51 protein-coding genes and 2 pseudogenes (2 of these 53 cut by a window edge) are annotated in these 55,988 nt (G+C 72.2%); 26 read left to right on the top strand and 27 right to left on the bottom strand.

Annotated elements, in window-relative coordinates; genetic code table 11:
• The 3 genes from AB0B35_RS07790 to AB0B35_RS07780 form a co-directional block, all read right to left on the bottom strand.
• Positions 1-843, bottom strand: the 5' portion of a protein-coding gene (locus AB0B35_RS07790; RefSeq protein ID WP_361042096.1) for an RICIN domain-containing protein. Its footprint begins 675 nt before the window's first position; only the first 843 of its 1,518 coding nucleotides appear in the window; its start codon is at positions 841-843; the stop codon falls past the left edge of the window.
• 199 nt (positions 844-1,042) lie between these two features.
• Positions 1,043-1,750 carry a sulfite exporter TauE/SafE family protein gene (locus AB0B35_RS07785; protein ID WP_361042093.1) on the bottom strand — a complete coding sequence of 236 codons (708 nt, stop codon included), beginning with the start codon at positions 1,748-1,750 and terminating at the stop codon, positions 1,043-1,045.
• A 22-nt stretch (positions 1,751-1,772) separates the two neighbouring features.
• Positions 1,773-2,852 (bottom strand): glycosyl hydrolase family 18 protein, encoded by a 1,080-nt coding sequence (locus AB0B35_RS07780; protein WP_361042090.1) that lies wholly within the window; start codon positions 2,850-2,852, stop codon positions 1,773-1,775.
• Positions 2,853-3,104: 252 nt separating this feature from the next.
• On the opposite strand from AB0B35_RS07780, the gene AB0B35_RS07775 reads away from it, so the two are divergent.
• The 11 genes from AB0B35_RS07775 to AB0B35_RS07725 all read left to right on the top strand — a co-directional run bounded on the left by AB0B35_RS07775 (position 3,105) and on the right by AB0B35_RS07725 (position 16,450).
• Positions 3,105-3,290, top strand: a complete 186-nt coding sequence (locus AB0B35_RS07775; RefSeq protein WP_203699306.1) for a thiazolylpeptide-type bacteriocin — start codon at positions 3,105-3,107, stop codon at positions 3,288-3,290.
• Between the two features lie 78 nt (positions 3,291-3,368).
• Complete coding sequence (locus AB0B35_RS07770) at positions 3,369-3,557, top strand: thiazolylpeptide-type bacteriocin (protein WP_203699307.1); 189 nt, start codon at positions 3,369-3,371, stop codon at positions 3,555-3,557.
• Positions 3,558-3,690: 133 nt separating this feature from the next.
• Positions 3,691-4,629 carry an ABC transporter ATP-binding protein gene (locus tag AB0B35_RS07765; protein ID WP_360526899.1) on the top strand — a complete coding sequence of 313 codons (939 nt, stop codon included), beginning with the start codon at positions 3,691-3,693 and terminating at the stop codon, positions 4,627-4,629.
• Between the two features lies 1 nt (position 4,630).
• Entirely contained in the window at positions 4,631-5,386 is a 756-nt protein-coding gene (locus AB0B35_RS07760) for an ABC transporter permease (protein WP_361042087.1), read from the top strand.
• Positions 5,383-8,022, top strand: coding sequence for a lantibiotic dehydratase (locus AB0B35_RS07755; RefSeq protein WP_361042084.1), 2,640 nt, complete (start codon positions 5,383-5,385; stop codon positions 8,020-8,022). Before AB0B35_RS07760 ends, AB0B35_RS07755 begins: the two co-directional genes overlap by 4 nt.
• A complete protein-coding gene (locus AB0B35_RS07750) occupies positions 8,019-9,236 on the top strand; it encodes a hypothetical protein (protein ID WP_361042081.1) in 1,218 nt (405 codons plus the stop codon). The genes AB0B35_RS07755 and AB0B35_RS07750 overlap by 4 nt, the downstream gene beginning before the upstream one ends.
• Positions 9,233-11,002 (top strand): hypothetical protein, encoded by a 1,770-nt coding sequence (locus AB0B35_RS07745; protein WP_361042078.1) that lies wholly within the window; start codon positions 9,233-9,235, stop codon positions 11,000-11,002. The genes AB0B35_RS07750 and AB0B35_RS07745 overlap by 4 nt, the downstream gene beginning before the upstream one ends.
• On the top strand, positions 10,999-13,029 hold the full coding sequence (locus AB0B35_RS07740) for a TOMM precursor leader peptide-binding protein (RefSeq protein ID WP_361042076.1): 2,031 nt from the start codon (positions 10,999-11,001) through the stop codon (positions 13,027-13,029). The genes AB0B35_RS07745 and AB0B35_RS07740 overlap by 4 nt, the downstream gene beginning before the upstream one ends.
• 8 nt (positions 13,030-13,037) lie before the next feature.
• Positions 13,038-14,222, top strand: coding sequence for a hypothetical protein (locus tag AB0B35_RS07735; protein ID WP_361042074.1), 1,185 nt, complete (start codon positions 13,038-13,040; stop codon positions 14,220-14,222).
• Entirely contained in the window at positions 14,219-15,988 is a 1,770-nt protein-coding gene (locus AB0B35_RS07730) for a thiopeptide-type bacteriocin biosynthesis protein (RefSeq protein WP_361042072.1), read from the top strand. The genes AB0B35_RS07735 and AB0B35_RS07730 overlap by 4 nt, the downstream gene beginning before the upstream one ends.
• A 147-nt stretch (positions 15,989-16,135) precedes the next feature.
• A complete protein-coding gene (locus AB0B35_RS07725; RefSeq protein ID WP_361042070.1) occupies positions 16,136-16,450 on the top strand; it encodes a winged helix-turn-helix domain-containing protein in 315 nt (104 codons plus the stop codon).
• A 70-nt stretch (positions 16,451-16,520) separates the two neighbouring features.
• Here the strand turns inward: AB0B35_RS07725 and AB0B35_RS07720 are convergent, their stop codons facing one another.
• Positions 16,521-17,096, bottom strand: coding sequence for a winged helix-turn-helix domain-containing protein (locus tag AB0B35_RS07720; RefSeq protein ID WP_361042068.1), 576 nt, complete (start codon positions 17,094-17,096; stop codon positions 16,521-16,523).
• Positions 17,097-17,243: 147 nt separating this feature from the next.
• Between AB0B35_RS07720 and AB0B35_RS07715 the strand changes: the two genes are divergently transcribed.
• Entirely contained in the window at positions 17,244-17,438 is a 195-nt protein-coding gene (locus AB0B35_RS07715; protein WP_361042065.1) for a hypothetical protein, read from the top strand.
• Positions 17,439-17,568: 130 nt separating this feature from the next.
• The gene (locus AB0B35_RS07710; protein ID WP_361042063.1) at positions 17,569-18,924 is read left to right on the top strand and encodes a radical SAM protein; all 1,356 of its coding nucleotides are present in this window, start codon (positions 17,569-17,571) and stop codon (positions 18,922-18,924) included.
• A 4-nt stretch (positions 18,925-18,928) separates the two neighbouring features.
• On the opposite strand, the gene AB0B35_RS07705 is transcribed toward AB0B35_RS07710, so the two are convergent.
• The 4 genes and pseudogenes from AB0B35_RS07705 to AB0B35_RS07690 all read right to left on the bottom strand — a co-directional run bounded on the left by AB0B35_RS07705 (position 18,929) and on the right by AB0B35_RS07690 (position 21,947).
• A complete protein-coding gene (locus AB0B35_RS07705) occupies positions 18,929-19,201 on the bottom strand; it encodes a glycoside hydrolase family 15 protein (RefSeq protein WP_361042060.1) in 273 nt (90 codons plus the stop codon).
• A 10-nt stretch (positions 19,202-19,211) separates the two neighbouring features.
• Entirely contained in the window at positions 19,212-20,675 is a 1,464-nt protein-coding gene (gene tnpB, locus AB0B35_RS07700; RefSeq protein WP_361042057.1) for an IS607 family element RNA-guided endonuclease TnpB, read from the bottom strand.
• Between the two features lie 125 nt (positions 20,676-20,800).
• A pseudogene (locus AB0B35_RS07695) lies at positions 20,801-21,343 on the bottom strand (IS607 family transposase); the annotation flags it as partial.
• A 124-nt stretch (positions 21,344-21,467) separates the two neighbouring features.
• On the bottom strand, positions 21,468-21,947 hold the full coding sequence (locus AB0B35_RS07690) for a trehalase-like domain-containing protein (RefSeq protein WP_361042055.1): 480 nt from the start codon (positions 21,945-21,947) through the stop codon (positions 21,468-21,470).
• Between AB0B35_RS07690 and AB0B35_RS07685 the strand changes: the two genes are divergently transcribed.
• Positions 21,946-22,350, top strand: coding sequence for a hypothetical protein (locus AB0B35_RS07685; protein ID WP_361042052.1), 405 nt, complete (start codon positions 21,946-21,948; stop codon positions 22,348-22,350). The two genes, AB0B35_RS07690 and AB0B35_RS07685, sit on opposite strands and share 2 nt — an antisense overlap.
• Positions 22,351-22,375: 25 nt before the next feature.
• On the opposite strand, the gene AB0B35_RS07680 is transcribed toward AB0B35_RS07685, so the two are convergent.
• Positions 22,376-23,266: a hypothetical protein gene (locus tag AB0B35_RS07680; RefSeq protein WP_361042050.1), complete on the bottom strand. Its 891-nt coding sequence runs from the start codon at positions 23,264-23,266 to the stop codon at positions 22,376-22,378.
• Between the two features lie 103 nt (positions 23,267-23,369).
• On the opposite strand from AB0B35_RS07680, the gene AB0B35_RS07675 reads away from it, so the two are divergent.
• Positions 23,370-24,377, top strand: coding sequence for a LacI family DNA-binding transcriptional regulator (locus AB0B35_RS07675; RefSeq protein WP_361042048.1), 1,008 nt, complete (start codon positions 23,370-23,372; stop codon positions 24,375-24,377).
• Between the two features lie 105 nt (positions 24,378-24,482).
• Positions 24,483-26,354 carry a molecular chaperone HtpG gene (htpG, locus tag AB0B35_RS07670; RefSeq protein ID WP_361042045.1) on the top strand — a complete coding sequence of 624 codons (1,872 nt, stop codon included), beginning with the start codon at positions 24,483-24,485 and terminating at the stop codon, positions 26,352-26,354.
• Between the two features lie 61 nt (positions 26,355-26,415).
• On the opposite strand, the gene eno is transcribed toward htpG, so the two are convergent.
• Positions 26,416-27,705: a phosphopyruvate hydratase gene (gene eno / locus AB0B35_RS07665; protein ID WP_361042179.1), complete on the bottom strand. Its 1,290-nt coding sequence runs from the start codon at positions 27,703-27,705 to the stop codon at positions 26,416-26,418.
• Between the two features lie 72 nt (positions 27,706-27,777).
• Positions 27,778-28,608: pseudogene (locus tag AB0B35_RS07660) on the bottom strand (MerR family transcriptional regulator); the annotation flags it as partial.
• A 176-nt stretch (positions 28,609-28,784) separates the two neighbouring features.
• On the opposite strand from AB0B35_RS07660, the gene AB0B35_RS07655 reads away from it, so the two are divergent.
• Together AB0B35_RS07655 and AB0B35_RS07650 are read left to right on the top strand one after the other, a co-directional pair.
• Complete coding sequence (locus AB0B35_RS07655) at positions 28,785-29,321, top strand: hypothetical protein (RefSeq protein WP_361042042.1); 537 nt, start codon at positions 28,785-28,787, stop codon at positions 29,319-29,321.
• A 288-nt stretch (positions 29,322-29,609) separates the two neighbouring features.
• The gene (locus AB0B35_RS07650) at positions 29,610-30,011 is read left to right on the top strand and encodes a DUF302 domain-containing protein (RefSeq protein ID WP_361042040.1); all 402 of its coding nucleotides are present in this window, start codon (positions 29,610-29,612) and stop codon (positions 30,009-30,011) included.
• A 269-nt stretch (positions 30,012-30,280) separates the two neighbouring features.
• Here the strand turns inward: AB0B35_RS07650 and AB0B35_RS07645 are convergent, their stop codons facing one another.
• A complete protein-coding gene (locus AB0B35_RS07645; RefSeq protein WP_361042038.1) occupies positions 30,281-31,738 on the bottom strand; it encodes a M81 family metallopeptidase in 1,458 nt (485 codons plus the stop codon).
• A gap of 86 nt (positions 31,739-31,824) precedes the next feature.
• On the opposite strand from AB0B35_RS07645, the gene AB0B35_RS07640 reads away from it, so the two are divergent.
• Positions 31,825-32,523, top strand: coding sequence for a copper homeostasis protein CutC (locus AB0B35_RS07640; RefSeq protein ID WP_361042035.1), 699 nt, complete (start codon positions 31,825-31,827; stop codon positions 32,521-32,523).
• Between the two features lie 5 nt (positions 32,524-32,528).
• Here AB0B35_RS07640 and AB0B35_RS07635 read toward each other — a convergent pair whose 3' ends face one another.
• Together AB0B35_RS07635 and AB0B35_RS07630 are read right to left on the bottom strand one after the other, a co-directional pair.
• A complete protein-coding gene (locus AB0B35_RS07635; protein WP_361042032.1) occupies positions 32,529-33,191 on the bottom strand; it encodes a response regulator transcription factor in 663 nt (220 codons plus the stop codon).
• The gene (locus AB0B35_RS07630; protein WP_361042029.1) at positions 33,188-34,339 is read right to left on the bottom strand and encodes a histidine kinase; all 1,152 of its coding nucleotides are present in this window, start codon (positions 34,337-34,339) and stop codon (positions 33,188-33,190) included. The genes AB0B35_RS07635 and AB0B35_RS07630 overlap by 4 nt, the downstream gene beginning before the upstream one ends.
• A gap of 270 nt (positions 34,340-34,609) precedes the next feature.
• Between AB0B35_RS07630 and AB0B35_RS07625 the strand changes: the two genes are divergently transcribed.
• Both AB0B35_RS07625 and AB0B35_RS07620 read left to right on the top strand, forming a co-directional pair.
• Positions 34,610-35,128, top strand: a complete 519-nt coding sequence (locus tag AB0B35_RS07625) for a DUF1772 domain-containing protein (protein WP_361042027.1) — start codon at positions 34,610-34,612, stop codon at positions 35,126-35,128.
• Positions 35,125-35,586, top strand: a complete 462-nt coding sequence (locus AB0B35_RS07620; protein ID WP_361042025.1) for a hypothetical protein — start codon at positions 35,125-35,127, stop codon at positions 35,584-35,586. Before AB0B35_RS07625 ends, AB0B35_RS07620 begins: the two co-directional genes overlap by 4 nt.
• Positions 35,587-35,666: 80 nt before the next feature.
• Here the strand turns inward: AB0B35_RS07620 and AB0B35_RS07615 are convergent, their stop codons facing one another.
• Together AB0B35_RS07615 and AB0B35_RS07610 are read right to left on the bottom strand one after the other, a co-directional pair.
• Positions 35,667-36,221 (bottom strand): snapalysin family zinc-dependent metalloprotease, encoded by a 555-nt coding sequence (locus tag AB0B35_RS07615; protein WP_361042023.1) that lies wholly within the window; start codon positions 36,219-36,221, stop codon positions 35,667-35,669.
• A 124-nt stretch (positions 36,222-36,345) separates the two neighbouring features.
• Positions 36,346-37,188 (bottom strand): S1 family peptidase, encoded by an 843-nt coding sequence (locus tag AB0B35_RS07610; RefSeq protein ID WP_361042020.1) that lies wholly within the window; start codon positions 37,186-37,188, stop codon positions 36,346-36,348.
• Positions 37,189-37,422: 234 nt separating this feature from the next.
• Here AB0B35_RS07610 and AB0B35_RS07605 point away from each other — a divergent pair, with 234 nt between their 5' ends.
• Complete coding sequence (locus tag AB0B35_RS07605; RefSeq protein WP_361042017.1) at positions 37,423-40,170, top strand: cation-transporting P-type ATPase; 2,748 nt, start codon at positions 37,423-37,425, stop codon at positions 40,168-40,170.
• A 66-nt stretch (positions 40,171-40,236) separates the two neighbouring features.
• Positions 40,237-40,626, top strand: coding sequence for a hypothetical protein (locus AB0B35_RS07600; protein ID WP_360526805.1), 390 nt, complete (start codon positions 40,237-40,239; stop codon positions 40,624-40,626).
• A 64-nt stretch (positions 40,627-40,690) separates the two neighbouring features.
• Here AB0B35_RS07600 and AB0B35_RS07595 read toward each other — a convergent pair whose 3' ends face one another.
• The 3 genes from AB0B35_RS07595 to secA2 form a co-directional block, all read right to left on the bottom strand.
• Positions 40,691-41,062 (bottom strand): hypothetical protein, encoded by a 372-nt coding sequence (locus AB0B35_RS07595; RefSeq protein ID WP_361042014.1) that lies wholly within the window; start codon positions 41,060-41,062, stop codon positions 40,691-40,693.
• A gap of 241 nt (positions 41,063-41,303) precedes the next feature.
• Positions 41,304-43,208, bottom strand: a complete 1,905-nt coding sequence (locus AB0B35_RS07590; protein WP_361042011.1) for a multicopper oxidase domain-containing protein — start codon at positions 43,206-43,208, stop codon at positions 41,304-41,306.
• 178 nt (positions 43,209-43,386) lie between these two features.
• A complete protein-coding gene (gene secA2 / locus AB0B35_RS07585; RefSeq protein WP_361042009.1) occupies positions 43,387-45,855 on the bottom strand; it encodes an accessory Sec system translocase SecA2 in 2,469 nt (822 codons plus the stop codon).
• A gap of 144 nt (positions 45,856-45,999) precedes the next feature.
• On the opposite strand from secA2, the gene AB0B35_RS07580 reads away from it, so the two are divergent.
• Complete coding sequence (locus AB0B35_RS07580; RefSeq protein WP_361042007.1) at positions 46,000-46,683, top strand: hypothetical protein; 684 nt, start codon at positions 46,000-46,002, stop codon at positions 46,681-46,683.
• 138 nt (positions 46,684-46,821) lie between these two features.
• Positions 46,822-47,373, top strand: a complete 552-nt coding sequence (locus AB0B35_RS07575; protein ID WP_361042005.1) for a M15 family metallopeptidase — start codon at positions 46,822-46,824, stop codon at positions 47,371-47,373.
• Positions 47,374-47,377: 4 nt separating this feature from the next.
• On the opposite strand, the gene AB0B35_RS07570 is transcribed toward AB0B35_RS07575, so the two are convergent.
• The 6 genes from AB0B35_RS07570 to AB0B35_RS07545 all read right to left on the bottom strand — a co-directional run bounded on the left by AB0B35_RS07570 (position 47,378) and on the right by AB0B35_RS07545 (position 53,290).
• Positions 47,378-48,103, bottom strand: coding sequence for a hypothetical protein (locus tag AB0B35_RS07570; RefSeq protein WP_361042002.1), 726 nt, complete (start codon positions 48,101-48,103; stop codon positions 47,378-47,380).
• Between the two features lie 40 nt (positions 48,104-48,143).
• Positions 48,144-49,088: an acyltransferase domain-containing protein gene (locus tag AB0B35_RS07565; RefSeq protein WP_361041999.1), complete on the bottom strand. Its 945-nt coding sequence runs from the start codon at positions 49,086-49,088 to the stop codon at positions 48,144-48,146.
• Between the two features lie 60 nt (positions 49,089-49,148).
• Positions 49,149-50,048: a prolyl oligopeptidase family serine peptidase gene (locus tag AB0B35_RS07560; protein ID WP_361041996.1), complete on the bottom strand. Its 900-nt coding sequence runs from the start codon at positions 50,046-50,048 to the stop codon at positions 49,149-49,151.
• A 195-nt stretch (positions 50,049-50,243) separates the two neighbouring features.
• On the bottom strand, positions 50,244-51,107 hold the full coding sequence (locus AB0B35_RS07555) for an oxidoreductase (protein WP_361041993.1): 864 nt from the start codon (positions 51,105-51,107) through the stop codon (positions 50,244-50,246).
• Between the two features lie 29 nt (positions 51,108-51,136).
• Positions 51,137-51,535, bottom strand: coding sequence for a hypothetical protein (locus AB0B35_RS07550; protein ID WP_361041990.1), 399 nt, complete (start codon positions 51,533-51,535; stop codon positions 51,137-51,139).
• A gap of 36 nt (positions 51,536-51,571) precedes the next feature.
• Entirely contained in the window at positions 51,572-53,290 is a 1,719-nt protein-coding gene (locus AB0B35_RS07545) for a ricin-type beta-trefoil lectin domain protein (protein WP_361041987.1), read from the bottom strand.
• Between the two features lie 305 nt (positions 53,291-53,595).
• Here AB0B35_RS07545 and AB0B35_RS07540 point away from each other — a divergent pair, with 305 nt between their 5' ends.
• Positions 53,596-54,345 (top strand): hypothetical protein, encoded by a 750-nt coding sequence (locus AB0B35_RS07540; RefSeq protein ID WP_361041985.1) that lies wholly within the window; start codon positions 53,596-53,598, stop codon positions 54,343-54,345.
• A gap of 67 nt (positions 54,346-54,412) precedes the next feature.
• On the opposite strand, the gene AB0B35_RS07535 is transcribed toward AB0B35_RS07540, so the two are convergent.
• On the bottom strand, positions 54,413-55,498 hold the full coding sequence (locus AB0B35_RS07535) for a DUF1996 domain-containing protein (RefSeq protein WP_361041983.1): 1,086 nt from the start codon (positions 55,496-55,498) through the stop codon (positions 54,413-54,415).
• Between the two features lie 33 nt (positions 55,499-55,531).
• On the bottom strand, positions 55,532-55,988 hold the 3' portion of the coding sequence (locus AB0B35_RS07530) for a hypothetical protein (RefSeq protein ID WP_361041980.1). It continues 155 nt past the right edge of the window; 457 of the gene's 612 nt are visible here — the last part of the coding sequence; its start codon lies off the right edge, out of view; its stop codon occupies positions 55,532-55,534.

Raw genomic sequence — 55,988 nt, 5'->3', positions numbered from 1 at the left:
GTAGTTGAGGCCGGTGGACATCGGTCCGCCGAATTCTGTGGCCACCGCGCGAGAGGCGCAGTTACCCAGCCGCGTCTGGATGTGGCTGCGGAACGCGTCGTAGGTCATCGCGCTGTAGAAGAAGGCGTAGTGGTGGAAGGACAGCAGCGTGGCGTTGAAGCGGCTGTCGTTGCAGACGTCGCGCAGGTCCTGGCTGTAGCCGGTGCCGCCGATGAGCACCCGGCCGGGCGCCGCCGAGTAGTGGTAGCTGAGCCAGTTCGCCGCGACGTCGCGCCACTCCGCCGAGGTGTAGCCGTGCGGCTCGTTCATCGGCTCGAAGTAGACGCTGCTGTTCGAGCCGTACGTGCTGGTCACGCTGGACCACATCGTGTTCCACGCGGCGAGGTTGGTGATCCTGCCGCCGGAGGCCGCGCCGTCCTCCCAGTAGGCGAGGATGACTTTGAAGCCGCGGGCGGTGGCGGCGTCGATCGCGCCGCGGTAGGCGTTCCACCAGGTCGTGTTGGCCACGGTGTGGGTGTTGATGGGCAGCCGGACGGTGTTGACGCCCATGGTGGCGGCCATGTCGTCGTAGAGGGCGTTGGCCTTGGCCCGCACCGTCGCGTTGCTGTCGGACTGGCTCAGGCCCTGCACGACGAGTGTGCCGGTGCTGAAGTTGTCACCCAGCACGGCCCAGTTCATGCCGCGGAACTGGCTGGTGGCGGCACTGGCCGGTGCCGCGGTTCCGACGAGGCCGGCCACCGCGGCAAGAGCGGTCACCACGAGGGCGACCAGCCACCGGCGCAACGGTCTGCGGCGCTGCGGCGCCTGCGCCGGGCAGCCGTCGGACGACACGGTTCGGGTCATGGAATGCCCCATCGTGGGATGCGAAGTTCGGGGTCCGACGTGACGCAATGTGGTCGCTCCGTCCTCAGGTCGATGTCGTGTGTGTTACATCGGAAAGGCAATCGAGCACCCGGCGCCACAACCCGATCCGAAACGTTCAAGAGCGCTCAGGGTCGAACTCCGCAGCCGACGCCGGTGGGCGGCCACCTCGGTCGACGGGTCAGAACCCGAGCAGGAACAGCAGGCCCGAGATGAGCAGCCCGGCCTCGACGAGGTGGACGAACAGCCGGTCGCTGATGCGGTTCAGCAGCCGCTTGCCGGTCCAGGCTCCGGCCAGCGTGGCGGGCGTCAGCACCAGGCCGTAGACCAGGACCGTGGTGGTCAGCAGGTCGCCGGTGCCGTATGCGGCGATCTTGGCCAGATGCATGCTCAGCGCGGAGGCGGCACGGGTGAGCCCGTAGGCCAGGAAGAACGGCGCGGTCAGCGGCCCGACCGACCCGACCAGCGCCGACCCGAGCCCGGACGCCGCGCCGACGGCCGCGAAGGCCGGGTCGGCCGGCTTGCGGGGGTTCGGACGGAACCTCCTCCAGCTGACGACCCCGATCAGGAACGCGCCGAGCACCCGCTTCAGCGGATCCAGTGGTGCGTGGGCGAGCAGCAGACCACCGGCGAGGGCCAGCGGCACCGCGCCGAGCGCGAACCAGCCGACCAGCCCCCACCGCAGCTCGCGCCGGTTGAGCCAGACTCGCGCGGTGTTGCTGGACAGCTGGGTCAGCGTCAGCATGGGCACCGCCGCCCGCAACCCGAACAGGGCGGTGAACACCGGCAGCAGCAGCACGCCGCCGCCGAATCCCGCCACGGCCGACAGCAACGCCAGCAGATACGCCGCCGCCGACGCGATGGCAAGTGTCGGCAGGTCGAGTGGCATGCGATCACCTCCGCGGGCGGCGTCAGGCCCCCGGCCGGAAAGGGCGGGTCATCGCCGTGAGCAGGGTGTGCTCGTCGTCGTCCGCGCCCAGATGCCAGGTGAACGCTCCTCGCAGGCCGCGCCGTTCGGCGAACGCGGCCCGCTCCTCGACGGACCGCGCATCCTCGTAGCTGACGAACGTCGAGGTGCCGGGGTGGTACAGCCACGGCGAGCGGGCCACCGGATGGCGGTGGCGCTGCCAGGCCGGATCGGGCAGCAGGTCGCGGCTGATGTCGCGCCAGTCGCCGACCCGGACGGTGCCGGTCTGGGGCTGGTACAGCCCGGCGCTCTCGCCGGCGGAGGCGACGCGGAAGCCGCGGCCGTAGAACGGCACGCCAAGCACGATCTTGTCGCGCGGTACGCCGTGGCGCTCGTGGTAGTCGACGGCCCCGGTGACGTTGTTCCACCGGCGCAGGCCGGCGTCGAGCGGTTCCTGCGGCACCTCGGCCAGCGGCGCGTTGAACGTGGCGACGGGGGAGAAGCCCGTGCCGAAGTCGTAGGTCATCAGGTTGACGAAGTCGAGCTGCTCGGCGAAGGCCGCCAGCTCGTAGCTCGCCGCAGGGTCGTACGGGCCGGCCGACTGAAGCCGGCCGGCGGGCAGCGCGGCGACCAGCAGCCGGGCCGGGCCGAGGCCGTCGCGGAGCTGCCGGGCCAGCAGGGTGGCGTGGTGCCGGTCCTCGGGCCGGTGCGTCACCTCGGCCGGGCCGCCCGAGACGGGGAACTCCCAGTCCAGGTCCAGGCCGTCGAACCCGTCGGCCAGTTCCAGGCACTGTTCGACGAAGTGGGCCCGGGACCGCGGCGTGAGCGCCGCGTCGGAGAACCCGTCAGCGCCCCAGCCGCCGATCGACAGCACGATCCGCAGGCCGGGGTCGTCCCGTCGGCGCGCGGCGAGGGCCGCGCGATGCGCGGGCGCCCATGGTGGCAGTTGCCAGCGCCCGTTCTCGCAGGTGGCGAATGCGTAGAAGACGTGGGTCAGCACTCCGGCGGGCAGCGTGTCGATCGGTCGCGTGTTCTCGTCGGCCGCGTGGAAGTAGGCGCCCAGCACCGTACGCCCCGTGATCATCCATGCACGGTATCAGCACCCGGTTTATCCGGTCCGTCTACACCGGACGGTTATTCGCAGGTCAGGGGCCAAATGACGGGCCGGGCCTGGGGGTGCGCGCGATCTTCTCCAAAAACGACGGCAGGACCGCTTGACTTCCCGGGGACGTTTGAATAATCTCAAGCGTAGTTAAGAACATGAACGTGAAACACAGCTACAGCGACTAGCCGGACCGCCACGGTCCGGGTGAAGTGCCGAAGGAGGTGCAACACCATGGCCGAGACATCGACCACCTGGGACCTGATTCCCGAGTACGACATCGCGTTCGACCTGGATGACCTGGACCTGGGGCCGCTGACGGTCACGGCGATGCGGGACTCCATGGCGCTCCCGGAGACCGGGGCCTCGTGGATCAACACGAGCGGCAACGCGTCCTGCTCCTGCTGCTACGTCACGTGATCTGAGCTTCCCGCCGCCTCCTCCTCTTCAGCGGCGGGGTGTCCACGACCGTACGACCATCGAAATGAGGTGAATCAAATGTCGAACGAAGACTTCAACGTCGACGAGCTCGAGCTGGACGACCTGTCCGTGACCTCGATCCGCGACTCGGCCGCTCTGCCGGAGACCGGTGCCTCCTCGGGCAGCTCCAGCAGCAGCGCGTCGTCGTGCTGCGGCAGCTCCTCGTGCTGCTCCTCCTGTGGGGACAGCCCGGAAGAGGCCGCCTGAGCCGGCACCTGAACCGGAACGGCAGCGTCAGGGACTGCCGGCACTCCGGACCAACCGGGGCCTGAAAACCCCGCAGCACCGATCCGAGGGGGCACGAGTCATCGTGCCCCCTCTTTCATCTCCGGGAGAACCCGTGGAAGTCATAGCTCGCCTTGAACACGTCACCAAGACGTTCGGCAAGGTGGTCGCCCTCAACGCCGTGTCGCTCACGGTCTCGCGCGGAGTGACCGCCGTCCTCGGCCCCAACGGGGCCGGCAAGTCCACCATGATCGAACTACTGTCCGGCCTGCGCCACCCCACCAGTGGCCGCGTCGAGGTGCTCGGGGGCGACCCGGGCGACATCGCCGTGAAGGCCCGTATCGGCATCACCCCCCAGCGCACCGCCCTGCCCTGGCGGCTCACCGTCACCGAGACCCTCGACCTGATCGCCGCGCACTACCCCAACCCGCTCACCCGCGACGAGGTCGTGCAGCGACTGGGTCTGGAGAAGTTCCTCAAGAAGCGCAACGGCACGCTGTCCGGTGGCCAGCGCCGCCGGGTCGCCCTGGGCGCCGCCCTCATCGGCAACCCGGAGCTGCTCTTCCTCGACGAGCCCACCACCGGCCTCGACGCCGACAGCCGCGACCAGCTGTGGGCCGCCATCGCCGAGGTGTCGGCCGGCGGCCGCGCCGTCCTGCTCACCACCCACGACATGGCCGAGGCCGAGCACCTGGCCAGCCGCATCGTCGTCATCGCCGACGGGCAGGTCGCCCGCGACGGCTCCCTCGACGATGTGATCGTCGAGGTCGGACTGCACCTGGTCGAGCTGGAGGTCCCCGCGGGGACGTCACCGCTGACCTTCACCACCATCCCGAACGAGCGCATCGAGCAGCTCGGCAACCGCACCAAGATCTACACCGCCGATCCCGACGCGACCGTACGCGCTCTCGTGCTGGACCGGGTGCCGTTCCGCGGCATCCGCGTCGAGCGCGTCGGCCTGGAAGAGGCGATCCGGGCGATCACCGCCGGTGACGGCGACTCCGTCGTGCCGGTCAGCCCCGCAGTTCCGCACATCGCCGAGAGGGTGTCCTGACATGCGCCACGTCCTCCTGCACGCCCGCGCGCACCTGCGAGACACCAGCCGGATGCCCGTCTACTGGGTCCCCGCGCTGCTGTTCCCGCTGGTCTTCTTCGGGCTTTTCGGTTACACCAACGCCACCAGCCTGGCCAAGATCGGCCTGGGCAGCGAGTACGTCATCACGCCGTTCCTGCTGTTCACCACGCTGAACGTGACCATCGTCAGCCTCTCGGCCGGCGTCGCCGCTGACCGCGAGAACCCGTGGGAGCAGCGCCTGCGCGTGCTGCCACTGCCGGCGCTGTCCCGCTTCGCCGGGCGGCTGCTCTACGTGCTCGGGTTCAACCTGGTCAGCTGGATCCCGCTGCTGCTGCTGGCGGTGTTCACCACCGACCTCAGGCTGCCGCCGGAGCAGTGGCCGATCTGGCTCGGCGCGGTGCTGCTCGGCGCGATCCCGTTCGGGCTGCTCGGCATGGCCATCGGCTACCGCTTCCCGCCCCAGGGCGCGATGACGGTCGCCAACATCCTGTTCATGCTGCTGGCGTTCCTCGGCGGGCTGTTCGTGCCCGTCAAGCAGCTGCCGGCGGCGATCCGCGACGTCGTGGTCTTCCTGCCCACCCATGAGTACCAGCACCTGGTGCTGTCCATCATCGGCCGGGCCGACCGGATCGCCGCCCCCACCTGGACCATCGGCGTGCTCGCCGCATGGACCCTGCTGTTCGCGTGGCTCGCCCGCATGGCGTTCCGGCGCGACGAGGGGGTGCGGTACGGATGACCGAGCTCGCCATCGCCGACGCCGCCGCCCGGACCGGGCGGCCCGACGACCGGAAGGCCGTCGAGCTGGCGCCGTACGCCCTCGTGCGGCTGGCCGCGCTGCCGTACCCCGCCGTGCCCGAGGGCGGTGCGGAGTTCCGCGACTGCCTGGCCCGGCTCGTGCGGCTGCGTGTCCGGCTGACCGAGACGGCCGGTGACCTGGCCGACGCGCTCTACGCCAGCGCCGAAGGGCACGACGCGGAGTTCCACCGCAAGGTCGTGCTGCCGCTGCGGCGCGACGTGCACAACGGACGCCTGCCCCGGCCGGCGATCCTCGACGTGCTCGGCGACCTGCCGGACCGGGTCCCGCTGCTGCGGGAATGGCTGGACGCGATGGCGGAGGTGACCGCGATCCGCGCGGCGCTCACCGCCGCGGCCCCCTCGGCGCTGGCCGCCGAGCGGGCCGCGCTGGCGGCCACCTGCGCGGCGGACCCGCTGCGCAGGGCGGTCACCCTCACCGGCGCCGACCTGCTGCGGGGCATCGACCGCGCGGCCGCCGGCGGCGCCAACCCCGACTCGCGGGCCCGCAAGGGCGAGCACAACGCGCTGCGGTACGCGCTGCGCGTCAACTCCAAGACCAGCCCGCTGTCCTGGTTCACCTACGTCGCCTGGGGCGAGTGGGCCGGCCCCGGCGAGCCCGAGCAGCTGGCCGGCGAACCGGTCGCCGTCGCGCGGGCCAACCGCACCCTGCTGGTCAGGGTCGCCGCGGCGGCACTGAACCAGCTCCGGGACCGGGTGCCCTACCGGCTCGCGCCCAGCATCCGGGTGGTCGACGGGAAGGTCAACTACCGGCGGGACACCCCGCTCGGCTACGGCGACCGCATCGTCGCCGCCCGGGAGGAGGACGTCAGCCTCGCCTACGGCGCTCCGGTCGCACTGGTGCTCAGCCTGGTCCGCGCGGCGGGCCCGGCCGGGGCGGCTCCGGCCGAACTGGTCGAGGCGCTGGCCGAGCGGCTGCCGGGCGAGCACGCCCGCGCCGTCGAGGTCGCCCGGCGCTACCTGGGCCAGATCATCGACGGCGGGCTGCTGGTGCCGATCCACCCGGCCGACCCGCAGGACGTCGACGCGGTCGCCACCACGGCGGCCTGGCTCGACGGGTACGGCCAGACCGAGCTCGCCGCGCTGCTGCGCGACATCGACGAGCGGACCGCCGCGTTCCCGGCGCTGCCGGTGGAGGAGCGGATCCCCGCGCTGGCGTCGCTGCGCGAGACCTGGCTGGCGGCGTTCGCCGCGTCCGGGGCGGAGTGGCTGGAGTCGCCGGTCCTCAGCGAGGACGTGAACCTGCGCAGCACGCTGCGCCTGGGCGCCGCGCACGGCCGCGACGCCGCCGAGGGCCTGGCCGGGATCGGCCCGGTCGTGGAACTGTTCGACCAGTACCTGGTCTTCCGGCGACTGAGCCGGGACCGGTTCGTGCAGCTGTACGGGCCGGGCGGGCGCTGCACCGACCTGGCCGGGTTCGCCCACGAGATGGGCCTGATCTGGCAGGCGGGTGGGCTGGTGTCGCTGGGCGGCACGGTCAGCGACCACCCGCGCTTCGCCCAGCTCGTCTCCCCGGAGCTGATCGAACTGGGGCAGGCGAGGGCCGCGGTGACCCGGGTCATCGACGCCGACAACGCCGGTGATCCGGCCGAGCGGATCCTCAGTGACGAGGCCGTACGGCTGGCTGCCGAGGCGCTGCCCGGCTGGGTGCGGGCGCGGCCGGCGTCGTACAGCTTCTTCGTGCAGCCGGTCGCCGCGAACGGGCGCACCGAGTTGGTGCTCAACCACATCTACGGCGGCTGGGGCAGGTTCACCAGCCGGTTCCTCGACCTGATCGCGCCGCAGGCGCGGGCCAAGGTCGCCGCCCAGGTGCAGCGCGGTTTCGGGCCCGGCGCGCGGGTGGCCCAGTGGCGGCCCGTCAGCGGCTTCAACGCCAACCTGCACCCGCTGGTCGTCGACGACGAGATCGCCGAGGACCCGGCCTGGAGCTCGATCGCGGTGGACCAGCTGGAGATCTGCCACGACCCGGCCACCGACCAGGTGCGCCTGCGCCACACGCCCAGCGGCGACACGCTCGACGTGCTCTACCTGGGGTTCCTGGTGCCGTTCATCCTGCCGGACCGGTTCGTGCCGCTGTATCTCGACCTGTCCAGCGGCCTGGCGTCGCTGAACCACCTCGCGCCCAGCCGCAAGGTCGGCGACGTGCGGGTCCGGCCCCGGCTGCGCCACCGCGACATCGTCCTGGCGCGCCGGTCGTGGCGGGTGCCCGCCGACGACGTCGAGGCGTTCAAGGCGGCGATGGCCGCCGAGGGCGACGTGCCCGCCGAGGCCGCCGCCGCCTGGCTGGCCCGGCACGGGCTGCCGGCCGAAGTGTTCCTCGGCCCGGAGGGCGGCGAGATGAAGAGCGCCGACGACTTCCAGCGCTACATGGGCCAGCACAAGCCGCAGTACGTCGACTTCGGCAATGCGCTGCACCTGCGCAATCTGCCGAAACTGCTGGTGCGGCATGACCGCGGCGTCCGCGTCGAGGAGGCGTTGCCCGTGCCCGGCTCGGGCAATCCCGACGGGCGGGTCGTCGAGCTCGTCACCGAGGTCTACCGGAAGGGAAGCACACGATGACCACGCACGATGGCCTGGACGTCATCTGCCACTACTACGACGCGGTCAAGGCGCCGCTGCTGCGCGACGCCGTGCTGCCCGCGCTGGCGGAGACCACCGGCGTCGCGACGCACCTGGAACGGCACTGGCTGCACGGCCCGCACGTGCGGGTCTGCCTGCGCGGCGAGCCCGCCGCCGTGGCCGACGCGGCCGCGCTGGTCGCCGACCGGCTGCGCACGCACCTGGTCACACGCGGCTCCCGGGCCGTGACCAGCGACGCCGAGCTGCTGCACCGCGCGGCGATAGCCGGCCGGGTCGAGCTGGTCCCGCCGCCGTACACGCCGATCTGGCCGGACAACACCGTCAGCATCGTGCTGCCGCAGACCACGGCGCTGGAGTCGCTGCTGGGCGGGCCCGCCGCGGTCGCATGCCGCAACGAGCTGCTGCGCCTGGGCATGCCCGCGGTGTCGGCGTCGCTTTCGCACCTCGGCCAGCGCGGCGACGTCGCCGGGGCCCGGGTGTGGCTGCTGCTGGTGTCGATGGCCGCGCACGCCGGGCGCTACCCGCTCGGCCTGGGCGCCGGGCACCAGTCGTTCCTGTCGCATCTGGAGGACTTCCTGCTCTTCCACGACCCGGACGGCACGCTGCGCCAGACCTACGCCCGGCACTGGGACCGGCATGCCCCCGCGGTCACCGACCTGGTCACCAGGGTCGCCGACGGCCGCGCGCAGTCGCCGGTCGAGTCGGCGTGGCTGGACTGGACCGTGGCCGCCCGCGCCGCCGCCGAACCCGCCTTCGACCGCGGCGAGCTGCCGCTGGTGCCGGGCGCCGCCTACACCGACCGGGCCCGCCAGGTCGGCGACGAGCGCACCCTGCGCCAGTGGGACCCGACGCAGCGCACCGAGTTCAGCGCGTACCACGAGCAGCTGCGCAAGGTCGACTTCGAGAAGGTGCCGTTCGCCCGCGAGTTCGTGGTGTACCGCTTCGCCACCAACATCCTCTACCAGCTGCTCAGCGTCTGCGACGTGGAGCCGGCCGAGCGCTACCTGGCCGCGTACCTGGTCAGCCAGGCCGCCGAGCGGATCACGGGCATCACCTGGCGGGAGCGGCTGGACCGCTACCTGGCCGCGCAGCGGACAGGTCAGGAGCCCGGTCTGGCCGCGCAGCGGACAGGTCAGGGAACCGACCTGCAGCAGCCGTCGGCGCAGCGGGTGCTGAGCGAGGTGGCGTCATGACCACGCTCGCCACGCGCAGCGTGCCCACCCAGCGCACCGCCCGGGTGTCGGACCTGCCGCCGCAGGCCCCGCGCACCCTGGTCCGGCTGCGCCCGATCGTGCACGCCACCCCGACCGCGCAGGGCGTGCACGTCCGCGGCTGGTCGTCGAGCTTCACCGTCAAGGGCGGCAGCGGCCTGTGGAAGCTGTGGCAGATCCTGTCGGCCCGGCTGATCGAAGGCCTGCCCGCCGAGCAGGTCGTCGCACCCACCGGCCGGCCCGAGGTGGTCCGCGCGGTGACCGTGCTGCTGGAGCAGTTGCGTGAACACGACATGCTCGTCGACCTGCCCGCGGGCTGGGTCGACGGCACCGACCCGGCGGCCCCGCCCGCCGACGTGTGCGCCTGGCTCAGCTCCGTGGCGGCCGACCCGGCCGACGCGTGGCGGCGGCTGCGTACCACCCCGGTGCGGCTGACCGGTGACGGACCCGTCGCCGAGGCCGCGGCCCGCGCACTGGCGGGCATCGGCGTCGACGTCCTTCCCGGCGCGCTGCCGGCCGCGGCCGACGGCGTCACCGACCTGGTGCTGTCCACCGACGCAGGGATCGCGGTGGCCGCACGCTGCCGCGGCGAGGTCGGCATGGTCGTGCCGGTGTCCGAAGTCGACTCCGTGCTGTGGTCGGCCCGCGAGGTCACCCGCCGCCTGGCCGGGGCGGCCGACCCGAGCGGCGCGCCGCACGCGCTGACGGCGCTGGTCGGCTCCGCCGCCGCACACCGGTTGGTGTGCGCGGTCGCCGGGCTGGCCGACCCCGCGATCGAGGCCGCCGAGCTGCACGACGACGACCAGCAGCCCGCCCCGGCCCGGCTGGAGCACCCGTCGGTGCTGGTCGCACGGCTGGACCCGCTGTCGCTGACGTACCACCCGTTCCTGCCCGCCGCGTCCGCCGTGCCGCCCGCCGACACCGTCGACGAGGCACTGCGCCGCATCGAGGCCCTCGTCGACACCGAGCTCGGCCCGCTGACCGAACCGGTCGCCGGCAACCTGCCGCAGGTCCCGGCCGCCCTGGCCGACGCCGGTGGCGTGGTCGGTATGGGCGCGAGCACCGACGCCGCCCGCCTCGACGCCGTGCTGCGCCAGGCCGAGACGGTGCTGGCCGGCGGCGACGCCGGGCACTTCGCGGTCGGTGTGCACGACCGGCACGCCCAGGGCACGGCGCTGCGCCGACTGGCCGACGCCGCCGTCGAGCAGCTCGACACGACCCCGGTCGCCGACGACGAGTGGATCGGCTCCCCGGTGGCCCGCCGCTGGTGGAAGGCGCTGACGCTGCGCTTCGGCCAACCCGCGTGGGTCCACGTACGACGGCTCGCGGCCGACGCCGTGCACGCGCAGATCGCCTGCGGCGGCGAGGTCGTCGCCTGGGCCGTCGAGGAGCGGACCGCCGACGCGGTCGCGTTCGCGGCGCTGGCCGCGGTCGGCGCCGCCCAGGCGCGCGAGGCGGGCCTGGACGTGCCCGCCGGCCCCGTGACGCTGTCCGGTGCCGCGCCCGCCGCACGACCCGCCGGTGAGGACGTCACCCCGTGGTCGGCCGGCTGGCACTGGCCCGCCGGGGTCGACCAGGGCGAGGACCGGTTGCAGGCGGCGCTGCGCGGGCTCCCGCCGATCGCGCGGGCCACCGTGTGGCGGCTCGGCGAGCTGAGCAGCGCCGAGGACGGCATGACCGAGCAGGCCGCGCAGCTGCGCCGGGAACTGTCGGCGGTCGGCTTCACGGTCGTGCGGTGGGCGTCATGAGCACCCTCGCCACCGCCCTGCGCGGCCTCGACCTACCGGTCCTCGACGCCGACCAGCTCGGCGCGGCTGCGGGCCGCGGCCCGGACGGCACCGTCGTCATCGACCTGCCGGTCCTCGGCAACCTCCACCTCCGCGCGACCGGCGGCGCGCCATCGCACAGCAGCCCGGTCATGGCTGCCGGGCCCGGCACGGACGCGGCACAGCGGCCGGCGGTCGTCGTGCTGCAGGACTGGACCCGGGCGCAGGCCGAGCAGCTCAGCCAGGCCGCGTACGCGGGGGAGCGGCCGGTGCTGCCGGTGCGGTTGGACGGCGGGCTGGTGCTGATCGGACCGCTGCTGCACCGCGCCGCCCCGGTCTGCCTGGGTTGCGCCGAAGGGGCCCGGCTCAGCGTCTTCGGGCCGACGGTGCCGCAGCGCACGCCCGGCCTTGCCTTCGGTGGGCTGCTGCCGCCGACCCTGCTCGCCCCGCTGGCGGCGCTGCTCGCCGGGGCGCTGGCCGACCCGGCCGCCTACGAGGGGACCGTGCTGGCGCTGCGCGCCGACCGGCTCACCGTGTCGACGCACCGGGTGCGCGCGGCGCGGCAGGGCTGCGCCGTGTGCTCGCCGCTGCCCGACGACACGGCTCAGGCCGCGCGGATCACCCTGACGCCCAGCCCGACCGCGGACCCGTACGCGTTCCGCGCCGCCAACGAGCGGACCACCCGCGAAGGGCTGCGCGCCGAGCTGTTCGACTGGCGGCACGGACCCGTGGCGCACCTGCGGCGCACCGAGAACATGCCGCTGCCGCTGGTCACCGCCGAGCTGGCGGGTGACAGCGCGATCCGCGAATCCGGCTACGGCCGCGCTCGCACGTTCGCCGACGCCGAACGCGTCGGGCTGTTCGAGGCCGCGGAGCGCTACACCGGCATGCGCCCGCACGGGCGGCGTACCGCGATCATGGCGTCCTATGCCGAGCTCGACCCGGCGACCACGATCGACCCGGCGCGGCTCGGGCTGCAGGACCCCGCGTACCACGACCACCCCGAGTTCAAGCTCAAGCCGTACACGCCGGACCTGCGTACCGGCTGGGTGCACGGCTGGTCGCTGACCCGCGACCGGCTCGCCACCGTGCCCGAGCACGTCGCCTACTGGGGCCTGCACGCCGGCGCCGGGCCTCGCTTCCTCTACGAGAGCTCCAACGGCTGCGGGCTGGGCAACAGCCTCACCGAAGCGGTCCTGTACGGGCTGTACGAGGTCGCCGAACGCGACGCGTTCCTGATGGCCTGGTACGCCCGCACCCCGCTGCGCCGGGTCGCGGTGCCCGCCGACGACCCGGTGCTGCCGCACCTGACCGACCGCCTGGAGCAGGCCGGCTACCGGCTGATGTTCTTCGACGCGACCAACGACTTCGGCGTGCCGACGGTGCTGGCCCTGGTGCTGCACCACGACCCGGTTTCCGGCGCGCCGCAGGCGCTGTTCGCGGCGGGCGCGCACCCCGACCCGCGGGCGGCGATGCGCTCGGCCGCGGCCGAGGCCGTCGTCGACGCCATCGTCACCCCCGACGTGGTCCGCGCCAAGCCGCACTACCTGGACCGGGCCCGGCTGCTGCCGATGCTCGACGACCCGGAGCTCGTGCTCACCTTGGACGACCACGTCGCCCTGAACACCCTGCCGGAGGCGCGGGAGCGTTACGACTTCCTGCTCGGCGACGACGACCCCGACGGCGGCGACGACTGGCGCGAGGTCTGGCCGGGCGCGCCCGCGCCGGCCGGCGACCTGACCGTGCTGCTGGCCGACACCCTCGCCCGGCTCGACCGGGCCGGCCTGGAGGTCGTCGCCGTGGACCAGACCGACCCGCGGCTGCGCGACCGGCTCGGCCTGCACTCAGCGAAGGTGATCGTGCCGGGCAGCCTGCCGATGACGTTCGGCCACCTCAACCACCGCACCCGGGATCTGCCCCGGCTGCTGGAGGTGCCGTTCCGGCTCGGCCGGGCCACGGCGCCCCTGCGCTACGACGACCTCGCCCGCCACCCCCACCCGTTCCCGTGAGGACCGCCATGGACGCCACCCTGTCCCGCGTGTGGGACCAGACGCACGGCAAGGTCGTACGCTCCGGCGCGATGCCCCGCCGCACCCCGGCGGCCCGAGCCGGGATCGCCCTGGCCGAGCTGCCCGAGCGGTACGCGCTGCCCGCCGCGATCCTGCGCCTGGCCATGACGCCCCGGCGCTGGGAGCCGTGGAACTCCTTCAACGAGCACCGCGCCTACCCGTCGCCGCGCGCCGCCTGGCTGGTGGACGTGTCCGTCGTGGAGGGCCACCGCCGCTGGCTGGTCGACCCCGTCCGCGACCGGCTCGCCGGCCGCACGGACGCCCCGGTCGGCTCCGGCACGACCGTGACCCTGGACCTGACGTTGCACCCCGAGCGGCTGCCCGCCGGGTACGCGGCCCTGGCCGAGGTGCTGACCTGGCTGGAAGCCGGGCACGTGGCCGCCGCCCTGGCCGACAGCGCCGCGGCGCACGGCTGGACCGCGACCGCCGACCTGGACGACGACAGCGAGCTGACCGTGACGCTGCGCGCGGGCGGAGACAGGGACGTCGACGTCCGCGCCTGGTCCGACAATGCCGGCACGCGGCGCGCGAGCGCGGCACGACCGAGGCCGGCCGCCCGCCGTACCTCCGGGCTGGGGCCGCGCGGGCTGAGCGCCGATCCCGGCCCGCTGCTCGAGGGCACGCTGGCGGCGCTGGCCCAGGCCGCGCACCGGCACCCGGCCGGCTCCCCGGCGGGCTGGCCGGGGCTGCGCCACCGCGCCGTCGCCGCCCGCATCGCCGGGCTGACGGACGGTCTGTACACCCTGGACGGTGGCACCACGGACCTGATCAGCGCCGAGCCCACCATGGAGGCGGTGCAGCAGTCGTTCAGCTACCCGCGCGACAAACTGGACGTCGCGGGCATGAACGTCGGTTGGGTGATCACCGCCGACGTGCCGGCGGCCGTACGGGCGGGCGGTCTGGCCGCGTACCGGCGGCTGTTGCTGGCCGCGGGCGCGATCGGCCAGCATGTCGGCGCGGCCGCGGCCGGCGCCGGGCTGTTCTGCCGCCCTGCCCGCAGCGTGCACGAGGCGCACCTGGAGGCGGCCGTCGCCGCCCCCGCCGCCGAAGACTTCCTCTACCTGCTGCTCATCGGCCGGTCGCGCCCCCGCGACTTCGCCTACGACCTGACCCCGCCGGAGGTGCTGCCGTGACCGCCGCCACCCTTGACCGGCACAGCGACGCCCGCGTGTGGCGCAGCCTGCACTGCTTCGCCTACTGGCCCTCGGGCGACCTCGACGACTTCCTGTGCCGCACGGTCACCCCCCTGCTGGACCGGCTGCGCCGCGAGCACCGCATCGCCGACTGGTTCTACATCCGCTACTGGGAGGGCGGCCCGCACCTGCGGCTGCGCCTGCGCGGGGCGGACGAGTCCACCGGCGAGTGGCTGCGCGAGGAGCTCGGCCGGCTGCTGGCCGAGGCGCCGTTCACCCCGGCGGCGCTCGACGGCAGCACCTACTACCAGGCGCTGGGCGGGCCCGCCGCGCAGTCGCAGGCCGGCTGGCACGAGCACGGCGAGGTACGCGAGATCGCCTACGTCGCCGAGACGCCCCGCTACGGCGGCGCCGCCGCGCTGCCGATCGCCGAGGACGTGTTCTGCCGCAGCACCGAGGTCGCCACCCGCGTAGTCGCCGCCACCGCCGACCCGCGGGCACGGCTGGCCGCGGCCACCGAACTCACCATCGCCACCGCGATGGCGCTCGGCCTGGACCGGCTCGGCACGGCCCGCTGGCTGCGCATCCACGCCGGAGCGTGGCGCTTCAACACCGAGGTCGCGATGCTGCCGACGGCGCTCATGCAGGAGCGCACGTCGAAGGTGCTGGCGACCCAGGCGGCCACCCTCAACCAGCGCTGGGCCCGCACCGCCGCGGCGATCACCGCCGACCCCGACGGCCGGCGTTCGCCGGTCACCGCCTGGGCCGGCGTGGTCCGCGAGGCCAACGCGCGGCTGGCCGAGCTGGAGCCCGGCGCGACCCCCGGGCGCTGGCTGGGCGTATGGGCGTCGCAGCTGCACATGCTGTTCAACCGCCTGGGCATCACCCCCGACGAGGAGCGCTCGGTGTGCTGGCTGGTCGCCGGCACCGCGCTGGCCCCCGAAGGGCTGGCCCCGTTCTTCGACGACGGCGCGCAGGCCCCCGACCGGCGCTACCACGAGGCCAGCAAGTTCCTGCTGGGCGGCGCGAGCGACCACACGCCCCGCGAGGTGGAGGGCCCGCCCGCGTTCCGGATGCGCGCCATGCGCCCGCCGGTGCCGCTGCCCTCGCACGAGGCGCCGCGGCTGCCGCTGGCCGACGTGCTGCGCACGCGCCGCTCCGCCCGGGGCGCGCTGACCGGCCCGCTGCGGGCCGAGGAGCTGGGCACGCTGCTGTGGAGCGCGCATGCGATCTCGCATCACGAGCAGATCACGCTGCCCGACGGCACGCCCTACCGGTTCGGGCACCGGCCGTATCCGAGCGCGGGTGCGCGTTACGTGGCCAAGTTGCGCCTGGTCGTCCGCGACGTGGCCGGGGTCGAACCCGGCTGCTACCACGTCGACCCGGTCGACCGGACGCTGTGGTGGATGGGCGGCGCGCCGTCCGACGTGGACCTGCTGGCCACGTCGATGTGGTTCCAGCCCGACCACGCCTCGGCGTACGAGGGGATCGACATCTCGGCGATGCCGGCGATGCTGGCCCTCTACGTCGAGCTGGGGCGGCTGCGGCCGCGCTACGGCATGCGCGCGCTGCGGTTCGGCACGGCCGAGGCCGGGCACCTGGCGCAGAACCTGTCGCTGGTCGCCGCGGCGACCGGGCTGTCGCTGGGCATGATCGGCGGCTTCTACGACGACGTCGCGCACGAGGTGTTCGGGCTCGACGGCATCGACAACGTGGCGGTCTACCTGCTGCCGATCGGGCGGCAGCGGCGCTCGCCGGACGGCTGAGACCCGCGGGTCCGGCTCCGCCAGGCCCGCGGCGAACAAGCCCGGACGCGATGAAGCCCCCGACCGTCAGGGAGGACCGGGGGCATCGCTTGCAGACAGTGTGGCACATCCGAGCGCGCGCCGCACCTATGACGGGAGGCACACCTCATGACGGACTCCGCGCCACGGCTGCGCAGGATCGCCGGTGTGAGCGAGCTGCGCGCGGTCAGCGACACGGTGCGCCTGGCCGTGCTGACCATCCTGTTCGACCATCCACAGGAGAGCTTCTCAGTGCGTGACCTGGCCGAACGCACCGGCGTGCCGGTGACGCTGATGCACTACCACCTCAAGATCCTGCGTACCGAGAACCTGGTGGGGGTGGTGGTGCGCCGCACCGCGCAGAACCGTCGGGAGCGGCAGTACCAGGCGCGGTATGCCGCGCTGCGCTGGGACTTCCCGGCCGCCGGCGATCCCGGGGTGTAGACGCCGAAAACCCCGCCGGTCAGGGGCGGGGTCGCGGCACTGTGCGGGCCGGCGGCCCGCGGGGGAGCGGTCACTCGCTCCGGGTCGGGTGCAGCGCGATCAGCATGCCGAACGGGTGGCGGCCCGAACCGGCGCTCTTCTCGAACTTGCGGATCAGGTTGAGCAGTTCGGCGCGGAACTCCGCGATCTGGCTCTCCTCGATGCTGGCGACCGAGCGGCTGACCAGCAGCCGTTCGGTCTCGGCGGCGTCGGCGTCGATGGACATGGTGGACGCGGCCAGGCCGAGGTCGATCTCGTCGCGGGTGATGTCGAACTGGGTGCCCACGGCGGCGCGCAGGCTCTCGGCGTCGTTCTCGGTGCGCCGGCTGAACCTCAGGTCGAGCTGGCCCGCGCCGTACTGCTTCTCGATGATGCCGTTGACCACCCGGGTGTCTCTGATCTGGACGAGACCGTGTTGCTCCAGCTGGTTCAGATGGTAGTAGATCTTGGTGGGGGAGATGCCGACGATGCCGGCGAACTCCTTTGCTGTCCACGTGCGCGCCGGCTCGGCCATCGCCAGCTCCAGGATCGCCATGCGGATCGGATCGGCGAGCGCCTTGAGTGTCGCCACATCATCGATGATCCGCCGCGGCACTAACTCAGTCACGGCCAGAACCTCCCGTTCAACTCATACCAACGGTTCGACTATACACCAACGCTTGACAGAGTTTTGTTGCTCAGATTATTTTGAACGTCGAGATTAGCGCATCGCAATCTTTAAATACAAGTCGGAACCTCAGCTGGAGGGATCACCATGCCCAGGAACCGCTTCTCGACCGTCATCGCCGCCGCGGCGCTCGCGGTCGTCGCCTCGCCCGGCATCGCCGCCGCGGCCCCCGACGCCGACCAGGCCGTTCCACAGGAGCACAGCACCGCGATCATCGAGGTCCTCGCGCTCGGCGACCTGCCGGAGGTGCCGGGCCCGAACTTCGGTTGCGGCGTGTGCTGACGCCGGACCGGGCCACAGAACTTCGCAGACGGGCGGGTGCCGCAGCACCCGCCCGTCGCCGTCTCGCAGACCGTTTCCCGCCGCATCGACAGCCTCGACAGGTCCCGAACCGCTGACGGAAGGCCCCGCCATGGTCACGCTCGTCCCCAGCCGCTACCTCGCCTTCGGTGAGAGCACCTACCAGCACCGCGTCGGGCGGCCGGTGCGCGCGGTCTACCACACGGCCTCCGCCCGCGCCCTGCTGCTGGATCCGTCCGTCGTGGACGCGCTCCGTGGCGAGGCACCGCAGGAGCGCCTGGACGCCGCGACGCTGGAGCGGCTCGCGCAACTGGGTCTGCTGGTGCCCGCCGGGACCGACGAGGCGGGCGCGGTCATCGCCGCGTCCCGGGCCGCGGTGCGCGACGCGCGGCAGCGTCAGTTCGTGGTGATGCCGACGGCCTACTGCAACATGGGCTGCGACTACTGCGGGCAGGAGCACCGGCGCGGCGCGGGAGTGGAACCCGGGCGGCACCGCGAGGCGCTGGTCGAGCGGGCCGAGCGGGCCATGGCCGGCGGGCGCTACGACGCGGTCCATGTGCGCTGGTTCGGCGGCGAGCCGCTGATGGGGTACGCCGTGCTGCGGGCACTGTCGGCCCGGTTCATCGCCGACGCGTCACGCCACGGTGTGGCGTACTCGGCGAAGCTGGTCACCAACGGCGCGCTGCTCGACGCCCGCAAACTGCGTGCGCTGCACCTGGACTGCCGCGTCACGCAGATCGAGGTCACCATCGACGGCCCGCCCGCCCAGCACGAGGCCTCCCGCCCGCTCAAGAGCGGGCAGCGGTCGTACGCCCGGATCGTCGCCGCCGTCGCCGGCGCCCTGTCCGATCCCGACCTGACCGGCCTGACCTTCAGCATCCGTACCAACGTCGGGGTGCACAACGCGGGCCTGGCGGAGGAATTCGCGGCGGGCATGGCCGCGGCCGGGCTGGCCCACTCGCGGGTCAGCTTCTACCCCGCGCCGATCCACTCCTGGGGCAACGACGTCAGTGACGTCGCGCTGGACCGCGCCGAGCAGGCCCGCGTCGAGCTCGACTGGTACACCGCCTACGTCGAGGCGGGCCTGAACTGCGGGCTGCTGCCCGCAACCACCCGACCCGTGGTGTGCACCGCGGTCACCGCGCACAGCGAGGTCGTCGCCCCGGACGGCCGCGTCTACAGCTGCACCGAGCAGCCGCTGGTGCCCGGGTTCACCGAGCAGCACGTCGGCACGATCACCGAACTCGACCCGGCCGCGCCGCGCCCGGCGGGAGCGTTCGACGACTGGTACGACACCATCGACCGGGACCGCACCGGCTGCGGCAGCTGCCGCCTGCTTCCGGTGTGCGGCGGCGCCTGCCCGAAACTGTGGGGCGAGGGCAGACCGCCGTGCCCGCCGCTCAAGACCAACCTCGTCCAGCGCCTCGACCTGTTCGCCCGCTCCACCGGCCTGGCCCCGGCGTCCTGACCGGTCAGATCTCCTCGATCAGTTCGGCCAGGATGATCCGGCCGGCGGCCTCGATCAGCGCCAGGTGCGAGAACGCCTGCGGGAAGTTGCCCAGATGCCGGCCGTTGGCGGTGTCGAACTCCTCCGCGTACAGCCCCAGCGGCGAGGCGACCGCCAGCAGCCGCTCCATCAGATCGCGGGCACGCTGCGTCCGCCCGACCGCGGCCAGCGCCGACACCAGCCAGAACGAACAGATCAGGAACGTGCCGTTACTGATTCCATAGTCGGATATCAGCAATCCCGACCTTTCAGCCGGAAAGGTTCATGCCGTCGCCGGAGCGTGACCGCTTCGGTTCGGCGAAGATCCCCGTTTCTGTCCGCTGGTGCGGTGTTGCGCCACCTGCCCGCTCACCCGGCCGCTTGCGCGGTCGGGTGGTGGCGCGGGTCTGACGGTCGGCTCCACGGGGGTTCGACGCTTGCGCGTCCTGGTCTCCGGCCACTCCGGTACCAGTCTTGACTGCCGCCGCGAGGGCGGCGAGGTTACGGGCCGCGTTCGCGTCACGGTCCATCACCAGGGGGCATTGTTCGCAGTTGAACACCCGGACGTGCAGCGGCAGCTTGGCTTTCACCGCACCGCAGTCCGAGCAGGTCTTCGACGACGGGTACCAGCGGTCGGCCTTCACCGTGGCACCGCCGGACCACTGGCCTTTGTATTCGATCTGGCGTCGGATCTGCCCGAACCCGGCGTCGGCGACCTTGCGGGCCAGGCGCCGGTTGGACAGCATCCCGGCGACGTTGAGGTCCTCGACCACCACCGTATGGTGCTCGGCCCGGATCTTGGTGGTGAGTTTGTGCAGGGCGTCGGTGCGCAGGTTCGCGACCCGGTGGTGGACCCGGTTGCGTTCGGCGTCGGCTTTGACCCACCGCCGCGACGGCGTGCGGCCGGTGCGCCGGTCCGGTCCCTGGCGGCGTGACACCCGCCGCGACAGCCTGCGCAGCCTGGCCAGGGCGTTGTCGTAGTGTCCTGGGTTGGGCACGTAGGTGATCTTGCCGGTGTTGTCGGCCAGCACCGCCAGGTGCTTGACCCCGAGATCGACCCCGACGACCGTGTCCGTTCGGGCCGGGGTGCGAGCGTCGCGGATGACCTCGACCTGGAACGACACGAACCACCGCCCGCGCGCGAACGTGACCGTCGCCGACAGGATCCGGGCGGTCCCGGCAGCGAGGCGCCGCTGGAGTTTGCGGGTGTTCTCGTGGGTGCGGATCGTGCCCAACCGCGGCAACGTCACATGCCTGCGGTCCGCCTCCACACGGATCGCGCCGGTCGTGAACCGGCACGACAACCTCGCCCCACGCTTGGACTTACGCCTCGGCCTGCCCATCCGACGGCCCGCACGCACACCCTGCTTCGACTTGCGGTAGTTGTCGAACGCCGCCGCAGCGTTCGCCAGCCCGGTGCTGTACGCCTCCTTCGAATTGTCGGCCCACCAGCCGGCAAACCGCGGATCGGTGTGCTTGACCTCGTTGAACGCCTTCCGCAGCGCAGGCAGCGAGTCGGGCCGCCACGGCGTCAATTGCTCCTCGGCGATGCCGTAGGACTGCTCTGCCCTGCGCTGCCACCACACCGCGGTCACCCACGACACGGCCCAGTTGAAGGCCGCACGCGCCGCACCACAATGCGAACGGAACCCCTGCTCCTGACCCACGTTCGGGTCCAGGGCGAACCGGTACGCCTGCACCACGAAACCAGCCCGCGGCTCGAACCTCTTCAACGCCGCAGGCCCTCAACGGTGCCGGCCGACGGCTCAGGCACAGCCGGAGCCACGCCCGCTGCCTCAGTGGTGGACTTCGGCTGCTTGGTCGGCATCTGCTCCCTCACGTCCGCGGTAGCCGCCGACATCGCCAACTGCGCCCTACGCCTGGCCGAGCGCCGCCCGTACAGGCGCGCACACATGCTCGTAAGGATCTCCGTCATGTCACGCACCAGGTCGTCACCGGTCTCCTGCGGGTCCAGGACCACCAGCCGACGGCCCGTGGCGGCCAGAGCCGACTCCAGATGCTCGACACCGAAACGGGCGAGCCGGTCACGGTGCTCGACCACGATCACCGCCACGCTCGGGTCGGCCAGCACCCGGTGCAGGCCCCGGCGCCTGCCGTTCAGGCCCGACCCGACCTCTTTGACGACCTCACCGACCGCCAACCCCAACCCGTTGGCACCCTGCACCACCCGGACGACCTGACGATCCAGATCACCGCGCTGATCAGCAGACGGGACCCGGCAGTACACCACTACACGTCCGGCGGCAGCCGCCGGACCCTCGACGATCCACGTCCCGGAAGGTGCCTGGCGGACCGGGACGGGCATCTGACCGTCCTTGACCCACCGCCACGCGGTCTGATAGCTCACACCCTGGCTGCGAGCCCACTCCGAAAGCTTCACCCGGACACCATACATGACGATATTTGACTACGTTCGACCATGAAACTGGGAGCAGTTCGCAACCCTCCTTGCCGCTCATGCCGTCGTCGGTCGGTGCGGTAGCGCAGCACGAACCCGTTGTCGGTCAGCTCCTCGGCGATCGCGTCGACGGTCTTGCACAGCCGCTCGTCGTCCGTCGGCAGGAACCCGAACAGTAGTAGCGGGCGGTCGGGTGGGCGATGCCGTACGGCGCGAACCGGAACGTGCCCGCCTCCCGGTCCAGCAGGGCGCCGAACACGCTGGGGGAGTCGAAGCTGGGCACGCACTGCCAGTCGACCGAGCCGTCGGCTGCGACGAGCGCGCGGGTGTGGCAGTCCGACAGGAACGCGTACTCGGCGATCGGCGGGAACGGCGAGACCGCACCGGCGGCGGGCGGCGCGGCGGCGGCCCTTCGCTGATCGCGTAATTCAGCGCGGCCTCGGTGCGCTGCTCCGCTGCTGTCGGCTGCCGGGCAGGGTCGGGTGCCGACGGCGTGTTTCCTTGGCGAAGGGCCGGCGACCGGGCAATCTGTAGCCCGTGTTCGGCGGGGCAGCGTCGACGCCGTTCCACGGAGGATGGGGTTCATGGACCTGGCGCAGGAGTACGTCCGTCGCTATCTGGTCTCGCAGCGCGAGGCGGAGAGCAGGCTCGCGGACGAGATCGGCAAGCTGGAGGCGGTCGGCCACCGGATCATCGACGGTGGGCAGACCGGCCAGAGCAGCTGGATGTACACCGACTGGCTCACCGGCGAGGTCATCGCCAGCGGCGACGACGACCCTGACGACGAGGTGTTCGAGGAGCTGGACCCCGACGGCATGTTCATCCACATCGACAACGTCGTGCGGCATCCGGTGAACCCCGACAACCCGGGCATCCCGCACAGCCTCGCCGAGGCGCTGCGTGACTGGGTGGACCTGCTGAAGACGACGGACGAGGACATCGCCCAGTTCGTGGGGTGGAGCGCGGACGACGTCGCGGCCGCCAGGTAGGCCTCCGGCAGTCGTGCCGACGCGGTCAGCCCAGGCCGAGGCGCCGTAGCGCGAGCATCACGAAGCCGCGCAGGGCGCGGTCCCAGCCGGGGACACCTTCGAGGTCGTCCCGGTCGGACGCCTCGACCAGGACCGACAGCGCCTGCTCCGACAGCGCCTGGCCGTCGCGGTAGGCCGAGGCGACGGCCGCGGTCACGGCGACCGTCGCGGTGCCGGAGAGGGCCAGCTCGCGCAGCCTTCGGTCGATGCGTACGTCCGAAGCCGTCGCATGGGCCAGGGCCAGGTTCGCGCTCGCCCTCGGCCGTGTCCGGTGCTCGGCCACCGCGACCAGCGCCGCCACCAGGGCGTCGGTGGGCTCGAACCAGACGACCAGGGCAGCGGCCTGGGCCGCCAGTTGGTCGTCGGGGTCCGACACCCAGCCGGCGATCGCGGACAGCCGGGCCGCGGCGGCGAAGTAACTGTCGGCCGCCCAGCGCACCGCCGCCGCGTCCAGCACCGGTAACTCGTCGTCCGCCAGTTCTTCCTCGGCGTGGAACCGCTGGATGATCTCGTCGTGCTCCGGGCCGTCGAACGCGTGCCCCGCCGCGAACGCCTGCCGCGGATCGAACGGCAGCGCGTCATCGCGCCGGTCGCCGACGGCGATCCTGCGAAGCAGTTCGACCACGCGGGCCCGGTCCGGCGTCTCGGGGTCCTCGACCAGCGCGACCAGGAAGGGCACGGCCGCGTGGCTGGCCTGCCACCTGGTTCCCTGGTGGTAGACGTTGCCGAACAGCCTCGACAGCGCATCGGTCCGCCGGGCCGCGTCGTGGCTGCGCAGCGCGCGAAGCTGGTCGGGCACGTCCGTCGCCGGGCCGTACGCGTGGTGGAGCCGATGCCACGCCACCGCGGCGACATCGGCCAGGGGTCCGCCGCTCATCGTCGGCAGTCTACGTATGGCGCGTGAGCTGCTTCCCGTGAGAGCGCTCTCGCCCGTATCGTCGGTGTGCCGCAGTGACGCGGCGGAGGGTGCAGGTGGCCACATGAGCAGGTCGAAACCGACGATCGATGACGTCGCGAGGGTGGCGGGCGTGTCCCGGGCCACGGCGTCACGTGTGATCAACAATGCGCCCGGCGCGTCCGGGCCGCTGCGGGTGCGGGTGCAGGAGGCGGTGGCGCGGCTCGGCTACCGGCCCAACGAGGCGGCCCGTGCCCTGGCCTCCGGCCGACCGCGGGTGGTCGACGTGATCGCCGTCAGCTGCAGCCTGCCCGGCGGCTGGCTGGGCTCGAACCCGTACTACGGCCGGGTCCTGGCCGGCATGATGCCGCTGCTGGAGGGCGTCGGCGCGCAACTGCGGGTGCACGCGCTGACCCACGAATCGGCCGCCGAGGCGCTGGACGAGCTCGCCGCCAACGTCACCCTCGGCGCGGTGCTGTCCGACATCACCCCGACGCTCGCCGCGCGGTTCCACCGCCGGTGCCGCCGGGTGATCTCGCTGGTGCCGACCGCGGCCACGGTCCCGGCGATGGTCGCCGACAACATCGGTGGGGCGTACACGGCGGTCACGCACCTGCACCGCCTCGGTCGCCGCCGGATCGCCGCGATCCACGGCCCGCTGATCAGCACCTGCGCCGCCGACCGGCGCATCGGGCACCTGCGAGCCGCCCAGCAACTGGGACTGGCCGAGATCAGCGCCGACACCACCTTCACCCGCGAGGGCGGCTACCACGCCGCGCAGCGGCTGCTGGAGCAGCACCCGGACCTCGATGCCGTGTTCGTCGCCTGCGACCTCATGGCCGCGGGCGTGGTCCAGGCGCTCACCGCCGCCGGCCGGCGGGTGCCCGAGGACGTCAGCGTCATCGGCTTCGACGACAGTGTCGCCGCGATCTGCACGAACCCGCCGCTGACCACGATGCGCCTGCCCGTGGAGGAGATGGCGGCCGCCGCGGTGCGGCTGCTGCTGTCCGGTGACGTCCCGCCCGGCCACCGCGAACTGTTCCCGGCCGAGCTCGTCGTACGCCAGAGCACCGGGCGCCTGCCGGCCCGCTGACCGAAGGTGGTGGCCCCTGTCGGCCCGCCGAGTTGCCCCACCCATCGCCTTGATGCTAAATCTGCGTTGGCACTCCGGTGTGGAGAGTGCCAATGCAGAGAGGGGATGTCGGTGAGCCAGGTCGAGACGTTCGAGTTCCAGGCGGAGGCCCAGCAGCTGCTCCAGCTGGTGATCCACTCCATCTACTCGAACAAGGACGTGTTCCTGCGGGAGTTGGTCTCCAACGCCTCCGATGCCCTGGACAAGCTGCGCCTGGAGTCGCTGGTCGACAAGGAGCTCGACGCCGACACCAGCGACCTGCGCATCGAACTCGCCGTCGACCGCGAGCAGCGCACGCTGACGGTGCGCGACAACGGCATCGGCATGACCCGCGCCCAGGTCATCGAGCTGATCGGCACGATCGCCCGGTCCGGGACGGCGGAGTTCGTCAGCCGCTGGCAGCAGGCCAAGCAGGACGGCAACGCCGAGCTCATCGGCAAGTTCGGCATCGGGTTCTACTCCGGGTTCATGGTCGCCGACCGGGTCGTGCTGGTGACCCGCCGTGCGGGCGAGGCCGAGGGCACCCGCTGGGAGTCCGCCGGCGCCGACACGTACGAGATCTCCACGGTCGCCGACGCCGCGGTCGGAACGTCCGTCACCCTGCACCTCAAGCCGGCCGACGAGGACGACCACCTGCACGACTACGCCGATCCGGCGGTGCTGCGGCGGATCGTCAAGCGCTACTCCGACTTCATCGCCTGGCCGATCCGGATGCGCGAGCCCGAGGCGGACGCGGCCGAGACCCTCAACTCGATGAAGGCCCTGTGGTCCCGGTCCGCCGCCGACATCAAGCCCGAGGAGTACACCGAGTTCTACCGGCACGTCAGCCACGACTGGACCGACCCGCTCGACACGATCCACCTGCGTGCCGAGGGCGCCCTGGAGTTCGACGCGCTGCTGTTCCTGCCCGCGCACGCCCCGCACGACCTCTTCGCGCGCAGCACCCGCCGTGGTGTGCAGCTCTACATCAAGCGCGTGTTCATCATGGACGACTGCGAGGCGCTGCTGCCGGAGTACCTGCGCTTCGTCAAGGGCGTCGTCGACTCCGCCGACCTGTCGCTCAACGTGTCGCGGGAGATCCTGCAGCAGGACCGGCAGATCCAGACGATCCGCCGCCGCCTGGTCAAGAAGGTCCTCGGCACCCTCAAGGACATGCTCGCCAAGGATCCCGAGCGCTACACCGGCTTCTGGCGCGAGTTCGGCCAGGCCGTCAAGGAAGGCCTGGTCAACGACCCCGACAACCAGGCGGCGATCCTCGACCTGGTGCAGCTCGCCTCCACCCACGACCCGGCCCGGCCGAGCACGCTGCGCGAGTACGTCGAGCGGATGAAACCCGACCAGACGGAGATCTTCTACCTGGTCGGCGAGCAGCGTGCCACCCTGGAGAACTCACCGCACCTGGAGGCGTTCACGGCCAACGGCATCGAGGTGCTGCTGCTGCACGACCCGGTCGACGCGATGTGGGTCGACATGGTCGGCGACTACGACGGCAAGACGTTCGCCTCGGCCAGCCGCGGCGAGGTCGACCTGAAGACCGAGACCGACCAGGCCCCGGCCGCCGAGGACTACGCCGGGCTGCTGGCCTGGATGGGCACCCGGCTAGCGGACAAGGTCAAGCAGGTGCGGCTGAGCACCCGCCTGACCACCTCGGCGGCCTGCCTGGTGTCGGACGCGTTCGACGCGTCTCCGGCACTGGAGAAGCTCTACCGGGCAATGGGCCAGGACCTGCCGAAAGCCAAGCGCATCCTGGAACTGAACCCGCAGCATCCGCTGGTGGAGAAGCTGCGCGCCGCACACGGCGAGCGCGGTGACGACGACGTGCTCGCCGAGACCGTCGACCTGCTGCACGCGATGGCGGTGCTCGCCGAGGGCGGTGAACTCGACGACCCGGCCGGGTTCACCCGCCGCCTGGCCGACCGGCTGTCCCGTACGCTCTGACGCCGCACGACGCGGGTGGCCGCCGGCCACCCGCGTCCCCCGTGCGCGTCTTTCGGCCGGGTCAGGCGGCCGGGCCGCCCGCGAGGCTGCGGGCACCGGCGTAGACGGCGCGTTCGCCCAGCTCCTCCTCGATCCGGATGAGCTGGTTGTACTTGGCGGTGCGGTCGCTGCGCGACAGCGAGCCGGTCTTGATCTGCCCGCATCCGGTCGCCACGGCCAGGTCGGCGATGGTGGTGTCCTCGGTCTCCCCGGACCGGTGCGACATCACCACGCTGTACCCGGCCTGCCGCGCGGCCGTGACCGTGGCCAGCATCTCCGTCAGCGTGCCGACCTGGTTGACCTTCACCAGCACCGAGTTCGCGACGCCCCGGCTGATGCCGTCGCGCAGCAGTTCGACGTTGGTGCAGAAGACGTCGTCGCCGACCAGCTGGCAGCGCCCGCCGAGCCGTTCGGTGAGCAGCTTCCAGCCCTCGAAGTCGTCCTGGGCGACACCGTCCTCGATCGACACGATCGGGAACTGCCCGACCAGCTCGGCGAGGTGGTCGACATGCTCGGCGACGGTGCGCACCCGGCCCTCGCCCCGGTAGTGGTAGGCGCCGTCGCGGTAGAACTCCGACGCGGCCGGGTCCAACGCGACCGCGATGTCGACGCCGGGGGTGTAGCCGCTGTCGGTGATCGCGGTGCGGATGAACGCCAGGGCTTCGGATGCCGTGCGCAGCGGCGGGGCGAAGCCGCCCTCGTCGCCGACGGCGGTGTGGTGACCTGCGGTCTGCAACGCGGCGCGCAGGGTGTGGAACACCTCCGAGCCCATCCGGACCGCGTCGGCGAACGTCGCCGCGCCGATCGGGGCGATCATGAACTCCTGGAAGTCGAGCGGGTTGTCGGCGTGCGCGCCGCCGTTGACGATGTTCATGAGCGGTAGCGGCAAGGTGACCGCGTCGGGCCCGCCGAGGTAGCGGTAGAGCGGCTGCCCGGCCGACGCCGCCGCGGCCTTCACGACGGCCAGCGAGACGCCGAGGGTCGCGTTCGCACCCAGCCGGGACTTGTTGGCGGTGCCGTCCAGCTCGATCAGCGTCCGGTCCACGGCTGCCTGATCGCGGCCGTCGAGCCCGGCGACCGCGTCGGCGATCTCGCCGAGCACCGCCGCGACGGCGCGGCGTACGCCCTTGCCGTGGTAGCGGCCGGAGTCGCCGTCGCGCAGCTCGACGGCCTCGGCGGTGCCGGTCGACGCCCCGGACGGGACGGCCGCCCGGCCCAGCGAGCCGTCGTCGAGCAGCACGTCGACCTCGACGGTCGGGTTGCCGCGGCTGTCGAGGATCTCCCTGGCGTGCACGGTGTCGATGGCGGTCATGTGACTCCTCGGGTCGGGATGGTCGGCGAGCCAGCGCAGCACCTGCTCGGCGTGCAGGGCCGGTTGGCTCACCGGATGGAACACGTGCTCGACCACGCCGTCGTTCACGATGAGCGTCAGCCGCCGGTAGTAAGCGGCTCCGGCGGTCTCGAAGGTGGGCAGCCGCAGCGCCGCGGCCAGGCTCAGCCGGGGATCGGCCAGCAGCGGATACGGCAGCCGGAGCCGGTGGGCCAGCTCCCGCTGGTATCCGGTCGGCTGCGCCGACAGGCCGTAGACCTGGTCGCATCCGGCGGCCAGCAGCTCGGCGTGCACGTCCCGGAACCCGCAGGCCTGCACGGTGCACCCGCGAGCGCCGGGCACGTCGTCCCAGCCGTCCGGCACCGCGATGCCAGGCCTGCTGGTCAGGGTGTAGACGAACAGCACGACCCGGCGACCGCCGAACGCCGCCGGACCGACCGCGGTGCCGTCGGTGGCCCGGAACGTCAGCTCGGGCAGCGGTGCGCCGACCAGGCCCGACGGGTCGTCACCGGCCGCGAGGGCCCGGCCGGTCAGCCGCGGCACGCCGTGCCCGGCGGCGTCGACCAGCGACAGCAGCGCGTCACGCTGGCCGGTCAGCCGCTCGATCCGCTGCTCCAGCCCGGCTATCGCCCGCCGGTACGTTCCCAGCGCCGCCGGGTGGGCGCCGTCGCCGTCGCTCAGCGACTCGACGAACGGCCTGGTCTCCTCGACGCTGAAGCCGAGCGCGGTTAGCGTCCGGATCTGCTCGACCAGGCGCACGGAGATCGGGTCGTACTCCCGGTAGCCGTTGCCCAGCCGCCGGGGCACGACCAGTCCCGCCGCTTCGTAGTAGCGCAGCGCCCGGACCGTGGTCCCGGTGCGGTGCGCCAGTTCACCGACTCGCACGGCACGACCGTAAACCTGTACCTACGGGTACAGGTCAAGCGAGCGGTTTCCGGGTGCCGGACCCCGTGCCTGCGGCAGGCAGGCGAGTCATCTGCCCGGTGGGCTTGCCAAGTCGACGCACCATCGAGGTCGGCGGCACGTCGCGCCCATCGTCGATCGCCTCAGCGGAGGTCAGAATGGCCGAAGACAAGTCCTCCGGACAAGACGGGGCCATCGCGGAATTCACCGCGTTGCGCGAGGAGATCATCGCCCGGCACAACAATCAGCAATCGCTTCTGTCGATTCAGCTGACTGCGGCAGGGGCGTTATTCAGCCTCGCGCTGTCAGGCGCGGACAAGGCGGCCGTTCTGTTGGTTCTTCCGCTGGTGACCTACCTGCTCGCGGGCCGCCACGTGGCTCACAGCTACGCCTGCCACAGCATTGCCGCGTACATCAGCACTGAGCTCAGTGGGCGGGTGCGAGGCGGGCTCGGCTGGGAAACCTGGTTGCAGCCGCGCCGGTCCAGTCCCCGGCGCTACCCCGTACTGAATCCGCTGTCCATCTCCTTCCCCGGGATCAGCGTTCTGGCATTGCTCGGCTCATTGCCTTTCCTCGCGAGCCTGTCCATGTCCGGCACTACGGTGATTTTATGGACAGCGTGGCTCATGGGCGTGATCCTAACAATTTCCTCTTTACGTCTGGTATGGAAGATCCGCAGTGATTCGTTCATGTGAGCGGGGCCGGTGCTCGGCCGGGAGAACGACGCATGACTCCCGCCCGGGGCAGCTTGTCCCTGACATGGCGATGATGGCGACGACACCGAGCCGGTGCCACGGGCTCGATATCATGTCTTTGATCTGGTCGGATCGCGGTCGGGCTACTCGTAACCTGGCGGATCATGGTCAGAAAGGCACGCCATCTGCTGATGCCGCCATGCCGTCACGATCCCTTCGCCGACTGTCTGACCGTCAGCCGGCGCGGAAGGGGACGGACGGGAAGGGCCGGATGAAGGGGAGAGCAGCATGACGTCAGGCCTGGTCTCTCGCCACAGCGCCGCCGACGTCGAGCAGACCGTCGCGTCCATTCGCCGGGAGGCGGAATCGCGCGGCGCGACCGTGTTCGCCGTCATCGACCATGCCGGAGCCGCGCGAGATGCCGGACTCGACATGCCGGCCACTCAGGTGTTGATCCTGGGAAGCCCGAAATCCGGAACACCGCTCATGCTGGCTGCGCCCGAGTTGGCCATCGATCTGCCGCTGCGCATCCTCGTGCGTGCGGACGGCGGGCCAGGGTCGGTGGTCTCATGGCAGGAGCCCGCATTCGTTGCCACGCGGTTCAACTTGCCTGGAGATCAACTGACAACTCTTGCGGCACCCTCGCTCCTGGTCGATGCGGTTCTCGGCGCGCAAACCCGCCCCGAGTGACGCGGTTCGGCCGCGGGGCCGCCTTCGAGGTGCCGAAGGCCGATCGCGCGCCCGCACGGGCGGATTAGCCCGCCATCATGGGCCCTCTACCGCACTGACCCGCCACCCACCTACGTCCCGCCTTCTCCCCGGGTCGTGGGCGGGCAGGCTGGGCGAAGATCGCCGTTTCCGGTCACGATGTGGGGCCCTGCCTCACTTTCCGACCGGAAACGGCGTTCTTCGCCGTTCCAAGGCCGCCAGCTTGGCAAAAACCCGCTGAGCCGGGCAGGTCAGCCGGTCACGACGGCGAGGTCGGCGGTGAAGTCGCGGTCCAGGGGGAACATCGGCCGGACCACGTTGCGGTACGGCAGCCGGGCGAGATCCTGGTCCACGCCGCCCGGAGTCAGTGCGAGCAGCCAGTCGCCCGCCGCGTCGAACAGTTCGGGCTCCAGATAGCCGATCTTCACGACGACCACGTCCACGGCGTCGACCGGGACCCCCAGCCGCGCGTACGACTCCAGCAGCCGGTACTGCATCCGCCGCGACGTGACGAAGACGCTGAGCCCGCCCACGCGCACGCTGACGCACCGCCCGCCGTCGGGATCGTCGGCGACCGCCTCCAGGACCCCGTCCAGCAGGAGCGGACCCGGTTCGCGGGCGTCGATGCGCCCGCCGACCGTCACCCGCACCGCCGAACCGAGCGGCCGGTCCGCGACCTGGGCGACAGCCTGCGGATCCACCAGCGACGCGAACACGGCACGGCGTGCGCCGTCGCGGATCTCCGGCCGGGCCGTCATCCGCTCCAGCGCGAAGGTCACGTCGTCCGCGCCGCCCGCCCCCGGGTTGTCGCCGGAGTCGCTGATGAAGAACGGCCGGCGAGCCGGGTCGGCGGCCAACGCGGCGTCGAGGCACTCGTCCATGGTGCCGGTCGGGGCGACGAACGCGAAGTCGTCGCGGGCGGCCCAGAAGTGTCCGCCGAGTTCGCGGGCCGCGTCGGCGGCCGCCGTGGCGTCGGTGCCCGTGACCACCACCGCGCCCTGGCAGCGGGCCTGGTCGGCCCAGGCGTAGCCGATCCAGATCGCCGCGTCGACGATGCCGTCGCGGGACTCGATCTCCGGGATCCTCGCGTAGAGCCCGCGCGCCGGCTCCTCGCGGGTGCTGGTCATCTCGCCCGGTAGCAGGATCGGCACGTGCACCAGGGCCTTGTGCGGCCGCTGACCCCGGCGTAGCGCCTCGACCAGGTTGTGCGCGGCGCGCTCGCGGGTCTCCCACACGTCGACGTGCGGGGCGGTCCGGTAGCAGGTGAGCAGGTCGCAGCCGTCGAACAGCACCTGGGACACGTTGCCGTGCAGGTCCATCGCCGCGGACACGTACGGCTGCGGGCCGAGCACCGAGCGGATGGTGGTGATCAGGTCGCCCTCGGCGTCGTCGCGGCCGACGACGCTCATCGCCCCGTGGAAGTCGAGCAGCATGCCGTCCAGCGGGCCCGCCGCGGCGAGCCGCTCGGCGATCTCGGCAGCCCAGGCCTCGTACGCCGCCGGCTCCACGGCACCGCCGGGCAGGGCTCGGGCGTGCACGAGCGGGATCCACTCGACGTCGGCGGCCCACGGCTGCGTGAGCCAGTCGTATCGCGCCAGCAGCGCGTCGCCGCGGGTGACCTCGAAGTCGGCAGCCGTGCTCAGGTGCGGGGAGAACGTGCTGGACTCGATGTGGATGCCGCCGACGGCGATACGCAGGGGATGGAACATGGTTTTTGATCATAGCCGCTGAAAGCAGTCGAAATGACAAGGGCACCCTTCCGCTCGCTTCCGGCACCGGCGGTAGGTTCTTCCGCGTGACCACGGTGGAGATCTGCGTGAGCGACGTGCCGACCGCGCTGGTGGCGGAGGCCGCCGGAGCGGACCGGCTGGAACTGTGTGCCGATCTCGGCCAGGGCGGAACCACTCCGAGCCTGGGCGCTGTCGAGATCGCCCTGCGCACGCTGGCCCGCGCGGGGCTGCGGGTCATGGTCCGGCCCCGCGGCGGCGACTTCCGGGTGAGCGCGACCGAGGAGCAGGTCATGCTCGCCGACATCGCCGCCGTCCGCGCCCTGCCCAACCCGCACGGGCTCCCGCTCGGTGTGGTCGTCGGGGCCCTCACCGACGGCGGCGGCCTCGACCTGCCCGTCCTGCGCCGCCTGATCGAAGCGGCCGGGCCGCTGCCGGTGACCGTGCACAAGGCCTTCGACGAGGTCGACGACCAGCTCAGGGCGCTCGACGAGATCATCGAACTCGGCGCCGACGCGGTCCTCACCTCCGGCGCGGCTCCCACCGCCGTCGAGGGCGCCGCACGCATCGCCGCGCTGCGGGAACGGGCCGGCGACCGGCTGCGCGTCATCGCCGCGGGCGGCATCCGCTCGCACAACGTCCGGCAGGTGCTCGCCGCGACCGGGGCGCGGGAGCTGCACCTGCGCGCACCCGTGCTCCGCGACGGCCGCGAGGCCACCGACGCCGACGAGGTGCGCCGGGTCGTGGACGCCGTCCGCGCCGCCTGACCCGCTCACCGCGCGCCGGGGCGGACCAGGCCGGTCTCGTACGCGATGACTACCAGCTGCGCCCGGTCGCGGGCGTCGAGCTTGGTGAGCAGGCGGCTGACGTAGGTGCGGGCGGTGTCGGGGCTCAGGTGCAGCACCGCGCCGATCTCGGCGTTCGAGCGGCCGGTGCCGACCTGCGCGAGCACGTCGCGTTCGCGTTCGGTGAGCTTGGCCAGGCGTGCCTCGTCCTGGGCCGGGGTGCGGGCGGCGGCGTCCAGCACCCGGCGGGTGACCGCCGGCGACAGCAGCGCGTCCCCGCCGGCGACGGTGCGCACCGCGTCCCGCAGCGCGTCCGGCGTGGTGTCCTTGAGCAGGAACCCGGCCGCCCCCGCGCGGATCGCCTCGAACAGGTACTCGTCGTCGTCGAAGGTGGTCAGCATGACGACGTGGACCCGGGACAGGCGCGGATCGGCCAGGATGCGGCGGGTGGCCTCGATCCCGTCGAGGCCTGGCATCCGCACATCCATCAGCACCACGTCGGGGTGCCGGTCGCGCACCACGTCCACCGCCGTAGCGCCGTCGCCCGCCTCGCCGACGACGGTGATGTCGGGTGCGCGTTCCAGTACGGCCCGCAGCCCGGTGCGGATGAGGTGCTGGTCGTCGACGAGCACTACTCGCAGTTCGCTCATCGCGGGCCTCCGGGCAGCGGCAGCTCGGCGTGGACCCGAAACCCGCCCGCGTCGGCCGGGCCGGCTTCGAGGGCGCCGCCGAGCAGTGTGACGCGTTCGGACATGCCGCGCAGGCCGTAGCCGTGCTCGTCGTGGCGGCCGTGCGGGTCGGGGCCGCGGCCGTCGTCGAGGACGTCCACCGACAGCAGGGTACTGCCCGCGATGACGCTGACCTGTGCTTTCGTGGCTCGCGCGTGGCGCAGCACGTTGGTCAGCGCCTCCTGGACCACCCGGTACGCGGTCGTGCCGACCACCGCGGGCAACGCCCGCAGGTCCCCTTTGACGTGCAGCTCCACGGGCAGGCCGCCGCCGCGGACGCCGTCGACGAGGGCAGGCAGGTCGCCGATGCCCGGGTCGGGGTGTCGAGGACCGGTGTCCCGGCGCAGCGTGCCGAGGGTGGCGCGCAGTTCGGACATGGCGCTGCCGCCCGCGGCGCGGATCGCGGCCAGGGCCGTGAGGGCGTCGTCCTTCGCGTCGTCGGCCAGCGCCTCCTGGGCGACCGCCGACTGCAGGGTCACCACGGAGACGGCGTGGCCGAGGGTGTCGTGGACCTCGCGGGCGATGCGCAGCCGCTCGGCCTCCACCTGCCGGGCAGCCTCGGCACGGCGCTCGTCGGCGGCGGCCGCGGCCTGCCGGGCCAGTTCGGCGCGCAGTGCCCGCCTGCTGCGCACCGCGTCGCCGAGCGCGAGCACGGCCGCCATCAGCGCGCCCTGCGAGCCGAGGTCCACGCCCAGCACGATCGACGGGTCGTCGCCCTCGGCCAGCCGTGCCGCGATCGACGCGGCCAGCAGGGCGGCGGCCATGACGGACGCGGCCCGGACCCGTCCGGCGTCGGCGGCGACGTACAGCACCGCGGCGGTGTGCGCGGCAAGGCCGACGGGTGCCAGGTCGAGCATGTAGTAGGCGACGACCCCGGCCGCCGTGGCGGCGAGCGCGGGCACCGGGAAGTGGCGGGCCAGCAGCGGCAGCGCCCCGAACCCGGCGGCGGCCAGGTAGCCGGCGGCCAGTTGCGCGGGCGGTCCGCCGTGGGTGGCCACGGCAGCCGCGACCAGTGCGAACGTGCCGATGGCCAGGAGCGCGTCGATACGGGTCGGTCGGTGGCCGGGCACGCTCCGAGCCTAGATCGCCGCAGGCCCCGGCGCTGTCTCCCGGAGGCGACACCTGGCGGCTCGGGGGTACGCCGCAAAGCGATGCGGCCTGCGCCGACCCTGGAGGCATTGCCCTGGTCAGGTGGGCCGGCGACGGGGCGGCGTACGGCAGGAAGCGACCCCGGATCGCGCTCGCGGGCGGCAGACGCGGCACGGCGCGCGGCCTAGCGTCATCGGCGACCTTGACCACCGTGCCACGCCGGTGCGGTGAATCCCGGAGGAGAAGCCCCTATGTCCCTGACCCGGCTGACCTGGGTCGCGCTGATCGCGCTGGTCTGGACGTCGATGCTGTCGTTCGGCGGTGTCGCCGCCGAGACGGTGATGCTGTACCCGAACATCTTCGTCGACCCGCCCGCCTCGCTGGAACGAGCCCGCGAGTTCGTCATCGCGGGCGGCCCGAGCGACTACTTTCCGCCGCTGGGCGCCGGCGTGGTCGTCAGCAGCATCGCCACGCTCCTGCTGACCTGGCGTCACCCGCGGCTGCGCTGGTGGATCGCGGCCGCCGCGGCGACGTTCTTCGGCTGCGAGTTCGTGTTCTCCGCCGTGTTCTTCTGGCCCCGCAACGAGATCATGTTCGTCGACCCGCTCGGCACGCACAGCGCCGACGAGCTGCGCCGGGTCGCCGCGGAGTTCGTCGCCGGGCACTGGGTGCGCGTGGCTGGCGGGGCGGTGACCGCGGTGCTCGCGTTCACCGCGCTGCTGCGCTGGGCCCGCACCGCCCCGCCGGCTGCTACAGGCGGTGTGCGATGACCGGCGGGGTGCGCCCGCTCGGGCTCCCGTGGCCGGCGCTGGTGGGGTTGGCCGCCCTGGCTGCGCCGCGGGTCGTTCTGCACGACCTGGAGCTGATCCAGGAGGGGACGCCGGTGAACGCGCTGCTCGTGTTCGGGCCGCTCGCCTGCTGGATCGCCGTGGTGGTGTGGCGGCGGCCGCCGCGCCCGTTCCTGACCGTCGTGGTGATCGGCGCGCTCTACGGGGTGTTCCTCGCGGTCGGGCACCAGGTGCTGTGGGACGCCGCGTTCGACGGGGCCGCTCCGTCCCTGGGCGGCAACCTCGCCGACGTCAATCCGGCCGTGCAGGAAGTCCTGCTCAGGGCTGCCGCGCTCGTGTCGAGCCTCGCCACCGGTGTGGTCGTGGGCGTGCTGGTGGGAGCGGTGGCGGCACTGCTGTGCCGCCTCCTGCACACTCGCGACCGGCACGTGGCCCCGTGAACGAAACCGTGCGCGGGGACGGCAGAGCGCGTTCGAAGCTCTGTCGCCCCCGCTGACGGCGGCCGGAAGGCGATGCTCCGTCAGGCGCGGTCTTCGCGCCAGCCGGCGGTGACCAGCGCACCGCTCGCGAACAGGTTGTTGACCTTGGTTATCTCCTGCGCGTTGGGGAAGGCGCTGGTGCAGGAGGTGCCGGCGCTGCTGCCGGACATCAGCTCCGAGCAGACGCCGGTGCGCCGGTCGGGCAGGCCGAGGATGTGGCCCAGTTCGTGCGCGGCGATGCGGGTGGGGTTGTGGCCCTCGGCGGTGGCCTGGCGGCCCATGTAGACGGTGCCGTTGCCCAGGGAGTTGACGTAGGCGCGCGGCCAGTTGTTGTCGGCGTATACGCGGATGTTGAGCGGGCGGCCGGAGGTCCAGCGCTCCAGGCGTACGTTGGTGACCCGGGCGTTCCAGTTGGCCGCGCCTTGGTGCACGACGTTGACGAACTCGGCGGCCTGGCTCGCGTCGTAGTAGAGCACGCGCACGGCGGCGGGTGCGGGGGCCGCGGTGGCGGCGGAGCTGCCGAGAAGCTGGCTGGACACGGTGATCGCGAAGGCGGCGAGGGTGGCCGCTGCGATCCGCGCGAGGTGAGATCTCATGCGCACACCTTGGCGTATCGAGTGAAATACTTCAATCTGTGGATGTGATCCTGGCACCTTTTCGCGTGGCGGCGAGACGGACCTGCCCCGGCTCGTCCGGCCGGGGCAGGGATGCCGTGCCGGATCAGGGGATGGTCAGGCCGTACGCGGCGAGGATCTCGCCGATCGGCTGGTAGTAGGTCGTGCCGCCGGTGGTGCAGTTGCCGGTGCCGCCGGACAGGATGCCCAGGATGATGCCGCCGGAGGTGTAGAGCGGGCCGCCGCTGTCCCCGGGCTCGGCGCAGATGTTCGTCCTGATCAGGCCGGTCACGGTGCCCTCGGCGTAGTTGACCGTGGCGTTCAGGGCGGTCACCGTGCCGCAGCGTACGCCGGTGGTCGCACCGCTGCGGCAGACCGCCTGGCCGACGTACGCGCTGCCGGTCCCGTACAGCTGCAGCAGGCCGGGATAGGTGTTGACGGCGCTGGGGTGGCTCAGCGCGCTCGTGTACCGGACCAGGCCGTAGTCGTTGGTCGGGAAGCTGCTCGCCGTCCGCACGCCGATCGCGATGGTGCGGGCGCTGTTGGTCCACCAGTTGGCGGAGCTGTTCGTGCAGTGCCCGGCCGTGATCAGGTAGTAGGTGGTGCCGCGGCGCGCGTTCGCGCCCAGCGAGCAGCGCGCCGTGCTGCCGTAGATCGCGTCGCCGCCGGCCAGCAGGGTGCGCAGGCGGCCCGGCTCGCGGCGCACGTCGACGTCCGCGCCGCGCAGGCCGTCACGCAGCCGCGTGGCCTGCTGCTCGGTGACCGTGTCGTCCAGCGTCACGGTCGTCCGCCCGGTGACCGGGTCGACTGTCCAGGCGGTGCCGGGGGTCTGCGCGACGGCCGACAGGGGCCGGGTCCCGGCTCCGGGTGCGGCGACCGCAGGGGTGGCGGTGGCTGTCGCCGCCAGCAGTACAACGGCCGCGACGGCGAGGCGGAAGGTACTTCTCATGGCGTCTCCGGGGTCTGTGGACGGGGGAGGGGTACAGAATGGCATCGATAGTCATCGAATTGCAACGCGCCGTCGGTCCGACCGAGCCGTGAGCCGTGGTTTTCGCATATCGAGCACTTGCTGCGCGTGCCGGAAATATAGTGTTCTGCATCAGTAGGCCGCCTATGCCGTTCCAACCTGGTGTTCCGGCGCTTGTGGAGCCTGGGCGGGCAGGTCGTCAGGAAGCGAGCGACCATGGACGGGGCCGGACCAGGCAGCGCCACACCGTGGTACGGCCGCAGCGCCGCCGACGTCGCCCAGGCGTTCGAGGTGCGGCCCGAACGCGGGCTGACCGCCGCGCAGGCCGCCGAGCGGCTCGCGAGACACGGCCCGAACCGGCTCGCCGCCGGCAAGAAGGAGTCGGCGCTGGCGGCGTTCGTGCGCCAGTACCGCGACTTCATGCAGATCGTGCTGCTGACCGCCGCCGTGGTGAACCAGCTCGTCACCCGCGAGTGGGGCACCACCCTGGTGCTGGTCGGCCTCACCGTGTTCAACGCCGTCGTCGGCCTGCGCCAGGAGGCCAAGGCCGAGGAGAGCGTGCGGGCACTGGCGCAGATGCTCAAGACCGTGGCCCGGGTGCGCCGGGACGGCCAGGCCGTCGAGATCGACGCCGAGCAGCTGGTCCCCGGTGACATCGTGCTGATGGAGGCCGGCAACCGGGTGCCCGCCGACGGCCGGATCGCGGTCGCGGCGACGCTGGAGATCGAAGAGGCCGCCCTGACCGGCGAGAGCCTGCCGGTCGCCAAGACCGCCGACCCGGTCCCCGGGACCGAGGTGCCGCTGGGCGACCGGGTCAGCGTCGCGTACATGAACACCTCGGTGACCCGCGGCCGCGGCGAGATGATCGTGACCGATACCGGCATGGGCACCGAGATCGGCCACATCGCACACCTGCTGGCCGGCACGGAAGCCGACAAGACGCCGCTGCAGAAGCAGTTGGACAGCCTCTCGAAGATCATCGCGACGATCGCGGGCATCGCCCTGGTGCTGGTCGTCCTGCTGGGCCTGGCCCGGGGCGAGTCGTTCGACACCCTGTTCATCACCGGTGTGGCGCTGGCCGTGGCCGCGATCCCGACCGGCCTGCCCGCCGTGGTCACGGCGCTGCTGTCCATCGGTACCCGGGAGATCGCCCAGCGCAACGCCATCGTCAAGCGCCTGCCCGCGGTGGAGACCCTCGGCTCGACCTCGGTGATCTGCTCCGACAAGACGGGCACGCTGACCCTGAACAAGATGACGGCCCGTGAGCTGGCGATCCCCGGGCGCAACCGGTTCACCGTCACCGGCGAGGGCTACCGCACCGACGGCGAGATCAAGCACGTCGGCGGTGAGCGCTTCGACCTGGACCCGTACCTGCTGCCGATGGTGCTGTGCGCAGACGCTGTGCTCGACGGCGACAGCCTGATCGGCGACCCGACCGAGGGCGCGCTGATCGTGCTGGGCGCCAAGGGCGGGCTGGACATCGCGCAGACCCGCGCGGCGTACCCGCGTATCGCGGAGGTGCCGTTCGACTCCGACTACAAGTTCATGGCCACGTACCACCGGATGACCGGGGACGGCGGCAGGCCGGTGGTCCGCTGCTACGTCAAGGGCGCCCCGGACGTGCTGATCAGCCGGGCCGCCTCCTACCGCGAGCCGGACGGCACGATCGTCGCGGTCACCGACGACAACCGGCAGCTGGCCTCCGACGCCAACGACCGCATCGCCGCCGCCGGGGAACGGGTCATGGTGGTGGCCCAGCGCGACTTCGACCCGTCCGGGTTCGACCCGTCGGCGAACCTGATCGAGCAAGTCCGCGACCTGACGCTGCTGGCGATGGTCGGCATCGTCGACCCGCCACGCGCGGAGGCGAAGGCGGCCATCGCCGAATGCCGCGCCGCCGGCATCCGGGTCCGGATGATCACCGGCGACCACGCGACGACCGCCGCCGCGATCGCCAAGGAACTGGGTATCGAGGGCCGCGCAGTCACCGGCACCGAGTTCGCCAACCTGCGCGACGAGGAACTGCTCGCGCAACTGCCCGACATCGGGGTGATCGCCCGGGTCGCGCCGGAGGACAAGCTGCGGCTGGTGCGGCTGCTCAAGACCAGCGGCAACATCGTGGCGATGACCGGCGACGGGGTCAACGACGCCCCCGCCCTCAAAGCCGCCGACATCGGCGTGGCGATGGGCATCACCGGCACGGAGGTCTCCAAGGAGGCCGCCGTCATGATCCTCACCGACGACAACTTCGCCACCATCGTCAAGGCCGTCGAATACGGCCGCGGCCTCTACGACAACCTGCTCAAGTACCTGCGGTTCCAGATGTCGACCCTGGTCGCCTACATCGCGATCTTCCTCTGCGCGGGCATCCTGAACATCGCCGCCGGGCAGCCGCTGAACCCGCTGCAGATCCTGTGGCTGAACATGGTCATCGACGTCCCGATCGCGATCGCGCTGGGTTTCGACCAGCCGAGGTCGGGCCTGATGCGGCACGCGCCGCGGCCGGTCGGCGCCCCGGTGCTGTCCAAGGCCAACTGGGTGCGGCTGTGCGTGCAGGGCGCGGTGATGACCGTCGGGTCGCTGGCGGCGTACCAGATCGGGCATTCGCACGGTGGGCCGGTGCTCGGGGCGACCATGCTGCTGACCACGCTGTCGCTGTTCCACCTGGTCGGCGGGCTGCTGTCGCGCGACCAGGTCGGCACGATCTTCGACCGGGACGCGATCCCCGGGATCGCCCAACTGCGCCGGTACGGCTTCGCCCTGCTGGCCATCCTTGCGGTCACCCTGCTCGAACCGCTGGAGCGCATCTTCGGCACCACCGGGCTCAGCCTCAACCAGTGGCTGGTCTGCATTGGGCTCGCACTCACCCTGCTCGTGGTGGAGGAACTGATCAAGGCGGTACTGCGTCGGCGCGCCCGCCAGAGCCTGCCGCAGCGAGCCGAGCCGGTTCCCGCCCCGGCATAGCCCCTCCGAACAGCCGAAACACCGCCCGGGTCGCAGCGTCCACGTGGCCGCGTCGTTGAGCACGACATGACCATCACGCAGGCGATCGCCGCTCAGCGGCTGCCCGACCTCGACCAGTACCGGCTGCACCGCACCGCCGAGGAGGCCGAGCTGGACGGCGTCGCCGTACCGGAGCTGGCCGCCCGCTTCTACCGGTGCAGCCTGCCGGACGGGCGGCTGGCCAGCGTCGGCCACTACACGCTGGCGGGCCGGGACCTGCTGATGGCCTGGGGCTACGTCGACGAGAAGCACTGCCGCTCGCACACCGTGTCGTCCGAGGACGACGGCTGGGGTCCGGTCGTGGACGGCTGCCCTGACGTCGAATTCGTACGCGACGCCGCCCGGGTCGTCGGGCTGCGCGTGCGAACCGCCGACGGGTCGTGGACGGATCACACGACTGCGGCCCGCAGGCCGTGAAGGCCGGCGGGCCGCGGGGCGCTGCCCGGGGGAAGGAGAGCAGCGCGGGGGAGTAGCCGGCGGGCTACTCGGTGACCGTGGCCGCTTCGACCGCGGGGGCCGCGGCGTGGCGGCGGACCAGCCACAGTGATGTGCCGGTCAGTGCCAGCGCGGCCACCAGCAGGGCCGCGTGCAGAGCCGGGTTCAGGATGGGGACGAACGCGATGATCGCGACCGGCAGCTGTACGAGCGCGATCAGGGCGAGCATCCGGCCGCGGTGCTGCGCGCCCCACGTGAACACGGTCGCGACGGGTGACAGCACGACGGCCAGGGTGAGTACGTCCAGGATGGTGTGCGCCCACGGGTTGACGACCCTGTTGTGGGCGAACGCGTAGGCGGGCGAGGCGAGGAGTACCAGCCCCGTGGTCAGGGCGGCGGTGGTGAGCAGGCGACGCATGACGACCTCCAGCGCTACGGGCAGGTCTGATTACCTTCCGTCACTCCACGGTAGGCCCGATGTGTCCGCCATCGGTAGGGCAGTCACATGAGTGAATAATGCCTGGTAGGTGGTTATCTGCTATGTGGCGGACGGCCGTGTGTGCGGTGGTCAGGTGGCACGTGCGCCTCGGCGCCCGCCGGCGCCCGCGTCCAGGCGGGCGCCGACAGCCTGATGCCGTGCCGAACGCTGATCGGGCCCGTCAGCCCACGCGGAACGGGCGCATCATGTCGTTGTCCTCGTGTTCGAGCAGGTGGCAGTGCCACACATAGCGGCCGGCCAGGTCGAAGGTCGCCTTCACGCGGGTGATCTCGCCCGGGAAGGTGAGCACGGTGTCCTTCAGGCCGCGGTCGCCTGCCCGTGGGGGCTGCGTGCCGTCCTTGCCCCGGCCGAGGACCTCGAACTGCACGACGTGCAGGTGCACGGGGTGGGCGTGGGCGCTCCAGTTGTGCAACTCCCAGACCTCCGTGGCGTGCAGGACGGGCTGCTCGGTGATCGGGTCGTGCCAGTGCTTCGGGACCGCCTGCCCGTGCTCGTCGATGGTGCAGAGCATCATCTTGACCGAGTGGTCGTGCCCGAGCTGCTCGTCGAGGGCCAGCCGGCGGGTCCGGCTCGCCCGGCCGAGGGGCCTGATCCGGGGCAGGTCCAGCTCCTCCGGCGGCACGCTGCGGTCCCTACCGGTCAGCCGCCCGACGGTGAACTTCATGATCTGGCCGGTGGTGGCCGTGTTCGACGGGTCGAAGTCGTCGCCGCAGAGCTTGTCCGGCCCCTCGTTGATCAGATATAGCTCGGTGCCCTCGCGCAGCCCGGTGAAGTCGACGATGACGTCGGCGCGCTCGGCGGGGCCGAGCAGCAGCTGCCGCTGTGACACCGGCTCGGGCAGGAAACCGCCGTCATTGCCGATCTGCCAGAGGGGCAGCGCCGGCGACGCGGGCCGGTGCGCCAGCGGATCGGTCACGATCTTCATGATCAGCACCCGGCTGTTGCACCCGTTGAGCAGGCGCAGCCGGTAGCGGCGGGGTTCGACCTCCAGCACCGGCCAGGTGCTGCCGTTGACCGTCATGGTGTCGGCGAGGAACGCCGGGTTCCAGATCGGCGGGAACGGACCGTCCGGGATGTACGGTCCGGCACCGTCGGTGAAGGCGCGGCTGTCCGGGTAGAACAGGGAGCCGTCCTTGTTGAAGGACCGGTCCTGCACCATGAGCGGGATCTCGTAGTAGCGGGTGCCGCGCCGGTCGCCGGGCCTGGGCGCGGGCCCCGGGAGCACGCCCGGGGGCAGGTCGGCGGAGCCGCCGCGCAGCAGGTAGAAGCCGGACAGGCCGGCGTACACGTTGACGCGGGTCATGCCGAGAGCGTGGTCGTGATACCAGAGCGTCGCCGCGCGCTGGTCGTTGCCGTAATGGAAGGTCGCCTCGCCCGGTTGCCAGGTGACGCCGTGGCGCTGGGCGAACTCCGCGCCGAACTCGTCGTGGAAGGTGCCGACGGTGGCGTGGCCGCGCGGGATGTTCCGTGCCCTCGGCAGATACCAGGCCTCCGGGTAGCCGCAGCTGTCCTGCAGCGAGCGCCCGCCGTGCAGGTGCGTGACGATCGGCACCGGCCCCCGGTAGGGGCCCGGCGTCGCGGCGAAGGCGGGCCGGGTGTCCCGGCCGGAGAGGCCGCCCGGCGGGTTGGCCCAATGCAGCGTCGGGTCCACCGCGAGCAGGTGCGGGCGGAAGTCGCCGGCGGCGTCGACGAGTTCGTTGACCCACGTGACCCGCACCGGACGGTCCACACTCGCCTCGATGGTGCCCGACGGGCTGCGGAAGGTGCGCGGCTTCGACACGTCCCCGTAGCCCCACACGGTCGTGCCGGGCAGGCCCTGGGGCAGGATCTGCTGGCGGAACTGGCGTACGCCGATCCGGTAGTGGGCCGGGCCGCCTGCCTCGTCGCGTGCGGGAGACAACGCCCGCGGCACCGCGAGCGGCGTGACGTACTTGCGGATCCTCTTCGGATTCAGCGTGCCCGCGCGGCCCCGTTCCACCGCCCAGGCCCAGCCGCCCTGCTGCGAGAGCACCGTCGCGGCGCCGATGGCCGCCGTCGCCTGAAGAATCCGCCTGCGGTCGACCATGTCCACACCTTCCGCCGCGGCCGCGGCGCTCCCGGAACGGTGGCGGAGCTGCCCTCGCGCGCCGCCCGTCACCCCAGCGGGTGACGTCTGCCAGGAGGAACGAACAAGTCGACCTTGGGAAACGAGCTGGCAGCCGTGCTCCCGGCGCGGTCGTGGCACCGGGAGCACGGCCGTGGCGTCAGCGGCGGCCCAGCACCATCTTGGCCAGGTTGGCGAACATGCGCTCCATCTCCGACCCGAACGGGTTGTCGTGCACCATGTACGTCCACGTGGCGCTCGGCCGCTCCAGCCCCGCGTCGGCGGGCGTCCAGTCCGGGCTGTCGATCCGCGCCGCCATGAACGTGTCCGCCGTGTCGGTGTCGACGCCGGTCAGCAGCTTGTTGAACGCGGGCACCGCCAGCCGGTGGAACTCGTCCAGCGGGTCCTGCCGCCCCAGCGCGCGCAGGTGCACGCCGTCGCGGGCGTCGGCCAGCATGCCCAGGTGGTCGGCCCAGCCCCGGTCCAGGTGGTACAGCGCGATCTGCCGCGCGACCTCCTCGGCCGCCTCCTTGCCGATCGCCTTCTCGACCTCGGCGAAGCGGTCCGCGACCGTGACCAGCTCCAGCCCCGCGTGGGCCAGATCGTCGGCGTCGTAGCCGGCGGGCAGGTCGGCTTCGGCGACCGCGTCGAGGTCGGCCGGGAACCGGGTCGTGTCGCCGCGCAGCAGCTCCGCGGCCGCGTCGGTGGTCAGCAGCGCCTTGCGGCGCAGCGCGAGCACCTGCCGCTGCCGCTCGACGAGCACGCCGTACCGCCAGGTGTTGCGGTGGATCTCGAAGTCGACGCCCTCGGCGACACGCTGCGCGTGCCCGACCGCCCAGTGCACGTGCGGGCCGCTGACCCGCCCGTCGCCCGCAGTAGTGCCGCCGATGCCGTCGCCGTGCCGCACGATCAGCTCGTCCTCGCGGCTGACGAAGAACACCGAGCCGCCCGGGTCGCCCTGCCGGCCCGCCCGGCCGCGCAGCTGGTCGTCGACGCGGCGGCTGTCGTGCCGGCCCGCGCCGATCACGTACAGGCCGCCCAGCTCGGCGATCGACGCCCGGTCCTGCTCGTCGCTGCCGCCGAGCCGGATGTCGGTGCCGCGGCCGGCCATCTGGGTGGACACGGTGACCGCGCCCCGCCCACCGGCCTCGGCGATGACCGCCGCCTCGTGCGCGTCGTTCTTGGCGTTCAGCACCGTGCACGTGATGCCGTGCTCGCGCAGGGCCGCGGCCAGGCGCTCCGACTCGGCCACGTCGAGGGTGCCGACCAGCACCGGCCGCCCCGTCTCGTGCGCCGCGGCCACCTCGGCCATCAGCGCCTCTTCCTTCTCCTCGATCGTCGCGTACACCCGGTCGGGCTCGTCGACCCGGACGTTGGGCGTGTTCGGCGGGATGACCGCGACCTCCAGGCGGTAGAACTCGCGCAGCTCGTCGCCGATCGTGGAGGCGGTGCCGGTCATGCCCGCCACCGTCGGGTAGAGCGCGATGAACGCCTGCACGGTGATCGAGGCCAGGATCTCACCCTCGTCGGTGGCCGCCAGGCCCTCCTTGGCCTCGACCGCGGCCTGCAGCCCGTCGGGCCAGCGGCGGCGGCGGGCGACCCGGCCCCGGAACTCGTCGACCAGCGCGATCCGGCCGTCCTTGACGATGTAGTCCACGTCCACGGCCAGCAGCGCCCGCGCGTGCAGGGCCAGGTTCACCGCGGTGAGCTTGGACAGGTTGTCCGGCGCGTAGAGGTGGATGCCGCCCCAGGCGCGTTCGACCAGCGCCGCGCCGTGGTCGGTGAGCTGCACGTTGCGGCCGTCGTCGACGACCTCGTAGTCGCGGCCCGGCCGCATCGTCGCCACCAGCGTCGCCGCCGCGCTCGCGTCGGAGGTCGCGTCGGCGAGGCTGCCCGCCAGGACCAGCGGCACCCGCGCCTCGTCGATCAGGATCGAATCCGCCTCGTCGATGATCACGGTGTAGAGGCCCGGCATGACGGCGTCCTCGGCGCGCAGCACCATCTGGTCGCGCAGGAAGTCGAAGCCCGCCTCGCTCACCGACACGTACGTGACGTCGCAGCGGTACGCGGCCGCGCGCTCGTCGTGGCCCGACGACTCCCCGACGGCGTCGACGGTCAGTCCGAGCATCCGGTATGCCGGGCCCATCCAGCGCGCGTCGCGGTCGGCGAGGTAGTCGTTCACGGTCAGCACCTGCACCCGCGAGCCGCGCACGACGTAACCGAACGCGGCGATGAACGCGGCGAGGGTCTTGCCCTCACCGGTGGCCATCTCCACGACGTTGCCCTGCAGCATCGCCATCGCCCCGAGCAGCTGCACGTCGAACGCGCGCTCGCCGAGGGCCCGGCGGCCGGCCTCGCGGCCGAGCGCGCAGATCTCGGCCAGGTCCTGCTCGTCGATCGGCAGCGGCTCGGCCAGCGTGACGAAGGGCTGCCCGTCCTCGGCCTCGCTGACGAGGTCGCGCAGCGCGAGCGCCCGCTCGGTGAGTTCCGCGTCGGTCAACGCGGTGAGCTCGTCCTCCAGGTCCAGGATGCGCGGCAGGATCGCCTCATAACGGTCCAGACTGACCGTCGTTCCGGGGCGCTCCATGAACGCGCGCAGCTTCTGCTTCAACCGATCACCCAAACCCATGCCCGCAAAGGTACGTCCTCTTCTGCGACACGCCCGCCCCGGACGTGTCATCCGCCGCGTTTAGGCTCGGCGCGTTGCGCGGAGGGCGGGGAGCGATCGATGGATTCGGGTTACCTCTGGGTCGATCACTCGGCCCCTGAACACGTGCGAACGGTGCAGGTCGGCGGCCGGGTGCGGCTGCCCGAGGCGCGGCCGCCGTGGCTGGTGGTGTACCAGTCGCCGGGCCGGGTTCTGGTCAACCGCTGGCCCGGACGGCTGTTCGCGGTGCGGATACGGCCCGCGGCGACGGCGGGGGAGCGAGCGGCGCTGGCCGAGGTCACCGTCCGGATCTTGCCTGGCGCGGGCTACACCAACGCCATGGCCGTCGACCTCGTCCAGGAGCTGAGCCCGGCGCTGATGTTCGGCACGGACGGCGACGCGGTGGTGCGGGTCCTCGACATCGCGCGGGACCTGGACGAGCCGTCGGCGCACCGGCTGGCCCGAGCCAGGCACCCCGGCGCGGGAGACGCCTGCCGGGCCGCCTGGCAGCGCTGGCGGGACGAAACCCCGCCCTGCGGCCTCGGGTCGCCGATCGGGTCCGGGTTCGGGCTGCTGCACCGGCTGGTGAGCGACAGCGCCCGCGCCCGCGGGGGACCGGGGGCCTGGGTCGTCGACGGCGAGGGCGAGGAGGAGGCCGCCGAGCCGTGGAAGTCGGCGTACAGCGCGCTGCGCGAGGCGGCCATGGCCTACGGTGCCCCGGACCTGCCGGACAGCGACTCGGGCATGGTCATGGCGGCCGCCTGGATGGAGGTTTACGGCCATATGCCCGATTATCTGCTAAAGGGATGATAAGCGCATTCTTAAGCATCTATCACCGATGTTAAGAGCATGTGTGGTGATCGGTTCACGTCGCGATAACACACTGCGTGTTGAAGTGATCTCCCGTAAGTCACCGGCTCCCCGTTCCGGTGGCCGGAAGGAGTTCACATGTCCTGCCCATCCCCGCGCCCCTCGCTGGCCAAACGGGCCGGCGTCGGCATCGCCGCCGCCGCGCTGCTGACCGCGATTCCCGCGTACACCGAGATCGCCTCGGCCGACAGCGGCCTCACCGCGAGCGACGGCGCGTTGGACGAGCCGGTGTCGCCGTTCACCGACGGGCACCCCGCCGTCGACAACCTCGACCCCGACCTGCGCCGGGCAATCCGGCAGGCGGCCGCCGACGCCCGCCGCGACGGCGTCGAGGTGCTGATCAACTCCGGCTGGCGCAGCCGCAGCCACCAGCAGCACCTGCTCGACGAAGCCGTCGCGCAGGACGGACCGGAGGAGGCGGGCAAGCGCGTCAACACCCCCGACCGCTCCACCCACGTGACCGGCAAGGCGATCGACGTCGGGCCGCAGCGGGCAGACCGGTGGCTCCAGCGCAACGGCGCCGCCTACGGGCTCTGCCAGGTGTACGCCAACGAGATCTGGCACTTCGAGCTGACGACCGTGCCCGGCCGCCCCTGCCCGCCCCAACTGCCCGACGCGTCCGCAGGCTGACCCGTCAGGCGCTCGCGGTCGCGAGAATGTCGTACCACCAGGTCGCGCGCTCGTCGCCCAGCATGTCGAGCTGCTCGTCGGTGGGGCGGTAGCCGTCGGGCAGCTCCACGGCCGCCGCGCCGCAACGCTCGACGATCTCCCGCAGCCGGGTGACCCGCGGATCGTCCCGCAGCTCCTCGACATCCATCAGGTCGTCGACGAGCATGGCGGGGCCGAGGGCGTACCAGGCCGCGACGAGCCCCGGATCGCCGCGCCGCTCGGCGGCCTCGGCGACTACGGTAACGACGTCGAGCAGCGCGATCCGGGCGGGTGGGACCGCGTCGCGGCCCGTGAGCCGCCCCGCGTCGACCAGCCGCCGCCACAGGGCCGTGCCCGCCGCGCAGTACAGCCACGGCGGGTCGACGTAGCCGTCCGCCAGCCAGTCGTCGTAGCCGGTGAAGTCGTCGGCGTCCTCGTCGATCTCGCGCAGCGCCTGGAACCCGGTCAGCCCGTCGAAGAACTCGCGGCGCTGCGCGTAGTCCGGGTGCTCGTGCGGCGCGAGCCGGTAGGTGTGCCGGCGGCGCAGCAGGATGTCCAGCACCCGGCCCTGGGTGTGGGAGCAGTCGAACCCGGCCTGGAACGCGTACAGCGCCGTGAACCAGTCCCGCAGCCGCTCGTCGTCCTCGGCGTGGCGGGCGTCGAGCACCAGGACCGACTCGGCCACCAGATCCTCGATGTCGTGCATGGACATGCCGTCCTCCGATCCGTGGCGATGTCGTGTCGCGGCCTGCTCAGACGGGGAAACCGCCGCGCCGCCAGCGCCAGTGGCGGCCGGCCTTCAGATGATCGACGGCCGCGCGTTCGAGCACGGTGCGGCGCGGCAGTTGGTCGAGCGGCGTGGTGATGCTGCGGAACACGAACCGCAGCACCTCGACGTCGGCGTCGAGCCCCTCCGGCTCCTCGTAGGGCTCCAGCTCGAACCGCTGCTGGAACCGGACGATGTTCGAGTCCTTCGGCAGGTACTCCAGCAACTGCGGGTCGAGCAGCCAGGAGCCGCAGGTGAACGCCGTGAACCGCCGGTCGGGGAAGTGGCGTGGGAAGAACGCGCGGGCCTCGTCCAGCGAGGCCGTGACGGCCTGCGGGGTCATCGGCCCTGACTCGGGGATGTGCAGGCCGATGGTGGTGTCGGCGGGGTGGTACTGCAACCGGCCCAGCTCGTAGATGCTGCCGCGCGCGTGCAGCGTCAGCCACGCCTGCATGACCGGCCAGCCCTCGCGGTTCATCCGCCGGTCGATCGCCAGGTTGCGGCCAAGGTCCGCCAGGGACGTCCACGACACGGCGTCGGCGACGCCGCGCTCTCGGTGGTACCCCCTGACGACGTCCACCAGGGCCAGGTAGGCGTACACGTAGAGGTGCCGCCAGGCGGGCCCCCGGTCGCGCGGCAGCTCCGGACCGGGCGGCAGCCAGTCGTGGCCGCCGAGATCGGCACGGACCAGCGCGATCGAGCGGTCGAGCAGCCAGCGCAGCTCCGGCGTCCACAGTGGGGAGTCCGGATCGGGCCAGCCTTCCATGATCTCGGCGGCGTCGTCGGGCCGCACCGCGAGCCGGTCGAGGATCGCGGGCACGTCGGCCTTGGCGGGCAGCGGGGCCGACGGCCGGTCACCGGCGAGCAGACCCACCCGCTCGATGTCCGCCAGGGGCACTCCGAGCTGGGCGGCGATGTGCTCCAGATCCACGCGGACGACCCTACCGGACAGCGGGACGGCCCCTCCAGGCCGAACCCGGCGAATCCCTGATCATGGGCTGACCCGGCTTCGCCCGTGCTGGAGGGTCTCGTCCAGCCAGTCGAAGACGACCTGGTCGAAACGCGAGCGGTTCCAGCCCTCGCAGTGCCCGGCCGCCCCGTCCGCCGCGGTGAACCGTGCCATCGTCTTCGGGCAGTTCAACGCCTCGTGGAGGGCTTCGGCCCCGGCCGCGAGCGGATCACCGTCGGCGGCGGCGACCAGGGTCGGGCACTCGATCGACCCGACGACGTCCGAGAGCCGGTAACGCCTGCCCAGGTCCACGACGTACTCCCCGAGCGTAGGCGCGCCGTGCACCCACATGCCGCGCTGCACCAGCTTCCATCGCGCCATGGGATTGCGCACCGCCTCCTCCATCATCGGTTCCAGCTCGGCCGGGTCGACGTCGGGATACCGGTCCCGCACCGGCGGCGGGAGCATGGCGCGGACGGTCTCGGCCTGGTCCCACTGGCCCGGGTCGGCGATCAGCGCGGCGATGCGCGGCTCGCCGGAGGCGGCGCGCGGCGCCAGCCAGCCGCCGAAGCTCCAGCCCATGACCGCGATCCGGTCGCCGTCGACCTCCGGCTGGGCCAGTGCCGCGTCCACGACCGCGCGCAGCACCACCTCCCAATCGGGGCGCATCCGCAACTGCTGCTCGATCAGCGCGCCGCCCTGGCCGGGCTCCGCCTCCCGCGCGCTGACCTGATGGCCACGGGCGTGACTGTCCTCGGCCCAGCCGGCCAGCTTCGCCGCGTACCCGGTCCACGCCTCGTGCCAGCTGTCGGCGTCACCGGGCTCGACCCGCGCCGCGATGGCCGCGACCTCGCCGTACTCGGCGCCGCCGCGGGTCATGGTCATCAACGCCCGCTCGGTGAACATCTGGAACAGCGGGTCGTCGAACAGCTGCTTCATCATCGCGGCCCCCGATCGCTCCCGTTCACCACAGCACGAACGGCCTGGGGACCGCCCGGATTTCTGCCGTATCCGCCGGTTGACGGGCGCTGTCGGATCTGGAGGAGATCGGGCCGAGCCGGCGAGCGTTCCTCGACGTCGCCCATCCGCACCTTCGTGAGTTGGCCGGCCCGAACTCCTGACCCGCCTACGGGGCCTTCACGGCCGGACCAGTAGGTCCAAGTCCTCGTCGGTGAGCGTGAGGCCGCCCGCGGCGATGTTCTCCGCCAGGTGCGCGGGCGAGCCGGTGCCGGGGATGAGCAGGATGTTGGGCGAGCGGGCCAGCAGCCAGGCCAGCGCCACCTGCGCGACCGTGGCGTCGTGCCGCTGCGCGACGGTGGTCAGGTGCTCGGCGGTCAGCGGCTGGAACCCGCCGACGGGGAAGAACGGCACGTACGCCACGCCCGCCTCCGCGCACGCGTCCACCAGCGGATCGTCCTCGCGATAGGCGATGTTGTACCGGTTCTGGACGCACACGATCGGCGCGATCGTGCGGGCCGTGTCGAACTCGGCGCGGCCGATGTTGGAGATGCCGATGTGCCGGATCAGTCCCTCGTCGCGCAGCTTCATCAGTGTCTCCAGCGGCGCGGCGACGGCGGAGCGGTCATGGCCCCGGTCGCCCATCCGCAGGTTCACCACGTCCAGCCGGTCGACACCGAGGGTGCGCAGGTTCGCCTCCACCCCACGGCGCAGTCCGTCCGGGGTGAGCCCCGACTGCTCCGACGCCGGCAGGGCGATGTCCGAGCCTTCGACCAGCGCGCCGACCTTGGTCACGAGGACCAGATCCGCCGGGTACGGGTGCAGCGCCGTCCTGATCAGCTCGTTGGCCGCGACGCCGTCGCGGGCGTAGTAGTGCGAGGTGTCGATGTGGTTCACGCCCAGCTCGACGGCCTGCCGCAGGATCGCCAGCGCGGTCTCGCGCTCGGGCCGCCCGCCCTGCGGCCAGCCGGTCAGCTTCATCGCGCCGTACCCGACGCGGCCGACGTCGAGATCCCCACCCAGTTTCCAGCCCGTCTTCGCCATGATCTTGATCCTAGTGGTGGGTGATCCGGTCACAGGTTCCTGATGTTGCCGTGCTGGATGCAGATGTCACGATCGCCCTGGGTCCGGATCTCCTGGACGACGGGGGTTCCCGTCGTGCGGGTCACCTGGACCCGGTACACCCGGCCGTGCCCGTCGACCGGCGACGACCAGGCGACCCACGACTCGATCTCGTAGGAGCGGACCGGATTCTCCTGCTCCGAGGCGTCGAACTCGCCGCGCTCGACGCCGGTCTCGTCGGTGCAGATCAGCGCATGGGCGGCGGCGTGGTCGCCTTGGACCAGGGCGTCGAGGTAGTTCCGCACGGCGCGCTCGGAAGCCGTCCCGTCGTCCGCCGAACCGATCACGCCGCACGCGCTCACCAACCCGGCCGCCACCAGCGCGAACACGATTCCCCTACGGTTGATCATGGTATGCATCATGCCACCGGCGGACACTGCCACGGTTCAGGGCGTGCTCCAGCGCTGGTTCGCCTGGTAGTTCGGGTTGCAGGTCCAGATCTGCAGCCGGGTGCCGTCGGCACTGGTCTGGTCCCGGGCGTCCAGGCACTTGCCGGAGGCGGGATTGACCAGGTGGCGGGTGGCGCCGTCGTACACCCAGCGCTGGCGCGCCAAGCCGGATCCGCACGACCAGAGCTGCACCGGCGTGCCGTCGTCGGTGTCGCCGTCGGTCACTTCGAGGCACTTGCCCAGCGCCCGTACGGTGCCGTCCGTGCGCATGGTCCACGTCTGGGCGGCAGTGCCGTTGCAGGTGTAGATCACGATCGGGGTGCCGTCGGCGCGGCTGGCGCCGGCGACGTCGACGCACTTGCCGCCGATGCCGGTGATCTCGCCGACGTGGCTCGCTGCCGGAGGCGCGGCCGGTTGACCGGTGTTCCCGGCGGGCGAAGCGCTCGGCGCCGGCGATCGCGAGGGCGCGCCGGACGGCTGACCGGAACCGACCGGCGTCGTGGTCACCGCAGGTGACGGGTGCGCGGACGCTGCCGGGCGGGCCTTCGGCGAGGCCTGCTCGGTTCCGGTCGGCGCGGTCTCGGCGGCGTTGGCGAACGTGGTGTCGGGCAGGTCCGGGTCGCGCCAGGTCATCGCGCCGACACCCACTCCGAGCAGCAGGATGAATGCCACGGCCCCCAGCAGCGCCACCCGCGGCCAGGGGCGGCGGGTGCTGCCGGACGGCATCGGCGGCACGTCGCCGGTCGTGGCGACGCCCGTCTCGGCGGCGGTGTGCGGCTCGTCTGCGGGCGAGTGGCCCATCGTCGGCAGCGGTGTGGGTGCGGCCCATGAGGGCCCGTCAGGGACGGCGGCCTCGGGGGCCGGCCTGTCGGCCGTGGGGGAGTCGTGGCGGGCCGGGTCGAGCGCCGCACGCAGCAGCGCCTCGGCCCGCACCGCGTCCACGCGCTGGTCCGGGTCCTTCTGCAGCAGGCCTTCCAGCGCCGGTGTCAGGGCTCCGGCCCGGGTCGGGCGCGGCGGCGGCTCGGTCACCAGCGCGGCGATCGTCGCCGCGGGCGACGGCCGGTCGAATACCAGCCTGCCTTCGACGGCCGTGAACAGGGTCGCGCCCAGCGCCCACAGGTCGGCGGCCGGGCCGCCGCGGTCGCCGTCGACGCGTTCGGGCGCGAGATAGGCGGGCGATCCCACGACGATGCCGGTGCGCGTGACCGTCGCGTCCGCGGACTGGTGCGTGGCCAGGCCGAAGTCGGTCAGCAGCACTCGCCCGTCCTCGGCGAGCAGCACGTTGGCGGGCTTGACGTCCCGGTGCAGGATGCCCGCCTGATGCGCCGCGTTCAGCGCGCTCAGCAGGGCGAGTCCGATTTCCGCGGCCCGCCGGACGGGGATCGGCCCGTCGGAGGCGAGCACCTGGTGCAGCGATCTCGCCCGGACCAGTTCCATCACGATCCAGGGTTCTCCCTCGTGCGGGATCACGTCGTGCACCTGGATCACGTTCGGGTGGCTCAACTGCGCCACGGCTCTCGCCTCGCGCAGGCTGCGCTCCCGGGTGGTCTTGCGCTCCTCCTCGGTCAGGTGGGCCGGCGCGAGCAGTTCCTTGATCGCCACGAACCGTTGGAGGTACTCGTCCCGGGCCCGCCAGACGCGACCCTGCCCGCCCTGGCCGATGACGTCGAGAAGCTGATATCGATAGGCCAGCAATTTCTTGGATGAGTCGTGCACCGCGGAAGAATACACGCGGTGAGTCATGCCTCCACCTGCTGTCCACCGTCCCTATAGAAGGCTGGGACGTGCACTGATGAACGCCGGGTAAACAGTGTTCGAGCGCTTGCCAACTGCTACAACGAGCGCCATTGATTGCCTGAATCAGCGTTCGGATAGGGGGCTGCCGATCGCCGCATTCGCTGTGTCAACGCATCGTGGTCAGGTGAATGCGCCGGCGGCGGGGCGCGGTCGTGGCCCCGGCGGCGCGGCGGTGGGCGGGTCCGCGACAATGCTGGCTTTGAGCGCCTTCAAGGAGATGTCGTATGGGTCCGAACAAGACCGCGCCGAGCAAACCGTCGCAACTCAAGGTGTCCACCAGGAGAGTGGCGGCGATGTGGGCCACCTGTGTCGTCATCGGAGCGGGGCTCGGCTGGGCGCTGCGCGCCGTGTCGGAATGGGCCGCGTCCGTCGACGGCATGCCGCTGCGTGACTGGATCTCGGTGCTCGCGAAGGTGCCCGACCCGTACGGGACCGTGCTCTGCGTGCTGCTCGGCATGGCGTTCGGCGCGGAGGTGGCCCGGCGCACGCTGAAGGACTCGGTGGCGGTGTCCGTCAAGCCGGATCTGGTCATCTGGCGGGCCGGCAAGCAGACCCGCCGGATCGCCCGCGCCGAGATCTCGGCCGTCTACCTGGACGGCGTCGACGACCTCGTGTTCCTCGGCACCGACACCGGGGAACTGGCCAGGGCGAACAACAACCTGGACGAGGACGCGGTGAAGGAGACCTTCCTGCGCCACGGGTACCCGTTCTTCGACGCCGATCCGCACCTGGAGCAGTACATGCGCTGGGTCGAGGACCTGCCCGAGTTGTCCGCGACGGCCAACGCCCTGCTGAAGGCACGCCAGAAGGCGCTGGAGGAGAACGCCGCCGACGACGCGGCCGAACTTCGGGCCGACCTGGCCAAGCTCGGCGTGATCGTCCGGCAGAACGACGACCGCCAGTTCTACCGCCTCGTCGCCAAACCGGCCACCGCCGAGGGCGGTGCCGCCCCGGCCGACAAGGTGCCGGCGTAGCCGCGTAGCCGGCCGTGGCCGCCGCCGGTCTCCGACGGACGGCGGCCACGCCACCGCGCCCCGCCGGTCAGAAGCCGCCGGCGGCGTTGCACTTGACGCCCTGGTCGAGACAGTTGCGCACGCGGGCGGCGAGCGCCTCCTCGTCCCAGCCGTTGAAGAAGTCGGCGTGCATGGAGAACGAGTTGCCCGACGACAGCGTGATGCCGTCGGTTTTCGCACTCAGCGGCTTGTACGAGATCACGAACGACACCGACGGGATCGGCACCGGGTGGCTGCGCGGGCAGACGCCCGTGTGCAGCGCGCCGGACATGTGCGCCTTGTGGTCGGGGCTGTCCAGGTGCTTGCCGTCCCAGCAGTCCGGGAAGGTGATCTGCCGGACGATGTGCGCGGTGGACGCGCAGACCGGGAAGACCCCGTCGGAGGACCGGCCGACCTCGCCGCCGATGCCCGCGCACCAGAACCGGTTGCCGTTCGGGTCGGACGCCTTCTTCGCGTCGCCTTCGACCATCCGCAGGCCGTACGGGAACGGCTGGGTCTTGGCGGGGTCCTTCAGCCGTGAGCCGTAGTAGACGGTGATCTCGTCGGGGTCGATCACGCGGCCGTTCTGGTAGAGCGTCGGGATCCAGTACCCGGACCGGTCCTGCTTCGGGTTGCAGGTGGTCGCGCCGGAGCGCAGCGACGCGGCGGTGGTGTGGCTGTCGGTGGTCTTGTTGCCCCAGAAGGTGTGGTTGTGTGACGCGCCGGGCAGGCCGGGGAAGACGATCGGGTCGTCGTCGCCGTGGTGGCTGACCGTGCAGGTCGCGTGGAACTCGGGGACCTTCACCGGCTTGCCGGTCACCGTGCGCGGCTTGCGGGCGAAGAACGCCGCGGTGCGGGCCTTCTGCTCGTCGGGGTCGACGGCGATCCAGCCGGGTTTGGCCGGCTTGGGCGATGCTTTCGCCGACGGCGAGACCGCCGGTGTCGCGGCAGGCGACGTCGCCGCGGCGGGTCCGGTCGCGGCCGCTTCGGGTGCGGAAGCCTCGCCGGTGTCGGCGACGATGAACGAGACCACCGCGATCGCCAGCACGACAGGCGCCGCGATCAGGATCGGGCCGAGGCGGCCGAGCCTGGACGCCCGTCCAGCAGGATTCAGGGCCGGTTGTTCGGTACGCACAGAGGTCCTCCCGCGGTCGAGTGCGCCATGGGGCTATGCCGGATGGCTGCTGAGGAATCCGATCGCCATCGCGCCCCACCAGCCGCCCTGGGACACCAGCGCGGCCAGCACCGAGCGCAGCAGCAGCAACCGGGGAACGGGCCCGGTGTACGCGGCGATCCTGCGGTGCAGCGCGCCGGCCTGGACCCCGTTGAGCGCCACGAGCAGCACGAGCAGCAGCTTGATCTGAGTGAGGGTAGAGCCGAGGTCCGGCCGCAGCAGCCCGCCGCTGGCCGCCATGCCGGCCAGGCCCAGCCAGATCAGCAGGTTCACCTGGTCGGCCACGGCCAGCACCTGCCGCAGTTGGCAACGGCGCAGCAGCCACTTCAGGGCGATCCAGTCGACGGCGACCACCGCGCCGAACCCGACGACCAGGCACGCCAGGTGCACGAACAGCGCCACCCGGTGCAGCGCCGGGTTCGCCGGCACCAGGGTCGACTCCGCGAGCACC

This window comes from Catellatospora sp. NPDC049133 (assembly GCF_040648455.1).
Classification (GTDB): domain Bacteria; phylum Actinomycetota; class Actinomycetes; order Mycobacteriales; family Micromonosporaceae; genus Catellatospora; species Catellatospora aurea.
This window is presented reverse-complemented; position numbering and strand designations above follow the sequence as displayed.

Coding starts and splice junctions, on each gene's coding strand:
- AB0B35_RS07740 (WP_361042076.1), top strand. CDS start 10,999: ATGAGCACCCTCGCCACCGCCCTGCGCGGCCTCGACCTACCGGTCCTC.
- AB0B35_RS07755 (WP_361042084.1), top strand. CDS start 5,383: ATGACCGAGCTCGCCATCGCCGACGCCGCCGCCCGGACCGGGCGGCCC.
- AB0B35_RS07610 (WP_361042020.1), bottom strand. CDS start 37,188: ATGAGAAGTACCTTCCGCCTCGCCGTCGCGGCCGTTGTACTGCTGGCG.
- AB0B35_RS07780 (WP_361042090.1), bottom strand. CDS start 2,852: ATGATCACGGGGCGTACGGTGCTGGGCGCCTACTTCCACGCGGCCGAC.
- AB0B35_RS07770 (WP_203699307.1), top strand. CDS start 3,369: ATGTCGAACGAAGACTTCAACGTCGACGAGCTCGAGCTGGACGACCTG.
- AB0B35_RS07725 (WP_361042070.1), top strand. CDS start 16,136: ATGACGGACTCCGCGCCACGGCTGCGCAGGATCGCCGGTGTGAGCGAG.
- AB0B35_RS07605 (WP_361042017.1), top strand. CDS start 37,423: ATGGACGGGGCCGGACCAGGCAGCGCCACACCGTGGTACGGCCGCAGC.
- htpG (WP_361042045.1), top strand. CDS start 24,483: ATGTCGGTGAGCCAGGTCGAGACGTTCGAGTTCCAGGCGGAGGCCCAG.
- AB0B35_RS07550 (WP_361041990.1), bottom strand. CDS start 51,535: ATGATCAACCGTAGGGGAATCGTGTTCGCGCTGGTGGCGGCCGGGTTG.
- AB0B35_RS07710 (WP_361042063.1), top strand. CDS start 17,569: ATGGTCACGCTCGTCCCCAGCCGCTACCTCGCCTTCGGTGAGAGCACC.
- AB0B35_RS07685 (WP_361042052.1), top strand. CDS start 21,946: ATGGACCTGGCGCAGGAGTACGTCCGTCGCTATCTGGTCTCGCAGCGC.
- AB0B35_RS07745 (WP_361042078.1), top strand. CDS start 9,233: ATGACCACGCTCGCCACGCGCAGCGTGCCCACCCAGCGCACCGCCCGG.
- AB0B35_RS07715 (WP_361042065.1), top strand. CDS start 17,244: ATGCCCAGGAACCGCTTCTCGACCGTCATCGCCGCCGCGGCGCTCGCG.
- AB0B35_RS07785 (WP_361042093.1), bottom strand. CDS start 1,750: ATGCCACTCGACCTGCCGACACTTGCCATCGCGTCGGCGGCGGCGTAT.
- AB0B35_RS07750 (WP_361042081.1), top strand. CDS start 8,019: ATGACCACGCACGATGGCCTGGACGTCATCTGCCACTACTACGACGCG.
- AB0B35_RS07625 (WP_361042027.1), top strand. CDS start 34,610: ATGTCCCTGACCCGGCTGACCTGGGTCGCGCTGATCGCGCTGGTCTGG.
- secA2 (WP_361042009.1), bottom strand. CDS start 45,855: ATGGGTTTGGGTGATCGGTTGAAGCAGAAGCTGCGCGCGTTCATGGAG.
- AB0B35_RS07655 (WP_361042042.1), top strand. CDS start 28,785: ATGGCCGAAGACAAGTCCTCCGGACAAGACGGGGCCATCGCGGAATTC.
- AB0B35_RS07650 (WP_361042040.1), top strand. CDS start 29,610: ATGACGTCAGGCCTGGTCTCTCGCCACAGCGCCGCCGACGTCGAGCAG.
- AB0B35_RS07615 (WP_361042023.1), bottom strand. CDS start 36,221: ATGAGATCTCACCTCGCGCGGATCGCAGCGGCCACCCTCGCCGCCTTC.
- AB0B35_RS07620 (WP_361042025.1), top strand. CDS start 35,125: ATGACCGGCGGGGTGCGCCCGCTCGGGCTCCCGTGGCCGGCGCTGGTG.
- AB0B35_RS07540 (WP_361041985.1), top strand. CDS start 53,596: ATGGGTCCGAACAAGACCGCGCCGAGCAAACCGTCGCAACTCAAGGTG.
- AB0B35_RS07675 (WP_361042048.1), top strand. CDS start 23,370: ATGAGCAGGTCGAAACCGACGATCGATGACGTCGCGAGGGTGGCGGGC.
- eno (WP_361042179.1), bottom strand. CDS start 27,705: ATGACCGCCATCGACACCGTGCACGCCAGGGAGATCCTCGACAGCCGC.
- AB0B35_RS07570 (WP_361042002.1), bottom strand. CDS start 48,103: ATGTCCATGCACGACATCGAGGATCTGGTGGCCGAGTCGGTCCTGGTG.
- AB0B35_RS07600 (WP_360526805.1), top strand. CDS start 40,237: ATGACCATCACGCAGGCGATCGCCGCTCAGCGGCTGCCCGACCTCGAC.
- AB0B35_RS07635 (WP_361042032.1), bottom strand. CDS start 33,191: ATGAGCGAACTGCGAGTAGTGCTCGTCGACGACCAGCACCTCATCCGC.
- AB0B35_RS07590 (WP_361042011.1), bottom strand. CDS start 43,208: ATGGTCGACCGCAGGCGGATTCTTCAGGCGACGGCGGCCATCGGCGCC.
- AB0B35_RS07760 (WP_361042087.1), top strand. CDS start 4,631: ATGCGCCACGTCCTCCTGCACGCCCGCGCGCACCTGCGAGACACCAGC.
- AB0B35_RS07690 (WP_361042055.1), bottom strand. CDS start 21,947: ATGAACCCCATCCTCCGTGGAACGGCGTCGACGCTGCCCCGCCGAACA.
- AB0B35_RS07595 (WP_361042014.1), bottom strand. CDS start 41,062: ATGCGTCGCCTGCTCACCACCGCCGCCCTGACCACGGGGCTGGTACTC.
- AB0B35_RS07735 (WP_361042074.1), top strand. CDS start 13,038: ATGGACGCCACCCTGTCCCGCGTGTGGGACCAGACGCACGGCAAGGTC.
- AB0B35_RS07645 (WP_361042038.1), bottom strand. CDS start 31,738: ATGTTCCATCCCCTGCGTATCGCCGTCGGCGGCATCCACATCGAGTCC.
- AB0B35_RS07775 (WP_203699306.1), top strand. CDS start 3,105: ATGGCCGAGACATCGACCACCTGGGACCTGATTCCCGAGTACGACATC.
- AB0B35_RS07560 (WP_361041996.1), bottom strand. CDS start 50,048: ATGATGAAGCAGCTGTTCGACGACCCGCTGTTCCAGATGTTCACCGAG.
- AB0B35_RS07680 (WP_361042050.1), bottom strand. CDS start 23,266: ATGAGCGGCGGACCCCTGGCCGATGTCGCCGCGGTGGCGTGGCATCGG.
- AB0B35_RS07575 (WP_361042005.1), top strand. CDS start 46,822: ATGTCCTGCCCATCCCCGCGCCCCTCGCTGGCCAAACGGGCCGGCGTC.
- AB0B35_RS07555 (WP_361041993.1), bottom strand. CDS start 51,107: ATGGCGAAGACGGGCTGGAAACTGGGTGGGGATCTCGACGTCGGCCGC.